Annotated in this window: 53 protein-coding genes and 4 tRNA genes (1 of these 57 only partly in view); 52 read left to right on the top strand and 5 right to left on the bottom strand. The window is 60.8% G+C overall.

Features of this window, described 5'->3' with window-relative positions; all coding sequences use genetic code 11:
- Positions 1-472: 472 nt before the first annotated feature.
- The 14 genes from PCO31110_RS21670 to rpoC all read left to right on the top strand — a co-directional run bounded on the left by PCO31110_RS21670 (position 473) and on the right by rpoC (position 15,480).
- Complete coding sequence (locus tag PCO31110_RS21670; RefSeq protein WP_150691332.1) at positions 473-1,246, top strand: glycosyltransferase family 25 protein; 774 nt, start codon at positions 473-475, stop codon at positions 1,244-1,246.
- 154 nt (positions 1,247-1,400) lie between these two features.
- A tRNA-Tyr gene (locus tag PCO31110_RS21665) sits at positions 1,401-1,486 on the top strand.
- Positions 1,487-1,560: 74 nt separating this feature from the next.
- Positions 1,561-1,634, top strand: a tRNA-Gly gene (locus PCO31110_RS21660).
- Positions 1,635-1,668: 34 nt separating this feature from the next.
- Positions 1,669-1,743 (top strand) — tRNA-Thr (locus PCO31110_RS21655).
- Positions 1,744-1,816: 73 nt separating this feature from the next.
- Positions 1,817-3,007 (top strand): elongation factor Tu, encoded by a 1,191-nt coding sequence (gene tuf / locus PCO31110_RS21650; protein WP_150586536.1) that lies wholly within the window; start codon positions 1,817-1,819, stop codon positions 3,005-3,007.
- A 64-nt stretch (positions 3,008-3,071) separates the two neighbouring features.
- Positions 3,072-3,147, top strand: a tRNA-Trp gene (locus tag PCO31110_RS21645).
- Positions 3,148-3,170: 23 nt separating this feature from the next.
- Complete coding sequence (gene secE, locus PCO31110_RS21640; protein WP_010804166.1) at positions 3,171-3,551, top strand: preprotein translocase subunit SecE; 381 nt, start codon at positions 3,171-3,173, stop codon at positions 3,549-3,551.
- A gap of 1 nt (position 3,552) precedes the next feature.
- Positions 3,553-4,110, top strand: coding sequence for a transcription termination/antitermination protein NusG (nusG, locus tag PCO31110_RS21635; protein ID WP_010804165.1), 558 nt, complete (start codon positions 3,553-3,555; stop codon positions 4,108-4,110).
- A gap of 144 nt (positions 4,111-4,254) precedes the next feature.
- Complete coding sequence (rplK, locus tag PCO31110_RS21630) at positions 4,255-4,686, top strand: 50S ribosomal protein L11 (protein ID WP_010804164.1); 432 nt, start codon at positions 4,255-4,257, stop codon at positions 4,684-4,686.
- Positions 4,686-5,381 carry a 50S ribosomal protein L1 gene (gene rplA / locus PCO31110_RS21625; RefSeq protein WP_010804163.1) on the top strand — a complete coding sequence of 232 codons (696 nt, stop codon included), beginning with the start codon at positions 4,686-4,688 and terminating at the stop codon, positions 5,379-5,381. The genes rplK and rplA overlap by 1 nt, the downstream gene beginning before the upstream one ends.
- A gap of 323 nt (positions 5,382-5,704) precedes the next feature.
- Positions 5,705-6,202: a 50S ribosomal protein L10 gene (gene rplJ / locus PCO31110_RS21620; protein WP_010804162.1), complete on the top strand. Its 498-nt coding sequence runs from the start codon at positions 5,705-5,707 to the stop codon at positions 6,200-6,202.
- Between the two features lie 60 nt (positions 6,203-6,262).
- On the top strand, positions 6,263-6,640 hold the full coding sequence (rplL, locus tag PCO31110_RS21615) for a 50S ribosomal protein L7/L12 (protein ID WP_010804161.1): 378 nt from the start codon (positions 6,263-6,265) through the stop codon (positions 6,638-6,640).
- A 495-nt stretch (positions 6,641-7,135) separates the two neighbouring features.
- The gene (rpoB, locus tag PCO31110_RS21610; RefSeq protein ID WP_010804160.1) at positions 7,136-11,242 is read left to right on the top strand and encodes a DNA-directed RNA polymerase subunit beta; all 4,107 of its coding nucleotides are present in this window, start codon (positions 7,136-7,138) and stop codon (positions 11,240-11,242) included.
- Between the two features lie 26 nt (positions 11,243-11,268).
- A complete protein-coding gene (rpoC, locus tag PCO31110_RS21605) occupies positions 11,269-15,480 on the top strand; it encodes a DNA-directed RNA polymerase subunit beta' (RefSeq protein ID WP_010804159.1) in 4,212 nt (1,403 codons plus the stop codon).
- A gap of 197 nt (positions 15,481-15,677) precedes the next feature.
- Here the strand turns inward: rpoC and PCO31110_RS21600 are convergent, their stop codons facing one another.
- Positions 15,678-17,873 carry a TonB-dependent receptor family protein gene (locus PCO31110_RS21600; RefSeq protein WP_150691331.1) on the bottom strand — a complete coding sequence of 732 codons (2,196 nt, stop codon included), beginning with the start codon at positions 17,871-17,873 and terminating at the stop codon, positions 15,678-15,680.
- Between the two features lie 500 nt (positions 17,874-18,373).
- Here PCO31110_RS21600 and hpaH point away from each other — a divergent pair, with 500 nt between their 5' ends.
- The 9 genes from hpaH (at position 18,374) to PCO31110_RS21555 (ending at position 27,227) form a co-directional block, all read left to right on the top strand.
- Positions 18,374-19,183, top strand: coding sequence for a 2-oxo-hept-4-ene-1,7-dioate hydratase (hpaH, locus tag PCO31110_RS21595; RefSeq protein ID WP_150691330.1), 810 nt, complete (start codon positions 18,374-18,376; stop codon positions 19,181-19,183).
- 57 nt (positions 19,184-19,240) lie between these two features.
- The gene (hpaI, locus tag PCO31110_RS21590; protein ID WP_150691329.1) at positions 19,241-20,026 is read left to right on the top strand and encodes a 4-hydroxy-2-oxoheptanedioate aldolase; all 786 of its coding nucleotides are present in this window, start codon (positions 19,241-19,243) and stop codon (positions 20,024-20,026) included.
- Between the two features lie 52 nt (positions 20,027-20,078).
- Complete coding sequence (locus PCO31110_RS21585) at positions 20,079-21,554, top strand: aldehyde dehydrogenase family protein (RefSeq protein WP_150691328.1); 1,476 nt, start codon at positions 20,079-20,081, stop codon at positions 21,552-21,554.
- A gap of 53 nt (positions 21,555-21,607) precedes the next feature.
- Entirely contained in the window at positions 21,608-22,471 is an 864-nt protein-coding gene (locus PCO31110_RS21580; protein WP_010804154.1) for a DODA-type extradiol aromatic ring-opening family dioxygenase, read from the top strand.
- 12 nt (positions 22,472-22,483) lie between these two features.
- Complete coding sequence (locus PCO31110_RS21575) at positions 22,484-23,434, top strand: fumarylacetoacetate hydrolase family protein (protein ID WP_010804153.1); 951 nt, start codon at positions 22,484-22,486, stop codon at positions 23,432-23,434.
- A gap of 4 nt (positions 23,435-23,438) precedes the next feature.
- Positions 23,439-24,428: a 2-dehydropantoate 2-reductase gene (locus PCO31110_RS21570; protein ID WP_010804152.1), complete on the top strand. Its 990-nt coding sequence runs from the start codon at positions 23,439-23,441 to the stop codon at positions 24,426-24,428.
- Between the two features lie 275 nt (positions 24,429-24,703).
- Positions 24,704-25,636: a LysR family transcriptional regulator gene (locus tag PCO31110_RS21565; RefSeq protein ID WP_010804151.1), complete on the top strand. Its 933-nt coding sequence runs from the start codon at positions 24,704-24,706 to the stop codon at positions 25,634-25,636.
- A 198-nt stretch (positions 25,637-25,834) separates the two neighbouring features.
- The gene (locus PCO31110_RS21560) at positions 25,835-26,242 is read left to right on the top strand and encodes a DUF302 domain-containing protein (RefSeq protein ID WP_150691327.1); all 408 of its coding nucleotides are present in this window, start codon (positions 25,835-25,837) and stop codon (positions 26,240-26,242) included.
- Positions 26,243-26,516: 274 nt separating this feature from the next.
- Positions 26,517-27,227, top strand: a complete 711-nt coding sequence (locus tag PCO31110_RS21555; RefSeq protein ID WP_010804149.1) for a dienelactone hydrolase family protein — start codon at positions 26,517-26,519, stop codon at positions 27,225-27,227.
- A gap of 294 nt (positions 27,228-27,521) precedes the next feature.
- Here PCO31110_RS21555 and PCO31110_RS21550 read toward each other — a convergent pair whose 3' ends face one another.
- A complete protein-coding gene (locus PCO31110_RS21550) occupies positions 27,522-27,830 on the bottom strand; it encodes a DUF4148 domain-containing protein (protein ID WP_150691326.1) in 309 nt (102 codons plus the stop codon).
- Positions 27,831-27,981: 151 nt separating this feature from the next.
- Between PCO31110_RS21550 and PCO31110_RS21545 the strand changes: the two genes are divergently transcribed.
- Entirely contained in the window at positions 27,982-28,380 is a 399-nt protein-coding gene (locus PCO31110_RS21545; protein WP_150691325.1) for a CopD family protein, read from the top strand.
- Between the two features lie 213 nt (positions 28,381-28,593).
- Complete coding sequence (locus tag PCO31110_RS21540) at positions 28,594-29,295, top strand: AraC family transcriptional regulator (RefSeq protein WP_246189928.1); 702 nt, start codon at positions 28,594-28,596, stop codon at positions 29,293-29,295.
- On the opposite strand, the gene PCO31110_RS21535 is transcribed toward PCO31110_RS21540, so the two are convergent.
- The 3 genes from PCO31110_RS21535 to PCO31110_RS21525 form a co-directional block, all read right to left on the bottom strand.
- The gene (locus PCO31110_RS21535) at positions 29,243-29,965 is read right to left on the bottom strand and encodes an HAD family hydrolase (RefSeq protein WP_010804145.1); all 723 of its coding nucleotides are present in this window, start codon (positions 29,963-29,965) and stop codon (positions 29,243-29,245) included. The two genes, PCO31110_RS21540 and PCO31110_RS21535, sit on opposite strands and share 53 nt — an antisense overlap.
- A gap of 220 nt (positions 29,966-30,185) precedes the next feature.
- Complete coding sequence (locus PCO31110_RS21530) at positions 30,186-31,421, bottom strand: hypothetical protein (RefSeq protein ID WP_150691324.1); 1,236 nt, start codon at positions 31,419-31,421, stop codon at positions 30,186-30,188.
- Positions 31,422-31,551: 130 nt separating this feature from the next.
- Entirely contained in the window at positions 31,552-32,946 is a 1,395-nt protein-coding gene (locus PCO31110_RS21525) for an aminotransferase-like domain-containing protein (RefSeq protein WP_150691323.1), read from the bottom strand.
- Between the two features lie 387 nt (positions 32,947-33,333).
- Between PCO31110_RS21525 and rpsL the strand changes: the two genes are divergently transcribed.
- The 27 genes from rpsL to infA all read left to right on the top strand — a co-directional run.
- Entirely contained in the window at positions 33,334-33,708 is a 375-nt protein-coding gene (gene rpsL / locus PCO31110_RS21520; protein ID WP_010804142.1) for a 30S ribosomal protein S12, read from the top strand.
- A 123-nt stretch (positions 33,709-33,831) separates the two neighbouring features.
- Positions 33,832-34,302, top strand: a complete 471-nt coding sequence (gene rpsG / locus PCO31110_RS21515; protein WP_010804141.1) for a 30S ribosomal protein S7 — start codon at positions 33,832-33,834, stop codon at positions 34,300-34,302.
- A gap of 117 nt (positions 34,303-34,419) precedes the next feature.
- Positions 34,420-36,522, top strand: a complete 2,103-nt coding sequence (fusA, locus tag PCO31110_RS21510) for an elongation factor G (RefSeq protein ID WP_010804140.1) — start codon at positions 34,420-34,422, stop codon at positions 36,520-36,522.
- Positions 36,523-36,605: 83 nt separating this feature from the next.
- Entirely contained in the window at positions 36,606-37,814 is a 1,209-nt protein-coding gene (gene tuf / locus PCO31110_RS21505) for an elongation factor Tu (RefSeq protein WP_010804139.1), read from the top strand.
- Between the two features lie 118 nt (positions 37,815-37,932).
- Complete coding sequence (rpsJ, locus tag PCO31110_RS21500; RefSeq protein ID WP_010804138.1) at positions 37,933-38,244, top strand: 30S ribosomal protein S10; 312 nt, start codon at positions 37,933-37,935, stop codon at positions 38,242-38,244.
- A 204-nt stretch (positions 38,245-38,448) separates the two neighbouring features.
- A complete protein-coding gene (gene rplC, locus PCO31110_RS21495; protein WP_010804137.1) occupies positions 38,449-39,105 on the top strand; it encodes a 50S ribosomal protein L3 in 657 nt (218 codons plus the stop codon).
- A 2-nt stretch (positions 39,106-39,107) separates the two neighbouring features.
- Entirely contained in the window at positions 39,108-39,728 is a 621-nt protein-coding gene (rplD, locus tag PCO31110_RS21490) for a 50S ribosomal protein L4 (protein ID WP_010804136.1), read from the top strand.
- Positions 39,725-40,039, top strand: a complete 315-nt coding sequence (rplW, locus tag PCO31110_RS21485; protein WP_010804135.1) for a 50S ribosomal protein L23 — start codon at positions 39,725-39,727, stop codon at positions 40,037-40,039. Before rplD ends, rplW begins: the two co-directional genes overlap by 4 nt.
- A 2-nt stretch (positions 40,040-40,041) precedes the next feature.
- Positions 40,042-40,869, top strand: a complete 828-nt coding sequence (gene rplB / locus PCO31110_RS21480; RefSeq protein ID WP_010804134.1) for a 50S ribosomal protein L2 — start codon at positions 40,042-40,044, stop codon at positions 40,867-40,869.
- 13 nt (positions 40,870-40,882) lie between these two features.
- On the top strand, positions 40,883-41,158 hold the full coding sequence (gene rpsS / locus PCO31110_RS21475) for a 30S ribosomal protein S19 (protein WP_010804133.1): 276 nt from the start codon (positions 40,883-40,885) through the stop codon (positions 41,156-41,158).
- Positions 41,159-41,168: 10 nt separating this feature from the next.
- Positions 41,169-41,498, top strand: a complete 330-nt coding sequence (gene rplV, locus PCO31110_RS21470) for a 50S ribosomal protein L22 (protein WP_010804132.1) — start codon at positions 41,169-41,171, stop codon at positions 41,496-41,498.
- Between the two features lie 9 nt (positions 41,499-41,507).
- Positions 41,508-42,311, top strand: a complete 804-nt coding sequence (gene rpsC / locus PCO31110_RS21465; protein ID WP_010804131.1) for a 30S ribosomal protein S3 — start codon at positions 41,508-41,510, stop codon at positions 42,309-42,311.
- Positions 42,312-42,313: 2 nt separating this feature from the next.
- Positions 42,314-42,730, top strand: coding sequence for a 50S ribosomal protein L16 (gene rplP / locus PCO31110_RS21460; RefSeq protein ID WP_010804130.1), 417 nt, complete (start codon positions 42,314-42,316; stop codon positions 42,728-42,730).
- 14 nt (positions 42,731-42,744) lie between these two features.
- Positions 42,745-42,939, top strand: a complete 195-nt coding sequence (rpmC, locus tag PCO31110_RS21455; protein WP_010804129.1) for a 50S ribosomal protein L29 — start codon at positions 42,745-42,747, stop codon at positions 42,937-42,939.
- Entirely contained in the window at positions 42,936-43,208 is a 273-nt protein-coding gene (gene rpsQ, locus PCO31110_RS21450; RefSeq protein WP_010804128.1) for a 30S ribosomal protein S17, read from the top strand. Before rpmC ends, rpsQ begins: the two co-directional genes overlap by 4 nt.
- 265 nt (positions 43,209-43,473) lie before the next feature.
- Complete coding sequence (gene rplN / locus PCO31110_RS21445; RefSeq protein ID WP_010804127.1) at positions 43,474-43,842, top strand: 50S ribosomal protein L14; 369 nt, start codon at positions 43,474-43,476, stop codon at positions 43,840-43,842.
- Between the two features lie 11 nt (positions 43,843-43,853).
- Positions 43,854-44,165 (top strand): 50S ribosomal protein L24, encoded by a 312-nt coding sequence (rplX, locus tag PCO31110_RS21440; protein ID WP_010804126.1) that lies wholly within the window; start codon positions 43,854-43,856, stop codon positions 44,163-44,165.
- Between the two features lie 18 nt (positions 44,166-44,183).
- Positions 44,184-44,723, top strand: a complete 540-nt coding sequence (gene rplE, locus PCO31110_RS21435) for a 50S ribosomal protein L5 (protein ID WP_010804125.1) — start codon at positions 44,184-44,186, stop codon at positions 44,721-44,723.
- Positions 44,724-44,730: 7 nt separating this feature from the next.
- Positions 44,731-45,036, top strand: a complete 306-nt coding sequence (gene rpsN, locus PCO31110_RS21430) for a 30S ribosomal protein S14 (protein ID WP_010804124.1) — start codon at positions 44,731-44,733, stop codon at positions 45,034-45,036.
- 13 nt (positions 45,037-45,049) lie between these two features.
- Complete coding sequence (gene rpsH / locus PCO31110_RS21425; protein ID WP_010804123.1) at positions 45,050-45,445, top strand: 30S ribosomal protein S8; 396 nt, start codon at positions 45,050-45,052, stop codon at positions 45,443-45,445.
- Positions 45,446-45,460: 15 nt separating this feature from the next.
- Entirely contained in the window at positions 45,461-45,994 is a 534-nt protein-coding gene (gene rplF / locus PCO31110_RS21420) for a 50S ribosomal protein L6 (RefSeq protein ID WP_010804122.1), read from the top strand.
- 11 nt (positions 45,995-46,005) lie between these two features.
- Complete coding sequence (gene rplR, locus PCO31110_RS21415; protein ID WP_010804121.1) at positions 46,006-46,371, top strand: 50S ribosomal protein L18; 366 nt, start codon at positions 46,006-46,008, stop codon at positions 46,369-46,371.
- A gap of 13 nt (positions 46,372-46,384) precedes the next feature.
- Positions 46,385-46,903, top strand: coding sequence for a 30S ribosomal protein S5 (rpsE, locus tag PCO31110_RS21410; RefSeq protein ID WP_010804120.1), 519 nt, complete (start codon positions 46,385-46,387; stop codon positions 46,901-46,903).
- Positions 46,904-46,914: 11 nt separating this feature from the next.
- Positions 46,915-47,097: a 50S ribosomal protein L30 gene (gene rpmD / locus PCO31110_RS21405; RefSeq protein WP_010804119.1), complete on the top strand. Its 183-nt coding sequence runs from the start codon at positions 46,915-46,917 to the stop codon at positions 47,095-47,097.
- Positions 47,098-47,108: 11 nt separating this feature from the next.
- Positions 47,109-47,543 carry a 50S ribosomal protein L15 gene (rplO, locus tag PCO31110_RS21400; protein ID WP_010804118.1) on the top strand — a complete coding sequence of 145 codons (435 nt, stop codon included), beginning with the start codon at positions 47,109-47,111 and terminating at the stop codon, positions 47,541-47,543.
- A gap of 23 nt (positions 47,544-47,566) precedes the next feature.
- Complete coding sequence (gene secY, locus PCO31110_RS21395; RefSeq protein ID WP_010804117.1) at positions 47,567-48,904, top strand: preprotein translocase subunit SecY; 1,338 nt, start codon at positions 47,567-47,569, stop codon at positions 48,902-48,904.
- A 12-nt stretch (positions 48,905-48,916) separates the two neighbouring features.
- Positions 48,917-49,027: the 5' portion of a translation initiation factor IF-1 gene (infA, locus tag PCO31110_RS21390; RefSeq protein ID WP_010804116.1), read on the top strand. The gene runs 108 nt beyond the window's last position; only the first 111 of its 219 coding nucleotides appear in the window; its start codon is at positions 48,917-48,919; the stop codon falls past the right edge of the window.

Genomic DNA, 49,027 nt, shown 5'->3' with positions numbered 1-49,027 from the left:
AATCGTCAGGCTCCCCTAAAAACCCCTTGCTACAACGCGTAGCAAGGGGTTTTTGCTTTGTGCTCACACTTGGCCTGTTTTGGCGGCTGCCTCTCGCTTCTCTCTCGCTTCCTCCATCCTCGCTTTTTTCATCCCGGCGGCGTTCCGTCGGGATCGCAGCTCAACTTCAAGGAGGATTTAATTTGCCTCAATGAAATATCTCATTGAATTCATCTGAAGTTAATTCAAGCAGCGAGAAAAAAGGCATTTCCGTTTGCCCAAAACGAGCTTTCCCATTTTCTTCGGTAGTTAGAGATCCAAAGGGCCTGATCGCCGACAACTAGCAGAACATGAATTCCGTGGAGAGATTCTCTCGAAATGCGATGAGAGGCATCAACATTTGACATTTTTTGTCGTTATCGTATTGTCGTTTCAGTTGACGATACGGGCGCAATCCAACTCTTACATTGGATGCGCGCTAACGATAAAAAGAATGAACCAGATATTTGCTTCGAACCGAAAACTTCCGCCCGTCGTTGTCATTTCCCTCGTGGACAGCGATGTCCGCCGCGCCCACATCACGGCGCAATTAGCGGATGCCGGTGTGCCCTTTCGCTTCTTCAACGCGCAGCGCATCGAGAAATACCCACCCGACTACGACGCCCGCACGCGCCTGCAGATGTACGCCAACCATCTGACGCTCGGGGAGGTCGGATGCTATGACAGCCACTACCGGATCTGGCAGGATCTGGCGCGCTCCAATGACGACATCTGGTGCATCCTGGAAGACGATATCGAGCTGGCGCCCGATTTCTCGCAGCGCTTGGCTGGCGCATTGGATGTGCCGGTGCCGTGGGGTGTCATGCGGTTGAAAGACGCTGGTTCAGCAGGTCGGTGGCAAGTGGCTCAGCTGCCCGGCGGCGGGGTTCTGAACGATCACCGCAAGCAACCGGGGGGTACGCAGGGTTACCTCATCCGACGCGATGCGGCATTAACGCTTCTGGCGTACGGAAAACGCATGATTCATCCCGTCGACGACATGCTCAATCGCAACTGGGAGCATGGCATTCGGATGATCTCCATATCACCGGATATGGTGGTCGATCGAGGCGATGAGTTGGGGACCACCATCGTCGGTCGCCAGAAAGCCCGGCGCAGCATTTCGCAGAAGCTCCGGCGCGAGTTTCATATGGGGCGAGATAGTCTGAGCCGATATATCGACGCCTGGCGCCGCCGGCTTCTGACACCCCCCCGTCGTTGGGAGTGACCGAGACCCGGTCGGCTTTTACATATCCAAGCAAATCAAAGACTTGCCGCATATAGTGAAAATCCGCAGAGCATCAGGCACAGAAACTGCGTATTTAATGCATGGAAGGTGTTGACAAGGCCGGGGGACATCTCCATAATTGCAAATTCTCTGCGGAGGGGTGCCCGAGTGGCTAAAGGGGGCAGACTGTAAATCTGTTGGCTTACGCCTACGTTGGTTCGAATCCAACCTCCTCCACCAGAATGCGGAAGTGATAAGCGTCGGGAATCCAGGTTTCCGGCGCTTGTTACCGAGAAGCGAGAGTCGGAATCCACGCGGGTGTAGCTCAATGGTAGAGCAGAAGCCTTCCAAGCTTATGACGAGGGTTCGATTCCCTTCACCCGCTCCAGGTGACGCGCAGACGCAGTAGAAGTAAAGGATTCGCCCATGTGGCTCAGTGGTAGAGCACTCCCTTGGTAAGGGAGAGGTCGGCAGTTCGATCCTGCCCATGGGCACCAAAAGATAGTGTGAAGCGCGGCAATCAACATGCCGAGCAACCTCGGCAATAGATAACCCCGTTAGGAGTCGGAAATGGCAAAGGAAAAATTCGAGCGGACTAAGCCGCACGTGAACGTTGGCACCATCGGTCACGTTGACCATGGCAAGACCACCCTGACGGCCGCTATCGCAACGGTTCTGTCGTCGAAGTTCGGCGGCCAGGCCAAGAAGTACGACGAAATCGACGCAGCACCGGAAGAAAAGGCACGCGGTATTACCATCAACACCGCGCACATCGAGTACGAAACGGCTAACCGCCACTACGCACACGTTGACTGCCCGGGCCACGCCGACTACGTCAAGAACATGATTACCGGTGCTGCCCAGATGGACGGCGCTATCCTGGTTTGCTCGGCCGCTGACGGCCCGATGCCGCAAACGCGTGAGCACATCCTGTTGGCCCGTCAGGTTGGCGTGCCGTACATCATCGTGTTCCTGAACAAGTGCGACATGGTCGACGACGCCGAGCTGCTCGAGCTGGTCGAAATGGAAGTTCGCGAACTTCTGTCGAAGTACGACTTCCCGGGCGACGACCTGCCGATCATCAAGGGTTCGGCCAAGCTGGCGCTGGAAGGTGACAAGGGCGAACTCGGCGAACAAGCCATCATGAAGCTGGCTGACGCGCTCGATTCGTACATTCCGACGCCGGAGCGCGCCATCGACAAGGCATTCCTGATGCCGGTGGAAGATGTGTTCTCGATCTCGGGCCGCGGTACGGTTGTGACGGGTCGCGTTGAGTCGGGCGTGATCAAGGTCGGCGAAGAAATCGAAATCGTTGGCATCACGCCGACGGTCAAGACGATTTGCACGGGCGTTGAAATGTTCCGCAAGCTGCTCGACCAAGGTCAAGCAGGCGACAACGTCGGTATCCTCTTGCGCGGCACGAAGCGTGAAGAAGTTCAGCGTGGTCAGGTTCTGGCCAAGCCGGGTTCGATCACGCCGCACACGGAATTCACGGGCGAAGTGTACGTTCTGTCGAAGGATGAAGGTGGTCGTCACACCCCGTTCTTCAACAACTACCGCCCGCAGTTCTACTTCCGTACGACGGACGTCACCGGTTCGATCACCTTGCCGGAAGACAAGGAAATGGTCATGCCGGGCGATAACGTGTCGATCAGCGTCAAGCTGATTGCCCCGATCGCCATGACTGAAGGTCTGCGTTTCGCAATTCGCGAAGGTGGCCGTACCGTCGGCGCCGGCGTGGTTGCAAAGATCGTAGCTTAAGCCGGTACCTTAACGGTCCGCGCTTACGGGGTCAGCTTTTGGCGGCTGGCCCCTCTGCTGTTTTAGGGGTATAGCTCAACTGGCAGAGCGTCGGTCTCCAAAACCGAAGGTTGGGGGTTCGATTCCCTCTGCCCCTGCCAAAACAACTGTCTGCAAGCTGGAAATGGCGAATTCTCCCGTAGAAACTGTACGTACGACTGGCGACAAGCTGCTGCTGGCACTGGCCGGGCTGCTGGTTATTGCTGGCGTCGTGGCGTTCTACGCGTTGGAGCAACAAGCACTGTATGTGCGCGTTGCTGCCATCGTCGTCGTTCTGGCCATCGCAGCAGGTGTTGCATTGGCATCGCAAACCGGCAAAGGCTTCCTGGCTTTTGCCAAGGATGCGTATCGGGAAGTGGGTAAGGTCGTTTGGCCGACCCGTAAAGAGGCCGCTCAAACGACAGCGATTGTCTTCGCGTTCGTCATCGTCATGGCGCTGTATCTTTGGCTCAGCGACAAGACGATCGAATGGGCGGTGTTCTCTTTGATTCTTGGCTGGAAGTGATATGTCTGATACCGGGGCTGCACCGAGTAAGAAGCGCTGGTACGTCGTTCATGCGTATTCCGGCATGGAAAAGAGCGTAGCCAAGGCGCTTCGCGAGCGCATTGCGCGCGCTGGCATGGAAGAATACTTCGGCGAGATTCTCGTTCCGACCGAAGAAGTTGTTGAAACAAAGGGTGGCCACAAGTCGGTCACCGAGCGTCGTTTCTTTCCCGGCTATGTGCTGTGCGAGATGGAAATGACGGATGACACGTGGCACTTGGTGAAGAACACCGCCAAGGTCACCGGTTTTGTCGGCGGCACGGGCAATCGTCCGATTCCGATCCGTCAGGCCGAGGTCGACAAGATCATGTCGCAAATCAAGGACGGGGTGGAAAAGCCGCGTCCCAAGACGTTGTTCGAAGTGGGCGAGCTGGTTCGAGTCAAGGATGGTCCTTTCACGGACTTCAACGGCTCGGTGGAAGAAGTGAATTACGAAAAATCTCGCCTCCGTGTTTCCGTCACCATTTTCGGACGGGCGACTCCGGTAGAACTGGAGTTCGGACAAGTCGAAAAGATCTAAGAATAAAATGCGCCGGCGCGACGTCCGGCGCGTTTTTGCGTTGGTGACAGCCGTCGCCGAGGAGCGCCAGTAGCCGGTTTTCCGGTGAAAACGCGCTATGACTCAACCCCGAATATGCGCCACATATTCGTTCCGGAGTAAACCATGGCAAAGAAAATCATCGGCTTTATCAAGCTGCAGATTCCTGCAGGTAAAGCCAATCCGTCGCCCCCCGTGGGCCCGGCACTGGGTCAACGCGGCCTGAACATCATGGAGTTCTGCAAGGCGTTCAACGCGCAAACGCAGAGCCTCGAGCCGGGTCTGCCGATTCCGGTGGTGATCACCGCATTTGCGGACAAGAGCTTCACGTTCGTCCTGAAGACCCCGCCGGCAACGGTGCTGATCAAAAAGGCTGCCAACCTGCAAAAGGGTTCGAGCAAGCCGCACACCGATAAGGTGGGCAAGATCACCCGCGCACAAGCGGAAGAAATCGCGAAGACCAAGATGCCTGACCTTACCGCCTCCGATCTGGACGCCGCGGTTCGCACCATCGCTGGCAGCGCACGTTCGATGGGCATCACGGTGGAGGGTCTGTAATGGCTAAGATCTCGAAGCGTCAACAAGCACTGGCCGCCAAGGTCGACCGCAACAAGCTGTATCCGGTCGGCGACGCTCTGGCCCTGGTCAAGGAATGCGCAAGCGCCAAGTTCGACGAGTCGATCGACGTCGCTGTGCAACTGGGCGTGGATGCGAAGAAGTCGGACCAGGTGGTTCGTGGTTCGGTCGTACTGCCGGCAGGTACCGGTAAGTCGGTTCGCGTGGCCGTTTTCGCCCAAGGCGAAAAGGCTGAGCAAGCCAAGGCTGCCGGCGCTGAAATCGTGGGCATGGAAGACCTGGCCGAGCAGATCAAGGCCGGCAACATGGACTTCGATATCGTGATCGCTTCGCCGGACACGATGCGTATCGTCGGTACGCTGGGTCAGATCCTCGGCCCGCGCGGCCTGATGCCGAACCCGAAGGTTGGCACGGTGACCCCGGACGTTGCTACGGCTGTGAAGAACGCCAAGGCAGGTCAGGTGCAGTTCCGCGTTGACAAGGGCGGCATCATTCATGCCACGATCGGTCGCGCATCGTTCGAACCGGCAGCGCTGCAGAAGAACCTGTCGGCACTGTTGGAAGCCCTGACGAAGGCCAAGCCGGCTTCGAGCAAGGGTGTCTACCTGCGCAAGATCGCCCTGTCGAGCACGATGGGCGTTGGCGTACGTGTGGATCAGGCTAGCTTGGCTGCCTAAGCGAGACAGTATCGCAATCGCAGGGTGATGGCGTCCCCTGCGATGGCTGAGATCCTCGAGATCGAAAGCCAGTAGCAAAAGACTTTGGGCGGAAGCGAGTTCTTCGGAATGCGCTTCCGGTTATCAAAGACCGTTGGCGGGAATGGGCATTCACTGACGCTCCCTTAATACGCCAGCCAACGCAGATGGCGAACCCGAACAAGTTTTGCAGTCACACCGTCGCACGCGGGCAACCGGGCGCGAGGGTTGAAACTCCAGACATGTCGGTAAGCCGTTAGTGGAACGGCGTCACCATGAGGTGATGTCAATTTTGGAGGTTAACCGTGGCACTTAATCTTGATGATAAGAAAGCCGTCGTGGCAGAAGTTTCGGCGCAAGTCGCCGGCGCTTCGACCATCGTTGTGGCTGAATATCGCGGAATCACGGTTGGCGATCTGACGAAGCTTCGCGCCAATGCGCGTCAGCAAGGCGTCTACCTGCGCGTTCTGAAGAACACGCTGGCACGCCGCGCGGTGGAAAACACCCCGTTTGCTGACCTGGCTGAGCAGATGACCGGTCCTCTGATCTACGGTATCTCGACGGATCCCGTAGCCGCTGCGAAAGTCTTGAACGACTTTTCGAAGGGCAACGACAAGTTGATCTTGAAGGCCGGCTCGTACGACGGCAAGGTGATGGACAAGGCAGGCGTGCAAGCGCTGGCCTCGATCCCGAGCCGCGACGAACTGCTCGCGAAGTTGCTGGGTGTCATGCAAGCGCCGGTTTCCGGCTTTGCTCGCGTCCTGGCTGCCGTGGCCGAGAAGAAGCAAGCGGAAGCTGCTTAATTCTCGCCCCGGTTACACGATCGCTGACTTCGGTCCGAACACAATCTAGGAGTTTTACAAATGGCAATCACGAAAGACGAAATCATCGAAGCCGTAGGCGCGATGTCGGTTATGGAACTGAACGACCTGGTCAAGGCGTTCGAAGAGAAGTTCGGCGTGTCGGCTGCTGCCCTGGCAGTTGCTGGCCCGGCAGGTGCTGGCGGCGCCGCTGCTGCTGCTGAAGAGCAAACCGAATTCAACGTCATCCTGGCGGAAGTCGGTGCAAACAAGGTCGGCGTCATCAAGGCCGTCCGCGAAATCACCGGCCTGGGCCTGAAGGAAGCCAAGGATCTGGTTGATGGCGCTCCGAAGGCAGTCAAGGAAGGCGTTGACAAGGCTGCTGCTGAAGAAGCCAAGAAGAAGCTGGAAGAAGCCGGCGCCAAGGTCGAAGTCAAGTAATTCGGCTCTGCGCGTAGGGAAGGCTGGCGACGAAAAGTCGTCAGCCTTTTTGTGCTTTCAGGAGATGCAAATCCCATAAAGGATGTGCGGAATTCGAAAGCCGGCGCGAAGCAGCGCCAAGTGGTTGAAAGCAAAATGATTTCGCCAAAGTCGATGCAAACCGTGCTGTTTCAAACGCGTGTCCCATCGGCGAGTTGAGCGAAAGCACGGTACCAGGGAAGTACGGAAGACGTATCGAAGAGGCCAAAGAAAAAATCGCGCGGCGTGTGTCTGCGGCGGTTTTCTCTTTGTCTTCTGAAGCGACTGCAGAAGGCAAGTTTGGTCGGGCGACGGGCAACACAGGCATCCGTCGCCGTCAGCCAGCGGTTGGTAGCGGCCAACCACCAAGCTCGTTGCTCTACGGCAAGCCCGCCGTGGGGGACGTCTGGTCTCAGTCGATGAACACCCGTTGACGATGCCTGCCGTCGTCGTCAGCGTAGTGATTCGGAGATCGTAATGCACTATTCCTTCACCGAGAAGAAACGCATTCGCAAAAGTTTTGCGAAGCGTCCGACCGTGCACAAGGTGCCGTTTTTGCTGGCCACCCAGCTCGCCTCGTACACATCGTTCTTGCAAGCCGATGCGCTTGCATCGGAGCGGAAGCCGGAGGGTCTGCAAGCAGCCTTCTCCTCCATTTTCCCGATCGTTTCTCACAACGGGTTCGCACGCCTGGAGTTTGTCAGCTATCTGCTCGGTACTCCTGCGTTCGATGTCAAGGAATGTCAACAGCGCGGCCTGACCTTTTGCTCGGCCCTGCGCGCCAAGGTTCGTCTGGTGATTCTCGACAAGGAATCGCCGAACAAGCCCGTCGTCAAGGAAGTCAAGGAACAGGAAGTGTACATGGGCGAAATTCCGCTCATGACCTCGACGGGTTCCTTCGTCATCAATGGCACGGAACGTGTCATCGTCTCGCAGCTGCATCGTTCGCCGGGCGTGTTCTTCGAACACGACAAGGGCAAGACGCACAGCTCGGGCAAACTGCTTTTCTCCGCGCGTATCATCCCCTACCGCGGCTCGTGGCTGGACTTCGAATTCGATCCGAAGGACATCCTGTACTTCCGCGTCGACCGCCGTCGCAAGATGCCGGTCACGATCCTGCTCAAGGCCATTGGCCTGACGCCGGAACAGATCCTCGCGAACTTCTTCGTGTTCGACAACTTCAAGCTGATGCCGGAAGGCGCACAGATGGAGTTCGTGCCGGAGCGTCTGCGCGGTGAAGTCGCGCGTTTCGATATCACGGATCGCGAAGGCAAGGTCATCGTCCAGAAGGACAAGCGCGTCAACGCGAAGCACATCCGTGATCTGGAGAACGCCAACACCAAGTTCATCTCGGTGCCGGAAGACTACCTGCTCGGCCGTGTGCTCGCGAAGAACGTGATCGATGGCGATACCGGCGAGGTGATCGCCAACGCCAACGACGAAATCACCGAAAGCGTGCTGGTCAAGCTGCGCGAGTCGGGCGTGTCGGACATCCAGACGCTGTACACGAACGATCTGGACCAGGGTTCGTACATCTCGGCCACGCTGCGTATTGACGAAACCGCCGACCGGACGGCTGCGCGTATCGCGATCTATCGCATGATGCGCCCGGGCGAGCCGCCGACCGAAGATGCGGTCGAGGCGTTGTTCAACCGTCTGTTCTACAGCGAAGAAGCGTACGACCTGTCGAAGGTGGGTCGTATGAAGTTCAACCGTCGTGTTGGCCGTGACGAAGTGCTCGGACCGATGACGCTGGAAGACGACGACATTCTCGCGACCATCAAGATCCTCGTGGATCTGCGTAACGGCCGCGGCGAAGTCGACGACATCGACCACTTGGGTAACCGTCGTGTGCGTTGCGTCGGCGAACTGGCCGAAAACCAGTTCCGTGCCGGTCTGGTGCGTGTCGAGCGCGCTGTGAAGGAACGTCTGGGTCAGGCCGAGTCGGAAAACCTGATGCCGCACGATCTGATCAACAGCAAGCCGATCTCGTCGGCCATTCGCGAGTTCTTCGGTTCGTCGCAGCTCTCGCAGTTCATGGACCAGACCAACCCGCTGTCGGAAATCACGCACAAGCGTCGCGTGTCCGCACTGGGACCGGGCGGTCTGACGCGTGAGCGTGCAGGCTTCGAAGTGCGCGACGTGCACCCGACTCACTACGGTCGTGTGTGCCCGATTGAAACGCCGGAAGGCCCGAACATCGGTCTGATCAACTCGCTGGCACTGTACGCTCGCCTGAACGAATACGGCTTCCTCGAGACGCCGTATCGCAAGGTGGAAGACGGCAAGGTCACCGACCAGATCGACTACCTGTCGGCCATTGAAGAAGGTCGTTACGTGATCGCTCAGGCGAACGCGTCGATCGGCGAAAACGGCGAACTGACCGACGAACTGGTCTCGTCGCGTGAAGCTGGCGAAACGCTGATGGTCACGCCGGACCGCATCCAGTACATGGACGTGGCGCCGTCGCAGATCGTGTCGGTGGCAGCCTCGCTGATTCCGTTCCTCGAGCACGACGATGCGAACCGCGCATTGATGGGTTCGAACATGCAGCGCCAGGCCGTGCCTTGCCTGCGTCCGGAAAAAGCGGTCGTCGGTACGGGTATCGAACGTACGGTGGCGGTTGACTCGGGTACGACCGTGCAGGCGTTCCGTGGCGGCGTGGTCGATTACGTCGATGCCGGCCGTGTGGTGATTCGCGTGAACGACGATGAAGCCGTTGCCGGTGAAGTCGGCGTGGACATCTACAACCTGATCAAGTACACGCGTTCGAACCAGAACACCAACATCAACCAGCGCCCGATCGTGGAAGTGGGCGACAAGGTGGCGCGCGGCGATGTGATCGCCGACGGCGCGTCGACCGATCTGGGTGAGCTGGCGCTGGGTCAGAACATGCTGATCGCGTTCATGCCGTGGAACGGTTACAACTTCGAGGATTCGATCCTGATCTCGGAGCGCGTCGTTGCGGAAGACCGTTACACGTCGATCCACATCGAAGAGTTGAACGTGGTCGCTCGCGACACGAAGCTCGGACCTGAGGAAATCACGCGCGACATCTCGAACCTGGCGGAAGTGCAACTGAGCCGTCTGGACGAGTCGGGCATCGTGTACATCGGCGCGGAAGTCGAAGCCGGCGACGTGATGGTGGGCAAGGTCACGCCGAAGGGCGAAACCCAGCTCACGCCGGAAGAAAAGCTGCTGCGCGCGATCTTCGGCGAGAAGGCATCGGACGTGAAGGACACGTCGCTGCGTGTGCCGTCGGGCATGAGCGGCACGGTGATCGATGTGCAAGTGTTCACGCGTGAAGGCATTCAGCGCGACAAGCGCGCTCAACAGATCATCGACGATGAACTGAAGGGCTACCGCCTGGACCTGAACGACCAGCTGCGTATCGTGGAAGGCGATGCATTCCAGCGTCTGGAGCGCTTCCTGGTGGGCAAGACGGCCAATGGCGGTCCGAAGAAGCTCGCCAAGGGCACCAAGCTCACGAAGGAATACCTGGCCGATCTGGATCGCTACCACTGGTTCGACATCCGTCTGGCCGACGACGAAGGCGCGCAACAGCTCGAGCAGATCAAGGAATCGATCGAGCAGAAGCGTCACCAGTTCGATCTGGCCTTCGAAGAAAAGCGCAAGAAGCTCACGCAGGGCGACGAACTGCCGCCGGGCGTGTTGAAGATGGTCAAGGTGTACCTGGCAGTCAAGCGTCGTCTGCAGCCTGGCGACAAGATGGCCGGCCGTCACGGTAACAAGGGCGTGGTCTCGAAGATCGTGCCGATCGAGGATATGCCGTACATGGCCGATGGCCGTCCGGCCGACATCGTGCTCAACCCGCTCGGCGTGCCGTCGCGGATGAACGTGGGTCAGATTCTCGAGTCGCACCTCGGCTGGGCAGCGAAGGGTCTGGGCTGGCGTATCGGCGAAATGCTGCAAGCGCACACCAAGGTCCAGGAAGTTCGCAAGTTCCTGACGAAGATCTACAACGAGAGCGGTCAGCAAGAAGATATCGACAGCCTGTCGGACGACGAAATCATGTCGCTGGCGCGCAACTTGCAGAACGGCGTGCCGTTCGCAACGCCGGTGTTCGATGGTGCCCATGAAGAGGAAATCCACCGCATGCTGGATCTGGCGTTCCCGGATCACATCGCGAAGGAACTCGGCATGACGCCGTCGAAGAATCAGGTCACGCTGTTCGACGGTCGTACGGGCGAAGCCTTTGAGCGTCCGGTCACTTGCGGCTTCATGCACATGCTCAAGCTGCACCACTTGGTCGACGACAAGATGCACGCGCGTTCGACCGGTCCGTACTCGCTGGTGACGCAACAGCCGTTGGGCGGTAAGGCTCAGTTCGGTGGTCAGCGTTTCGGTGAAATGGAAGTGTGGGCACTGGAAGCCTATGGCGCATCGTATGTGCTGCAGGAAATGCTGACCGTGAAGTCGGATGACGTGACGGGTCGTACGAAGGTGTACGAAAACCTCGTCAAGGGCGATCACGTGATCGATGCCGGCATGCCGGAATCGTTCAACGTGCTGGTCAAGGAAATCCGTTCGCTCGGTATCGATATCGACCTGGAGCGCGGTTAATCGCGTTCAGGCAACAGGAGAAAGCAATGAAAGCTTTGCTCGATCTATTCAAGCAAGTCCAGCAGGACGAACAGTTCGACGCGATCAAGATCGGTCTGGCTTCGCCGGACAAGATCCGTTCGTGGTCGTTCGGCGAAGTGAAGAAGCCGGAGACGATCAACTACCGGACTTTCAAGCCCGAGCGTGACGGTCTGTTCTGCGCAAAGATCTTCGGTCCGATCAAGGACTACGAATGCCTTTGCGGCAAGTACAAGCGCCTGAAGCACCGTGGCGTGATCTGCGAGAAGTGCGGCGTGGAAGTCACGCTGGCGAAGGTGCGTCGCGAGCGCATGGGCCACATTGAGCTGGCCTCGCCGGTCGCGCACATCTGGTTCCTGAAGTCGCTCCCGTCGCGTCTGGGCATGGTGCTCGACATGACGCTGCGCGACATCGAACGCGTGCTGTACTTCGAAGCGTATGTGGTCCTCGAACCTGGCATGACGCCGCTCAAGCGTTGCCAGATCATGACGGAAGAGGATTACTACAACAAGGTCGAGGAATACGGCGACGAATTCCGTGCCGAGATGGGCGCGGAAGGCGTGCGCGAGCTGCTGCGCTCGATCGACATCGATCAGCAGGTCGAGCATCTGCGCGCCGAGCTGCAAGCCACGGGCTCGGAAGCCAAGATCAAGAAGTACGCCAAGCGCCTGAAGGTGCTCGAGGCCTTCCAACGCTCGGGCATCAAGCCCGAGTGGATGGTGCTCGAAGTGCTGCCGGTGCTCCCGCCCGAGCTGCGCCCGCTGGTGCCGCTCGACGGTGGCCGCTTCGCGACCTCGGACCTGAACGACCTGTATCGCCGCGTCATCAACCGTAACAACCGTCTGAAGCGTCTGCTCGAGCTTAAGGCCCCGGACATCATCGTGCGCAACGAAAAGCGCATGCTGCAAGAGTCCGTGGACTCGCTGCTCGACAACGGCCGTCGCGGTAAGGCGATGACCGGTGCGAACAAGCGCCCGCTCAAGTCGCTGGCCGACATGATCAAGGGTAAGAGCGGTCGTTTCCGTCAGAACCTGCTGGGTAAGCGCGTCGACTACTCGGGCCGTTCGGTGATTACCGTGGGCCCGACGCTCAAGCTGCATCAGTGCGGTCTGCCGAAGCTGATGGCGCTCGAACTCTTCAAGCCGTTCATCTTCCACAAGCTGGAAGTGATGGGCGTGGCCACGACCATCAAGGCCGCGAAGAAGGAAGTCGAGAACCAGACGGCCGTGGTGTGGGACATCCTCGAAGAGGTGATCCGCGAGCATCCGATCATGCTGAACCGCGCACCGACGCTGCACCGTCTGGGTATCCAGGCGTTCGAGCCGGTGCTGATCGAAGGCAAGGCAATTCAGCTTCACCCGCTGGTTTGCGCGGCATTCAACGCCGACTTCGACGGTGACCAGATGGCCGTTCACGTGCCGCTGTCGCTCGAAGCGCAGATGGAAGCGCGTACCCTGATGCTGGCCTCGAACAACGTATTGTTCCCGGCTAACGGCGATCCGTCGATCGTGCCGTCGCAGGATATCGTGCTGGGTCTGTACTACGCGACGCGCGACAAGATCAACGGCCGCGGCGAAGGCTTGTCGTTCATCGACGTGTCGGAAGTGCTGCGTGCGTACGACAACAAGGAAGTCGAACTGGCTTCGCGCGTGAACGTGCGTATCACGGAGTACACGGTCGATCCGGAAACGGGCGAAAAGACGCCGAAGATCACGCTGTACCCGACGACTGTCGGCCGCGCGATCCTGTCGGAAATTCTGCCGCCGGGCCTGCCGTTCTCGGTGCTGAACAAGTCGCTCAAGAAGAAGGAAATCTCGAAGCTGATCAACACGGCGTTCCGTCGTTGCGGTCTGCGCGAGACGGTCATCTTCGTCGACAAGCTGATGCAGTCGGGCTTCCGCCTGGCAACGCGTGCCGGTATCTCGATCTGCGTCGACGACATGCTCGTGCCGACGAAGAAGGAAGAGCTGATCGGCGAAGCGTCGAAGAAGGTCAAGGAATACGACCGTCAGTACATGTCGGGTCTGGTCACGGCACAAGAGCGTTACAACAACGTCGTGGACATTTGGGGTGCTACCGGTGACGCCGTGGGTAAGGCGATGATGGAGCAGCTCTCGAAGGAAAAGACGATCGATCGCGACGGCCACACCGTGGATCAGGAGTCGTTCAACTCGATTTACATGATGGCCGACTCCGGTGCGCGCGGTTCGAGCGCCCAGATTCGTCAGCTCGCCGGTATGCGTGGCCTGATGGCCAAGCCGGACGGCTCGATTATCGAGACGCCGATTACCGCGAACTTCCGCGAAGGCCTGAACGTGTTGCAGTACTTCATCTCGACCCACGGTGCACGTAAGGGTCTGGCCGATACGGCGTTGAAGACGGCAAACTCGGGTTACCTGACGCGTCGTCTGGTCGACGTGACGCAGGATCTGGTCGTGGTTGAAGACGATTGCGGCACGAGCAACGGCGTGGCGATGAAGGCGCTGGTCGAGGGCGGTGAAGTGGTCGAAGCCCTGCGTGACCGTATCCTGGGTCGCGTGGCAGTGGCTGACGTCGTGAATCCGGAAACGCAAGAGACGGTGTACGAGGCCGGCACGCTGCTCGACGAAGACGTCGTCGAGATGATCGAAACGCTGGGCATCGACGAAGTGCGCGTGCGCACGCCGTTGACCTGCGATACGCGCTACGGTCTGTGCGCAGCCTGCTACGGCCGCGACCTGGGTCGTGGTTCGCGCGTGAACGTCGGCGAAGCGGTCGGCGTGATCGCAGCGCAGTCGATCGGTGAACCGGGCACGCAGCTTACGATGCGTACGTTCCACATCGGTGGTGCGGCATCGCGTGCGGCAGTGGCCTCGTCGATCGAAGCCAAGTCGAACGGTACGGTTCGCTTCACGGCGACCATGCGTTACGTGACGAATGGCCGTGGCGAGCAGATCGCGATCTCGCGTTCGGGCGAAATCCTGATCACGGACGATCACGGCCGTGAGCGCGAGCGTCACAAAGTGCCGTACGGCGCCACGCTGCTGCATCTGGACGGCGCACAGGTCAAGGCCGGTGCCCAACTGGGGACGTGGGATCCGCTGACGCGCCCGATCATTACCGAACACGGCGGTTACGCCAAGTTCGAGAACGTCGAGGAAGGTGTCACGGTTGCCAAGCAGATCGACGATGTGACGGGGCTGTCCACGTTGGTCGTGATCGATCCGAAGCGCCGTGGTCCGGCGTCGAAGAACGTGCGTCCGCAGGTCAAGCTGCTCGACGAGAATGGTGTGGAAGTGAAGATCCCGGGTACCGATCACGCTGTGACGATCGGCTTCCAGGTGGGCGCACTGATTACCATCAAGGACGGTCAGCAAGTGCCGGTGGGCGAAGTGCTCGCACGTATCCCGACCGAAGCGCAGAAGACTCGCGATATTACGGGGGGGCTGCCGCGTGTGGCCGAACTGTTCGAAGCGCGTGCACCGAAGGACGCCGGCATTCTGGCCGAAGTCACGGGTACCACGTCGTTCGGTAAGGACACGAAGGGCAAGCAGCGTCTGGTCATTACCGATCTGGACGGCAACCAGCACGAGTTCCTGATTCCGAAGGAAAAGCAGGTGCTGGTGCACGACGGTCAGGTGGTGAACAAGGGCGAAATGATCGTGGACGGCCCGGCCGACCCGCACGACATCCTGCGCCTGCAGGGTATCGAAGCGCTGGCACGTTACATCGTCGACGAAGTTCAGGACGTGTACCGTTTGCAGGGTGTGAAGATCAACGACAAGCACATCGAGGTGATCGTTCGCCAGATGCTCCGTCGTGTACAGATCACCGACAATGGCGATTCGCGCTTCATCATCGGCGAACAGGTCGAGCGTTCGGACATGCTTGACGAGAACGACGCCATGAACGCTGCGGACAAGCGTCCGGCGCAGTACGAGAACGTGCTGCTGGGTATTACGAAGGCGTCGCTGTCGACGGATTCGTTCATCTCGGCGGCATCGTTCCAGGAGACGACGCGCGTGTTGACCGAAGCCGCCATCATGGGCAAGAAGGACGACCTGCGTGGCCTGAAGGAAAACGTCATCGTCGGCCGTCTGATCCCGGCAGGTACGGGTCTGGCGTATCACAAGGCCCGCAGGGCCCGCGAGACGTCGGATCGCGAGCGTCACGACCAGATCGCTCTGGAAGAGGCGTTTGCCCCGATGCCGAACTCGGTGGAAGAGCCTACGGCAGAGTAATCAGGAAGGCGGCGCTTGCGAAAGCAAGCGCTGCCGGCCCGAAACCGACGTCGTTACAGAAACGGCACCCTTTGCGGGGTGCCGTTTTTTTTTGAGGAATTGCGTCATCGCGATAACGGTCACGTTGAAGGGGCACGTGCAGGATGCGAAGGGCGCGATCCCGTCGGCATCGCGCCCGCGCCTTAACCGTTTCCGGATCAGAACCCGAAGTGCCCCTGCACGTAGACCATGCGCGGTGCGCCGACCATGCGTCCCGCGTTGCCGTCCACGTTACGCGTGTAGTAGCGCTTGTCGAATATGTTGTTCAAACCCACGGTGACGTCGGCATTCTTGTAACCGGGGAGCTTGTACATCGTTTGCAGGTTCCACACGCGAAAGCCCGGCACCTTGCCGTTGCTGCCATCGGCCGATTCCACCGCGGTATTCGCCAGATCCGAGTACTGCGAGCTTTGGTGCGTGGTCGAGACATTGAACGTCCACTGACCGATCTCGTACCGAGCGCCGAGCGTGTCGGTGACGCGCGAGTAGAACGGCACATCGAGACCGGCGGTCGCGCCCGACTTCTGGATCGCACGCGTGTAGGTGAAGTTCGCATACACGTTCAGCCCGCGAAGCACGCTGTCGCGATCGAACGTGTAGTCGACGGCAGTTTCGATACCGTCGTGATTCGTCGCACCAATGTTCTGGAAGACAGGCGGGTTCGTGCCGGACACTTGCAGAATCTGATTGTCGAACCGCATATGGAAGGCGGTCAGCTCCGCCTTCCAGCGCTTATCCGTCCAGCGTGTACCGATTTCATACGTGCGCGCCAGTTCCGGCACCAGCGGGTTGGTGGCCGACATCGAGTTCAACTGTGAATTCTGCACCGGTCCGAACGACGTGCTGTAGTCGGCGAATACCGTCCACGCATCGTTCACCAGATACGACAGGTTCACCGACGGAAGCGGCTTGTTGTTGTCCGTTCGATAGGTTGCGCCCGACGCGTTGTCGACGCGCTGCGAGCGGATCGCTTCGTAGCGCACGCCCGGCGTGAAGCGCCAGTTGCCCCACGCCATGCGATCGTCGATATAGAACGCGCTCGCGTTGGTGAAGTTGTTGAACGTCTGAGTGGCCGAGTTGCGGCCAGTGGCAAGGGTCGTGGTCCAGTTATTGTCGTCGCCGCGCTCGTGCACGTAACGGTAGCCGACAGTCACGTCGTGTGCGGTCGGGCCGAAGAAAAGACGCTGCGTGAAGCGTGGCTCGATGCCGAACGTCTGATAGTTGCGTGGTTGGTGCGTGGTCTGAGTGTAAGTCGAGTTGACCAGCGTGCTCTGGCGGTAGCTCTCGTTGTAGAACGTGCGAACCTCGAATTCCTGCGTCTCGGACAAGGTGTTCAGATACCCGAAATCGAGGCCGGTGCGGTTGCCGCTCCAGTAGTCGTTCGGACGCGTGTTCTGGAATGGGTCGGCGTTGTATTGCGCGACGCTCAGGCCGCCGGGCGTCTTCGACTTCACGTCGTAGTACGAGACCTTGCCGTACACCTGCTGGTTCGGTGTGATGTCGTAGCGCCACTTCAGCGCCAGGTCGTTCACGCGTTCGTCGCTACCCTTGCGCCAGTCGCGTCCGACCATGCCCGAATACAGTAGCGCGAGCCCCAGGCCGTTGTCCATCTGCGTGCCGAGGAACACGCCGTACTGCGTGTTCGCGCCTCCCCCCGTGGTGTAGATGTTCTCTCGCACCGTGGCATCTGCGGTGAGGCCTGGCGTGTTGGGAATCGAACGGGTCTTGAAGTTGATCACCCCGCCTACGTTCTGCGGCCCATAGCGCACGGCGCCGCCGCTGCGCACCACGTCGATGCTCTCGATGTTGAACAGACTCACCGGGGCGAACGACAACTGCGGCTGGCCATAAGGGGCCACCGCCATGGGAACGCCGTCGAGCAGCACGGTCGAACGCGGCGTGAATCGGCCGGATAGACCGCGTACCCCGATGTTCAGCGAAATGGCGCTGCCGGCGGTGCCCGAGTTGTCCGTGGCTTGCACCCCCGGAATGCGGCGCATGACGTCGCCGATGCTCGTCGCACCGGATTCCTCTATCTGCTGCTTCTTCACGACGGTGCGCGCGCCGGGAAACGTTTTCGCGCTGTTGTCGAGTCCGGTGCCGAGCCAGTCGCCCGAGACATTGACCGCGCCGAGTTCGACGTCGGCCTTGGCTTCTGCGGCTGGGTTGGCCGGTGTCGTCTGCTGCGCATGGGCGATGCCGAGCGTTGCCATAAGCAACGCAGCGGCACAGACGGTGGCGCGGGGGCGACGAGCCGGGGAGGTGAGGCGATCGACTTGAATGGGACTGGCGGCGCTAACCGTGCTCGCGGCGTCGGCGGCCACGTGCATACGGCGACTTACGGACATCTTCATCTTGGCTGACCTTCGTAACTGCGAGAGTGTGGCGAGCGCTAGCCGCCGGCAAAATCGGAGACAGCGGCGTTCGTATCGTTACGCGTAACGCGTCGTAATAAAGCGTCGCAGATTATAAATGCAAATCACTCTCATTTCTAATTTGTCTTCCTGAGTCTCGAGCGCCAATGGTCGGCGGAGGCAGGGACGGAAGACGAAAGTGACGAGAAATGCCGAGGTTGCCAGCAGAAGTCGGTCAATGGCGTTGTGAAGCGTGGAGAAAGGCTGAAAGGCGGGCTTCGCCGGACGGGGTTCAACGCACGGTTGAAGATGCGGCGGTCTGGCGCCAGCGGGGGCATTCCGCGCGGACGGGACGCATCAGGCGCCGCACGATTATCCAGTTTTACTTATGAATCGCCCAAAATCGATTGATTGTCGGTGGCGCGGGCGACCGTAAGAATAGCGGCTATCGACCGACAAAACACGCCGCCTGCGCCGGGCGGTGCCATGGAGACAACGCGATGCCGACGCTCGATGCCTCGACTCATCAGGCCCTTGCCCGCGAGCTGCACGATGCCGAGCGCAGCCGCACGCCTGTCATGCAGTTTTCCCGCCGCTATCCCGACATGACGATCGCCGACAGCTACGCGATTTCGCAAGCGTGGCTGGCATTGAAGTACGCGCAAGGCCGTCGCATGATCGGGCACAAGATCGGGCTGACGTCGCGCGCCATGCAGGTTGCCGCGCAGATCGCCGAACCCGATCACGGCACGCTGCTCGACGACATGCTCGTGGCCGACGGCGCGACGCTCGAGGCCTCGCGCTTCATCGTGCCGCGCCTCGAAGTGGAGTTGGCATTCATTCTGGCCAAGCCGCTCAAGGGGCCGGGTGTCACGCTGTTCGACGTGCTCGACGCCACCGCATGGGTGACGCCGGCACTCGAATTGATCGACGGCCGCATCGAGCTGTTCGACCGCGACACGAAAGCGCCGCGCAAGGTCTTCGACACGATTGCCGACAACGCGGCCAATGCGGCGGTGATTCTTGGCGGGCGTCCCGTGAAGCCGGACGCGGTCGACCTGCGCTGGACAGGTGCACTGCTCTATCGCAATGGCGTGATTGAAGAGTCGGGCCTGAGTGCGGCCGTACTCAACCATCCCGGCAACGGCATTGCGTGGCTCGCCAACAAGCTGGGGGCATTCGACGAAGGGTTGCAGGCCGGCGAAATCGTACTGGCGGGGTCGTTTACGCGGCCCGTGGCCTGTGCAGCGGGCGACGTCTTCCACGCAGACTACGGCCCGCTCGGCGCCATCGGTGTGCGCTTCGTCTAACCTTGTGCGAGGGCGCGCGCCGCGCCTGTCCTTCCGTATCTCACTGGAGCCGATGTCATGAAAACACCCCCGAATCTCTTCAAGCAGGCACTCGCGCGCGGCGAGCGTCAGATCGGTCTGTGGCTGGGACTGGCGACACCGTACGCTGCCGAATTGTGCGCGGGCAGCGGCTTCGACTGGCTGGCGATCGACGGCGAGCACGCGCCGAACGACTTGCGCACGATGCTGGCGACATTACAGGCGGTGGCGCCGTACCCGACGCATCCCATCGTGCGGTTGCCCCACGGCGATGCCGTGTTGATCAAACAGGTGCTCGAAATCGGTGCGACGACGCTGCTCGTGCCGATGGTCGAGTCTGCCGCGATGGCTCAGACCCTTGTCAGCGCCACGCGCTATCCGCCGCAGGGCATACGCGGCGTAGGCAGCGGATTGGCGCGCTCCTCGCGGTGGAATCGCTACGACGACTATCTGCATGCCGCGAACGATACGACCTGTCTGCTTGTGCAAGTGGAGACGGCCAATGCGCTGGCGCAGGTCGACGACATTGCCGCCGTCGAAGGCGTCGACGGCGTGTTCATCGGTCCGGCCGATCTCGCCGCGTCGATGGGCTATCTCGGTCAGGCAGCGCATCCCGAGGTGCGCAAGGCCATCGACGATGGCATCGCGCGTATTCGCCGCGCGGGCAAAGCCGCCGGCATCCTGTGTGCCGACGAGACGCTTGCCCGCCATTACCTCGACCAGGGCGTGACTTTCATCGCGGTAGGCATCGACACTGCGTTGCTCGCGAGCGCGAGCCGTTCGCTGGCCGCGAAGTTCGTCCCCGGCAAAGACGCGACGCGCTGAGGACGCGCCGTGGGCTTCACGTCGTCCCTCACCCTTTCGCAAGAGACATGGCATGAGTGCTACCCGCTTTGACGTCACCGGCGTATCGGTATCGCCCGACCACTATATCGACGGTCGCCGCGTGGCGTCCGACGATACCTTCGAGTGCTTCTCGCCCATCGACCAGACCCGGCTTGGCGACATCGCCGGTGGCAGTCTGACGCATGTCGATGCGGCGGTGACGTCGGCAGCGCTGGCGTTTCCCTCGTGGGCGGCGCTGGGAGCGGCGGGGCGTCAGCCGTATCTTCAGCGCTTTGCCGAGGCGATCGGGCGTCGCGCCGACGCTTTCGCTACGTTGGAGAGTGCCGACGCGGGTGTGCTGCGCTCGCGTATGGCACACGGCGTGGTGCCGCGGGCGATGCAGAACCTCACATGGTTCGCCGAGCATGCATTGACGTTGCAAGACCGCGTGATCGAGACGCCGCAGGCGCGCCACCTCGTGCGTCACGACCCGGCAGGGGTGGTTGCGGTGATCACACCATGGAATTCGCCGCTGATGCTTGCGACATGGAAGATCGGTCCGGCGCTCGCATCTGGCAACACGGTGGTATTGAAGGCCCCGGAGTGGGCGCCACTCACTTCCTCGCTGCTCGCCGACTGCGCGCACGAAGCGGGCTTGCCGCCAGGCGTGTTCAATCTGTTGCAGGGCTCGGGGGCAGTGACTGGGGCGGCGCTCGTGAGCGACGCACGGCTCGCCCGTATCTCGTTCACGGGATCGGTGGCAACGGCCAAGTGGATAGCGAAGACGGCGGCGGCCAACCTCGTGCCTTGCAGTCTGGAACTGGGCGGCAAGTCGGCCTTCATCGTGCTGGCGGATGCCGATCTCGACGCCGCCGCCGCAACCGCCGCATTGATGTATCGCAACGCGGGACAGGTGTGCCTGGCGGGCACCCGTTTGCTGGTGCATGCCGGCGTGGCGACGCTGTTTACCGAAAAGCTGCGAGCGCAGGTTGAGCGTCTGGTGGTGGGCGATCCGCGCGACGGGGCTACCGAGATCGGTCCGATCATTCACATGCGCCAACTGGAGCGCGTGCAGAGCTTCGTCGAACGTGCTGTCGCAGGGGGCGCGCGTGTGCTCTGGGGCGGCACGCGGCATCCGTTCGGCGCGCAGTATTTCGCGCCGACGCTGCTTACCGATTTGCGCCAGCGCGACGAGATCGTGCAGCAGGAGGTCTTCGGTCCCGTGCTCACCCTGCAAACGTTCGCAAACGACGACGAAGTCGTCGATATGGCCAATGGCACCGACTACGGGCTGGGCGGCGTGTGTTATGGCGACGAGGCGCGTGCCATTGCCGTGGCGGAGCGCGTTCGCACCGGCTTCATCTGGATCAACAGTTTCGGCATTCGCGATCTTGCCGCGCCGTTCGGCGGCATCAAACGCTCGGGCATCGGACGCGAAGGCGGCGACTGGAGTTTCGAATTCTTCTGCGACGTCAAGGATGTCGTCGTACCCCGGCAACCGTTCAAGGCGAGCTTCAGCCATCGCTGATGCGCCGCGCACAGCGACATAACGACATCACAACGAGAGGAGAGGAGCGCAACATGGGACAGATCGTCGGCGCGGCACTGGTGTCGCATCACCCCGGCCTGATGCAGTGCGAGGAGTTTCGCGTATTGCAGGGCGCGGGAGCGGATTCGGACCTGATTCCCGGCTATGCGCGGGTGCGTGAGCACATCGTGGCGGCGCGCCCGGACGTCATCGTGATTTTCGACTCGCACTGGTTCACCACGGGCTATCACCTGATCGATGGCGGTGCGCACTACTCGGGCAGGTACATCTCCGACGAGATGCCGTGGTATCTGCACGGTGTGCCGTACGACTATCGCGGGCATCCGGAGCTGGCGCTGGGCATCGACGCCGTCGCGCGCGAGCGTGGCGTGCGCGCCCGCGCGGTGCAGCATCCCGATTTGCCGCGCCATTATCCGACGATCAACGTCATCAAGCAGATGCGGCTCGACGGGTGGCCGATCGTCACCGTGAGTTCGTGCCAGAACTGCGAGACGCCGCATTTCCTGGAGTCGGGCGAAGTGATCGGCGAGGCGATTCGCCGCAGTCACCTACGCGTGGTGATGCTGGCGTCGGGGGCGTTGAGTCACAAGTTCAACGGTATCGACTGGAAGCCGAATCATCCGCGCATTTTCCACGAGAGCAATGTGTCGCGTCCGGAGAATATCGCGAGCGACAAGCGGGCGATCGAGGCGTTTCGAGAGGGGCGTCACGACCGGATTCTGGCCGATTGGGACGACGACTACCGCACGCGACCGTGGGAAGCGCACGGAGCGCACTATTTGCAGATGGTAGGGGCGTTGGGCGGCGCGGCGTGCCGTAACGCGGGCACGGTGTTGTCCGAGTACGAGAACGCGCGCGGCACCGGCAACGTGCATATCTGGTTCGACACCCTCTGACAAGGCGAGACCATGGACTTCCAATTTCCGTTGCGCGAATTGCCTGCCGTAATGCGCGGCCCGCGTGTCGAACGCCGTCGTATCCTGCTCGGCGGCAGCGCGTTCTGGGGCACGATCGTCGAGGAAGGGGCAGAGCGCGGACTGCTGCGGCTTGATGACGGGCGCACCGTCGATCCGCAGACGGTGGCGCACCTGCCGCCGGTCGAGCCGTCGAAAATTGTCGCGGTGCATATCTCCTATCGCTCGCGTAGCATGGAGACGCGCAACAAGCCGCAGCCGACGGACACCCCGACGTACTTCACGAAGCCGCCGACCTCGTTGAACGGGCACGGTGGTCAGATCCTCAAACCAGCGGACTGCCGCTATCTGAACTACGAGGGCGAGTACGCCGTGGTGATCGGGCGTACGTGCCGGAATGTGCTGCCGGATGAGGCGTGGGATTACGTCGAAGGCTTCTGCCCGGCGCTGGATATGGGACTGCAAGACTTTCGCGACACGGATCAGGGTTCGATGCTGCGCGTGAAGGGCGCCGATACGCTGTTGCCCATCGGCCCCGGCATCGTGCGCGGCGTGAATCTGTTCGCGCAGACATTGCGCACGTATCGCAATGGGCGCGTTGTGCAGGAAGCGGATATCGGCGACGAGACGATCTGGGGTCCGCACTACGTGATCGCGGACCTTGCACGGCACATCACGCTGGTGCCGGGCGATGTGATCCTGATGGGTACGCCCTGTCATTCGCGCTCTGTTGACGCCGGCGATCTCGTGGAGTGCGAGATCACGGAACTCGGACGGCTTTCCGGCATGGTCGTGCGTATCGACGCGCCGCGTGCGGCGGCGTTAGGAGTGGGGCATGCGCCGGGCGACAGCCCTGAAGTGCGCCGGGTGGCGCTGGGCTTTGATGAACGGGTGCCGGAGCGATTCAAGGAAAACTATCGACTCGCGGCACATCGACAGGAGTGAAGGCATGAAGGTGACGATCATTGGCGCGGGTGCCATCGGTGGTTTGCTCGGTTTGAAGCTCGCGGCAACGGGCGAGGCGCAGGTTAGTGCGCTGGCGCGCGGCGCGACGCTGGCGGCGCTGCGTGAGCACGGCTGGCGAGTGAAGCAGGGTGAGACGCTGGCAGTGGCGCCGGTCGCGGCGGTGTATCCGCTGGAAGAGGCGGCGAAGCTGGGCGTTCAGGATCTGGTCGTGATTGCGGTGAAGGGGCCGGCGCTCGCGCAGGTGGCTGCGTGCGTCGCGCCGTTGCTCGGGCCGCAGACGCTGGTGTTGCCCGCGATGAACGGCGTGCCTTGGTGGTTTTGCAAAGGCGTGACGCCTTTTGGCGACGAGACGTTGACGAGCGTCGATCCGCAAGGGGCGATTGGCGCGGCGATTCCGCAGGCGAACGTGATCGGTTGTGTGGTGCATGCGAGTGCGGCGACACCGGCGCCGGGATTGGTCGATCACAAGATGGGGCGAGGCCTCATCATCGGCGAGCCGGGCGGCGGAACGAGCGAGCGTGTGCAACGGCTTGCGGCACTGCTCACGCGTGCGGGTTTCGACGTGACGGCGTCGGAGAACGTGCGTCTCGACATCTGGTACAAGCTGTGGGGCAATCTGACGATGAATCCGGTCTCGGCGATCACGGGGGCGACCATCGATCGGTTGCTGGACGATCCGCTCGTGCGGGCGTTTTGCTCGGCGGCGATGCGCGAGGCGGCGGCGATCGGCGCAAAGATCGGTTGCGCGATCGAGCAGTCGCCCGAAGACCGGCATGAGGTGACGGCCAAGCTGGGCGCGGTCAAGACATCGATGCTGCAGGACGTGCAAGCGCAGCGTCCTATCGAACTCGACGCGTTGGTCGGCGCGGTGCGAGAGATCGGCCAGCGCGTAGCCGTTCCCACGCCCAACATCGACGCCTTGCTCGGCCTGACGCGGCTCTTCGGGCGGGTGCATGGGTTGTATCCACAATAAGCCGGTCGTCTGGCGAAGCAAAAAAGCACCTCGGTGCCCTTTTTGACGATCCGCGGGGCAGCGGCTCGATATCCGCCGGCACCGCAGATTCGGCGTTGCATACGGCCTGCATGACCGGCAGGCGCTCGTCGTCGAAATCAATGCGGATCGACAGGTTGACCTTGTGCTGACACGGGGCGTGTGAATTTCAACAATCGATTGTGGGCGACGCCCCTTCACGGAACAATCAATCGATTTTGGTCTATTCGTCAGCAAAACTTGATAATCGACACGTCATGCCCCTGACCCGCGTTACGCTCCGCCAGTTCGAAGCCTTGGTGGCCATCGCCGAATTGCATAGTTTTGCGGAGGCCGGCAACCGGCTGGGGCTCACGTCGTCCGCCGTGAGCCAACTCGTCGCCGAACTCGAATCGGTGCTCGGCTTTCGCATCTTCGATCGCACCACCCGGCGAGTGGCGTTGTCCAGCGCGGGGCGCGATTTCCTCGCCTCGGCCGAATCGGTGCTGCGCCATGTGCAGGCTGCCGAGAAGACCGCCGACGATCTGCGCAACCGCGCAGCCGGCATCGTGCGCGTGGGGGCGCCGCTCGTGCTCGCCAGCATGGCGCTGCCTGCGGCGATTCGCGCTTACGCCGACACGCGGCCCAAGGTCGTGGTGCGCGTGGTCGACACGCCGGTGGATATGCTCATCGATCATGTCGCCAACGGCGATCTCGATCTGGCCATCGGTCCCAACCGTGCCACCGGCGCGCATGTCGCAGGAGCACCCGCGTTCGACAGTCCCTGGGTGTTGTGGTGCACGCCCGATCACCCGCTTGCACGCCGGCGCCGCGTGCGTTGGGCAGACTTGCGCGACACGCCGCTCGTAGCCGCCGGACGCGATCATGAACGCAGCGTGGCGCAAATGCGCTTGTCCGCGCCGCCCGACGCGCGCATCACACCTATCGATGTCGTCGATAACGTCACGACGGCACTCGGTGTCGCGGCGCAAGGGCTGGCCGCGACGCTGACACCCGGCTATGTGGCCGCGCTCGCGCATCCGTTCGGTTTGGTGATGCGGCGTGTCGTGGCGCCCGAGACGATTCGTCAGGTGTGTGTCTATCGTCCGCTGTCTCGCGCCGCCTCGCCGGCGGCGGAAGGCTTTGCGCAGTTCTTGCTGGAATGGCTGCCGCAGTGGAACGAGCGAATCATGGCGGTGCCTCAGGAATGAACCGGATGCAACGGCGCGCGCAATGTCGGGACGGTGACTGCGGTATCCACCGGTTTCAACGCTTCGCGCGATGGCTTCGCGCAGAGGGTGGCGCAGCATCGGGAGGGACAAGCGTGTGGCGTTACACTGATCGTTCGCCGCGCAAACGGGCGCGGGAATGGCTTTCGACTCCGGCCACAGCGTTCGAGGAGACCCCGTATGACAGCCGATTTCGTGCATCCCGCCACTGTCACGTCATGGCGCAGCCCGGTGGATTTCAACGCCACACTGACGCGCGTGATCGATGCGCTCAAGCAACACGGCATGACGATCTTCGCGGACATCGATCAGCGTGCGGCGGCCGCGTCCGCCGGACTGGAACTACGACCGACACGCCTGCTGCTCTTCGGCAACCCGAAGGGCGGCACCCCGGTGATGGCCGCCAATCCGCATGCCGGGCTGGAGTTGCCGCTCAAGGTAATGGTGTGGGCGGCGTCCGCCGACGAGGTGCGGGTGGATTTTCTGAATCCCGGGCCGTCATTGAGTGCCCTGTATGGCATCGGCTCTGCGCAGGCGGCGGGATTTGGCGGCGTGGCGAAGCTGCTCGACGCCGCACTCGCGGGGTGAATGCGCGACTCGGGTTCGGCCGTCGAAACCGTGCGACGCGTGATGCGGGCGAGGTGTTGAGGACTGGCGGCGCAAGGTGACGATGTGCGCTTGCTCACTGCCCGCACAGCCTTGTACGGCGGGCTTTGCCGCGTGCTGTGCGGCAGCGCAAAAGTGCCTATACTGATCCGGCCTCACTGCGCGCGGCCGGCGCTGTCTGCGGCGCCCCGTTTCTGCGGGCGTCCGGACACTGCCCGGCGCAGGCATCCCCCCTTTCTTTGATGGAGTAACTTCCGTGTCGAACAGTCAATGGATCCGTGTCGAAACCGTGGACGGCGCCTTCGATGCCTATCTGGCTTTGCCGCCGTCGGGTAAGACGGCGAATGCCCCGGGCATCGTGCTGGTGCAGGAAATCTTCGGCGTGAACGAACACATTCGCGGCGTTGCCGATCAATACGCGATGGACGGCTACGTGGTGCTCGCGCCGGACATCTTCTGGCGCGCCGCCCCGCGCGTGGAATTGGGCTATTCGGGCGATGACCTGGCCCGGGCGATGGAACTGCGCCAGTCGGTCGACGTCGAGAAGGCCGTGAAAGACATCGAAGCCACGGCCAAGGTGCTTCGCGCCAAGATCGACGGCCATGCGAAGGTCGCCGTTGTCGGCTATTGCTTTGGCGGTCTGCTGTCGTACCTGAGCGCGGCACGCGGGCTGGTCGACGCCGCCGTGCCGTATTACGGCGGCGGCATTCACAACTATCTAGGCGAGGCGGCCAAGCTGAACGTGCCGGTGCAGTTCCACTATGGCGCATTGGACAGTCACATCACGCCGGATATCGTGAGCGCCGTGAGCGATGCCGTGAAGTCGCGTCCGAACACCGAAGTGTTCGTGTACCCAGAGGCCGATCACGGCTTCAACTGCTGGGCACGTGGTTCGTATCATCAGCCGTCGGCGGCGTTGGCTCACGGCCGCGCGCTGGAGTTCCTCGCGAAGTGGCTGACGAAGTAAGTCTTGACGTCGTGCGGTAGAACGGCAAGAAGCCCGCTTCGGCGGGCTTCGTCGTTTCCGGGCACGGCATTGGGGATCTCGCGAACCGGCCGGCTGCACAGCGGTTCGCTAAAAAAGCCCGTCGCAGGAGCGACGGGCAAAGTCCTGTGCGTTGAACCACTACGCACAGCGACAGGAGTCTTGGGTCGGGAAGACCGGAGATCACGCTATGCGTCGGCGGATGCCGGCGCGTCGTTATGCGCAGAACAACGCGCCGGGGCCTCTAATGAGAGGCGCGCGGCGCGGCGAGTTACATTACGAACCGAAGTAGGTCATGCCGGCGCGTTGCTGGCCGCCAACCGAACCCATCGTGACCGGAGCGCTGGCCGATACCGGCTGTGCCTTGGGGGCGGTCTTCGGGTACACGGTGTCGTGTTGAACCAAGAGACCGGCCTGTTGAGTCTGAATCAGTTCCTGACGCACCTGAGCGCGGCTCAGAACGCTGGTTTGCGGCACCCACGAGAATTCCGAGGGACCTTCGAAGGCGTCGCTGGCGAAAGCCGAACCGGCCGAGACGGCCAGCATTGCACAAACCAGAGCAGAGGTAATAAGGGGGCGTTGCATGATGTTCTTCTCCTGTCTTTTGAAAGGGGCGATGTTGATTTCATCGTCGACAGTAGAAGTCTATTGGTGCTGGCCCCGTGGATAAAGGCGACTTAGAACAAGCAATTCTTGCTGATAAAGAAATAATTCATCGACACCCCAGGAGACGCCGATGCTCTATTTGTGGATCAAGGCTGTGCATCTGATTGCGGTGATTACGTTGATTGCCGGGATGGTGACGATGGCGCTGGGCGGGCGTCTCGTGCAGCCGGAATGGAGGCGCCTCGCGCGGCGCGCGGACTATAGACTGGCGTCGCCCGCGTTGATCGTGGTGTGGCTAACGGGCCCCACGCTGGCGATCATGGCGAATTGGTGGAGCGCACCGTGGCTGATGGCCAAGCTGGTTCTGGTGCTGGTCATCTCGGGGCTGCACGGCCGCCTGTCTGCCACACTCCGTCGGCTCGAGCGCGACGGTGCCACGACACCGCCCGCACTTTTTCAGCGTGCGCTGCCCGTGACACTGGTCTCGATGGCGGTGATCGTGGCGTTGGTGATCGTCAAGCCGTTCTGAACGGTACGCAACGAGCAACGACGCGCCAAGGGATTCAGCTTGGTGGGCGGGCGCGGCCGGTGTTACGCTGGAGACATCGCCAAAAACGACCCAAAAATTACGCCTTTGACAGGCCTGGTGCCGATGCCGATCACAAGTGCGGTACCCCTGGAATTTCAGGGGCATGACCGCCCCGTCGGCGCGTTGGCGATAGATTATCCGGATGGCCACGTCGTGCGAACGCATTCCCATCAGCGTGCGCAATTGATGTACGCAAGGGCTGGCATTCTCGAAGTGCGCACCGACACGTCGTTCTGGATGATACCGCCGCAACGCGCGTTGTGGATTCCGGGGAAAATCGCGCATGAAGTGCGCATGCGCGGCAGAGTCGAAATGCGCACGATCTACGTCGACGTGGTCCGATGCGGTATATCGGCACCCGACGTGCCCGTGGTCATCCGTGTTTCCGCCTTATTGCGCGAGTTGATCCTGCGCGCAATGACGCTTCCCGAAGACTGGTCGCCCAACGGCCGCGACGCGCTCGTCATGGCGCTGCTGCTCGAGGAAGTCGAGTGGAAGAGCGACTCGCCGCTGCACTTGCAAGTGCCCCAAGACCCTCGTCTGCGCAAGATCTTCGATAGCTACCTGAGTACACCGGCCGATCCCCGCAGCTTGCAGGACTGGGCGATCGAGGTAGGGGCGTCGAGCCGCACGCTGGAGCGGCGTTTCATGACGGAGTTCGGCTTGCCGTTCCGGGAGTGGCGTCAGCAGATGCGCCTGCTCGGCGCGCTGCCGCTGTTGAGCGCGGGGCGGCCCATCACGCAGGTGGCGCTCGAAGTCGGTTACGACACCCCGAGCGCGTTTTCCACCATGTTCCGCCGCTTTATGGGCGTGACGCCAAGCGAGTACCTGACGCGCGCCCGCGGCCAGGCGTGAGCCAGTGCATGGCGTCCCACATGTCGTCGTAGACGGTCACGCCTTCGGCATGCAGGGGGGAGCGCTGGCGCTTCGAGCCGATCCCGACGAAATCGATGCCAAGCTGACGCGCCACTTTCAGGTCCCACATCCCATCGCCCATCGAGACGATCGCGCGCGGCTTCGCAATGCCGTAACCCGCCTGTGCCCGCTTGATCGCTTCGGTGACGAGCTGTTCGCGTGAGCTGTATTCAGATGCCGTAATGAGCATTGCGTCCGTGTAGTCGATGGCCACCGAGCGCAGCTTGCGGTGACTGACCTGCCGGATGCCGCCCGTCGCGAACACCACGCCCCAGCGCGAACGGTGAGCGGCGTCGACGAACGCGCGTGCGCCGGGAATCTCGGCCAGACCGTGGGCGTTGAGCAGGGCAGTGAAGCGCTCGTCGATCTCATGCTCGAAGCGCGCCAGGTCGTGCGGCTGCGGCAGCGCCCGGCCGTGCTCCGCGTGGGCGTGAATGAGGATGCCGGTGTCGGTGTGATGGGGGTAGCTGCCCCAATCGGTGTTCAGGCCTTCGAACGCCAGCGACTCCATCGCGCCAAGCAGCGCGCGCTGGTGAATGCGTACCGAATCGGTCAGAGTGCCATCGACATCGAGCACCAGAATGCTGTCTTTTTCGAAACTTGCCTGCATGGCTGAATGGGGACTCGTGTCAGGGGGCGGAGGTCTTCCCTCCGAATGGAGGGAGTGTACGAATTCGCGCCTTTGAAAAAAACGCGTTGAGTGACATCGGCTACGCCGGATGCGACACCCGAGCTATGGGATTTGATAGTTCGAGGTGGTTTTCCCCCGCCGTCCAGCGCAAAAGTGCCACGCTGGCTGCCTTTCGAGAGGAGAGCGACGCGTTTCCGGATCAGCCGTAACGGGGGCGTGCCAGTGTCGAGTATTCCCGGTCCAGACGCTCAAGCGTCGCTAGCGCCTGTTGCATTTCGGCGACCGAAGGCGGGTCACGCCGCATGCGTGCTCGGGACGGGGCCTGCGTCGGGGCGGCGCTTGCCTGCGGTCGTCCCTCGCTCGGAGAGGTGGCGGGTGCCGGCGAGGTCATTTGTGTCGCCGGGAAGGGGGGGGCCGGAAGACCCGGCCGGCATGACGGCTGCCGGACGTGGCGATGCGATTCGGGGGCAAGCGCCTCACGCGTCTCGCCGCGGGCGAACTCGCCGTAGCGTTGATGGCCGTCGTGAAGCAGCTCGGCCAGTGTGCGCACGATGCCGCTGCCGGGCCCCACGGCCCGCATCTGCATGCGGGTGGTCATGTAGGACTCCGGGATTTCGCCGAACAGGTGAGGCACATGCCGAGCCGCGTGTGTGAGCGTGTCCTGAAACACCCGCTGTACGGTCGTCGGCGTTGCCAGCGAGACGAAGAGCGTGCGAAGCCGGTTATTCACAGGTGTGGTGATGTAGGCGCCAAGCATGGCGTCGCGCACCTCGGGGGCACTGGCCGAGCGCTGGGTACGCGCATCCGGGAATGGGCCCGCAACGTGATGGCGCCGCGCCTCCTGCTCGCCGGTCAGCACGCGTAAGAACGTTAGCTGCGGCACTTCAATGTACGTGTCGGCACGGCGCAGCATGTGCTGAATGTCCGGTGGCATTTGGCTGAGTCGCTGTGTCAGGCGTGCTTCAATGGAGGACACCGAAAATTTGCCCTCGGACTCAGCCGTGAAGGTTTCGGAAAACGCTTGCTCGAGCGCGAGGGTGTCGCGCCCCTGCCTCGAGAGCTCCGCACGCATGGGAGCGGGCAGCGATGCTTCGCAGCCGGCGAGCATCAGACGGCTTGCACTGACGTCGACGTTGGTGTCCGCAGGAAGATCGAGCAGACAATTCTCGGCATCGTTGCGGCTGCCTCTCACGCAAACCGGCCGCACGTCCGAGAGCCGTTCCGCGAAGACGCGTGCGCGGGTGGTCGGCGCGCGCGACCAGTCGAACGTGGTCGCGGTGATGGGGGCCGCCGGACTTCGCGAGGTGACGGACGCCGGCGCCGGGGCAACCTGCCTGAGATCGGACGTCATGTCGTGAGTGTTCAGGTGCGGCAATGGCACGCCGTATGAGACGGTTAGCGCAGTCGTTACCCAATTCATCAGAGGAAAATACATCGCTGCCACTCCAGTTGAGGTCACGGGTCCGTTCCCGCGATGCGCCGGAGTATGGGCGTTGCATTGCCTCAGACTATTGCGTCGGGGCGTGTGCGTTCGGGGTTCGGCACAGGCGGGGGCGCTGTCCTATTCAAACGATGGCGGCGCGCACGCTGGGCGGCACTTCGCGCAGCAGCGACTTCAGGCGCTTGAGCGCGCTGGCCAGACGCTCGGTGTCTCGCACGCCGCCTAGCGAAATGCGGATGGCGTTGGGGACTTCGGGGCTCAGACAGAACGCGTCGGCGGGGGTGACGGCCAGCCCTTCAGCGCGGGCAGCCATCGTCAATTCGCGGGCCGTCCAAGGGGCAGGCAGCGCTTGCCAGAGATGAATTCCCTGCACCGCAGGCGTGTGTGCGTCGCCCAAAATGCCGGCGGCGATGGCCTGACGCTGCGCGGCAGCGTCCTTCACGCCATCCAGAATGCGATCGGCCATGCCGTTATGAATCCACTGTGTGGCCAGCCCTGTCATCAGCGGCGGCGCCATGAGCGCGAAGGAGTGCAGCGTATTCAGGAAGTTGTCGCGTTGGCGCGCGTTGGCAAGCCGAACGTATGCGGTGCGCAACCCCGGCGTGAGGCATTTCGACAGCGTAGCCACGTAATGCACGCGATGCGGGGCAAGACGCGCCAGAGGTGGCGGGGCGTCTTTGGCGAGACGCCAGTAGGGATCGTCTTCGATCAGCGTCAGATCGAGCGTTTCGGCGACAGCGAGCAACTCGCGGCGGCGGCGCTCGGGCATCGTGCGGGTGGTCGGATTCTGAAGTGTCGGGTTCAGATAGACCAGACGCGCGTTGTGCTCTTGTGCGGCAGCGCGCAGGGCGTCGGGCTGCATACCGTCGTCGTCGGTGGCCACGTGTGCCAGTCGGCGTCCGAGCGTGCGCGCCGCGCTATGGAGGCCTGGGTAGATGATCGGCTCGCATAGCACCGTCTCGTCGCGCGCGGTGCCCGCGAGCAGCAGGGCGGCCAGTGTGGCTTGCGCGCCGGGACAGACGAGCACGTCGGACGCGGAGACAGAACCGAGCATCGGCGCGAGCCACAAGGCGCCGGCTTGCCGGTCGGCCACGCCACCGTCACCCAGTTGATACGCCATGAGCATCGACGCATCCGTGTGCCGGAGCACTTCGTCGATCCCCTTGTGCAGCATCTCGCCGAGAAACAGCCCGGCTGGCGCAGGCGGGATATTCATCCCGAGATCGAGCACCTGATCGAGTGCTACGCGAGGCGTGCTCACGAATGTGCCGAGGGGGCCGCGTCCCTCGATGGCGTTGCGCTCGCGCGCCCGGTTGTAAGCGCGCGTGACCGTCGTGAAATCGATACCCAGCCACGCCGCCAGCTCACGCTGCGCCGGCAGACGGTCGCCCGGACGCAGACGTCCATCCGCCACCGACTGCTCGATGAAACCGGCCAGCCGCAGATAGCGTGGCCCCTTGCCGGCGGTAAGCGCGGGTTTCCAGAAGGTGGCGCGCAGGCTGTCGTGGGAGGCGTCCATGGCGATGTCGGTGTTATGTATGGAAATTTTCGGTATTCATGCCGAATATTCACAGTGTAATTTGCATACATGGGTGTCGCAATACTTGAATTCGGGAAGTCATGCCGCATCTTGAGCCGGTACGCCTGCGCGGGTTGACGCGGCAACGCGTTAACAATCAACGACTTACCGGACAAATTTGCACGAGAGTGCATTGACACTTGTGTTGAGCACAGGTATAGTCGCAGGCTCCGGTTTTTCCGGCGGTATGGCTATGCCTAATGCAAAGTGCTTATGCATCAAGCGTTTAGATGTGGGCAATCCGCAAGAGCAACCGGGGAGTACGCAGTAAAGTCGCATGACGGCCCGCCTTGGCTTTCATGCTTTTGACACGTTTAGGAAATCACAATGCCAACGATTAACCAATTGGTCCGCAAGCCGCGCACCTCTGCTCAAATCAAGAGCAAGAGCCCGGCCCTGCAGGACTGCCCGCAGCGTCGTGGCGTGTGCACCCGTGTGTACACGACGACGCCGAAGAAGCCGAACTCCGCACTGCGTAAGGTTGCCAAGGTGCGCCTGACCAACGGTTTCGAAGTCATCTCGTACATCGGCGGTGAAGGCCACAACCTGCAGGAACACTCGGTCGTGCTGATTCGCGGCGGTCGTGTGAAGGACTTGCCGGGTGTGCGTTACCACATGGTGCGCGGTAGTCTCGACACGCAGGGCGTCAAGGACCGTAAGCAGGCCCGTTCGAAGTACGGCGCGAAGCGTCCGAAGGCCTAAGCGGCTGAGCGGATATACGTTCGGTGATGGTGGTACATCGTCACTGAGTAAGTGGTCACTCGGCCTGTTGGCTAGTAGGTGGCCTGGAGCCAAGCTCCAACTGAATCTATTAAGGAAGAAATCATGCCGCGTCGTCGCGAAGTCCCCAAGCGCGAAGTGTTGCCCGATCCGAAGTTCGGCAACGTTGATGTCGCTAAATTCATGAACGTGCTCATGCTTGCCGGCAAGAAGTCGGTTGCAGAGCGCATCGTTTATGGTGCTTTCGAGCAGATCCAAACCAAGGCGGGCAAGGATCCGCTGGAAGTCTTCAACACCGCTCTCGGTAACGTGAAGCCGGTGGTTGAAGTCAAGAGCCGCCGTGTTGGCGGTGCAAACTATCAAGTTCCGGTCGAAGTGCGTCCGTCGCGTCGTATGGCATTGGCGATGCGTTGGTTGCGTGAGGCCGCGAAAAAGCGTAGCGAGAAGTCGATGGCCCTGCGTCTGGCAGGTGAGCTGATCGAGGCCTCGGAAGGCCGTGGCGGCGCCATGAAGAAGCGTGACGAAGTTCACCGCATGGCCGAAGCCAACAAGGCATTCTCGCACTTCCGCTTCTGACGCTGGCAAGCAGTACCTAGAGCAGAAACCGGGGCGGGTGCGCATGAGAAATTGCGCCTCGCCCGTTTGTGTTAGTAGCCCCCTCAAAAATGGCGGCTACATTGAAAGAGGCTTAAAGTGGCTCGTACAACCCCTATCGAGCGCTACCGCAACATCGGTATTAGCGCTCACATCGACGCAGGTAAGACCACGACGACCGAGCGCATTTTGTTCTACACCGGTGTGAACCACAAAATCGGTGAAGTGCACGATGGCGCCGCGACGATGGACTGGATGGAGCAGGAACAAGAGCGTGGCATTACGATTACGTCGGCTGCCACGACCTGCTTCTGGTCCGGCATGGCGAACAATTACCAAAAGCACCGCATCAACATCATCGACACGCCGGGACACGTTGACTTCACGATTGAAGTCGAGCGCTCGATGCGTGTTCTCGATGGCGCGTGCATGGTGTATTGCGCTGTGGGTGGCGTGCAGCCCCAGTCGGAAACCGTTTGGCGTCAGGCTAACAAGTACGGCGTGCCGCGTCTGGCGTTCGTCAACAAGATGGATCGTACCGGCGCGAACTTCTTCAAGGTCTACGACCAACTGAAGAACCGCCTGAAGGCCAACCCGGTGCCGGTGGTGGTGCCGATCGGTGCCGAAGAAAGCTTCAAGGGCGTGGTCGACCTGATCAAGATGAAGGCGATCATTTGGGACGAAGCGTCGCAAGGCATGAAGTTCGACTACGTCGACATTCCGGCCGAGCTGCAAGCGGAAGCCCAGAAGTGGCGCGAAGGCATGGTCGAGGCTGCTGCCGAGTCGAGCGAAGACCTGATGAACAAGTATCTGGAAGAGGGCGACCTCTCCGAGGCTGAAATCATCAACGGTCTGCGCACGCGTACCATCGCTTGCGAAATTCAGCCGATGCTGTGCGGTACCGCGTTCAAGAACAAGGGTGTGCAGCGTATGCTGGACGCCGTGATCGACTTCCTGCCGTCGCCGGTCGACATTCCGCCGGTCAAGGGCACGGACGACAAGGAACAGCCGGTCGAGCGCCGTGCGTCGGATGACGAGAAGTTCTCGTCGCTGGCGTTCAAGATCATGACCGACCCGTTCGTTGGCCAGTTGATCTTCTTCCGCGTCTACTCGGGTGTTGTGAACAAGGGCGACACGCTGCTGAACTCGGTCAAGGGCAAGAAGGAACGTCTGGGCCGTATCGTGCAGATGCACGCGAACCAGCGCGAAGAAATCGACGAAGTGCGCGCAGGCGACATCGCCGCAGCCGTCGGTTTGAAGGACGCGACCACGGGTGACACGCTGTGCGACCCGACCGCGCCGATCGTGCTCGAGCGCATGGTGTTCCCGGAGCCGGTGATTTCGCAGGCTGTCGAGCCGAAGACCAAGGTCGACCAGGAAAAGATGGGCCTCGCCCTGAACCGCCTGGCGCAGGAAGACCCGTCGTTCCGCGTGCAGACCGATGAAGAATCGGGTCAGACCATCATTTCGGGGATGGGCGAGCTCCACCTCGAAATTCTGGTCGACCGTATGAAGCGCGAATTCGGCGTGGAAGCCAACATCGGCGCACCGCAAGTGGCTTACCGCGAAACCATTCGCAAGTCGGCAGCGGACGTCGAAGGCAAGTTCGTCAAGCAGTCGGGTGGTCGCGGCCAATTCGGTCACGCGGTCATCACGCTGGAGCCGAACGAGCAAGGCAAGGGCTACGAGTTCCTGGACGAGATCAAGGGCGGTGTCATTCCTCGTGAATACATCCCGGCGGTCGACAAGGGGATTCAAGACACCCTCAAGAACGGTGTTCTGGCCGGCTTCCCGGTCGTGGACGTCAAGGTGCATCTGACGTTCGGTTCGTACCACGATGTGGACTCGAACGAAAACGCGTTCCGTATGGCCGGTTCGATGGCTTTCAAGGAAGCCATGCGCCGCGCCAGCCCGGTGATTCTTGAGCCGATGATGGCCGTGGAAGTCGAAACGCCGGAAGACTACATGGGTAACGTGATGGGCGACTTGTCGAGCCGTCGCGGCATTATCCAGGGCATGGACGACATGGTCGGCGGCGGCAAGATCGTGCGCGCTGAAGTTCCGCTGTCGGAAATGTTCGGCTACTCGACGTCGCTGCGTTCGGCCACGCAAGGCCGCGCCACGTACACGATGGAGTTCAAGCACTACGCTGAAGCTCCGAAGAACGTGAGCGAAGGCATCATCAGCGCTAAGAACAAGTAATTGATTTGGTGGGTGAGCGCATCGGGTGATGCGCTCACCCTACTCACTGTTTAATCGTCTATTCAGTATCTGAGGATTCGGAAATGGCAAAGGAAAAATTCGAGCGGACTAAGCCGCACGTGAACGTTGGCACCATTGGTCACGTTGACCACGGCAAGACCACGCTGACGGCTGCTATCGCAACGGTTCTGTCGTCGAAGTTCGGCGGTCAGGCCAAGAAGTACGACGAAATCGACGCAGCACCGGAAGAAAAGGCACGCGGTATTACCATCAACACCGCGCACATCGAGTACGAAACGGCCGCTCGCCACTACGCACACGTTGACTGCCCGGGCCACGCCGACTACGTCAAGAACATGATTACCGGTGCTGCCCAGATGGACGGCGCTATCCTGGTTTGCTCGGCCGCTGACGGCCCGATGCCGCAAACGCGTGAGCACATCCTGTTGGCCCGTCAGGTTGGCGTGCCGTACATCATCGTGTTCCTGAACAAGTGCGACATGGTCGACGACGCCGAGCTGCTCGAGCTGGTCGAAATGGAAGTTCGCGAACTTCTGTCGAAGTACGAGTTCCCGGGCGACGACGTGCCGATCATCCACGGTTCGGCCAAACTGGCGCTCGAAGGCGACAAGGGCCCGCTGGGCGAAGAAGCCATCATGAAGCTGGCTGACGCTCTCGATACGTACATCCCGACGCCGGAACGCGCAATTGACGGCACGTTCCTGATGCCGGTGGAAGACGTGTTCTCGATCTCGGGCCGTGGCACCGTGGTGACCGGTCGTATCGAGCGCGGCATCATCAAGGTCGGCGAAGAAATCGAAATCGTTGGTATCGCCATGGACGGCGACAAGCCGAAGATCGACAAGACGACTTGCACGGGCGTGGAAATGTTCCGCAAGCTGCTCGACCAAGGTCAGGCAGGCGACAACGTCGGTATTCTGCTGCGCGGCACGAAGCGTGAAGATGTCCAGCGTGGTCAGGTTCTGGCCAAGCCGGGCACGATCAAGCCGCACCGCAAGTTCTCAGGCGAGGTCTACATTCTGTCGAAGGACGAAGGTGGCCGTCACACCCCGTTCTTCAACAACTACCGTCCGCAGTTCTACTTCCGTACGACGGACGTGACCGGTTCGATCGCCCTGCCGGCGGACAAGGAAATGGTCATGCCGGGCGACAACGTGTCGATCCAGGTTAGCCTGATTCAGCCGATCGCCATGGAAGAAGGTCTGCGTTTTGCAATTCGCGAAGGTGGCCGTACCGTCGGCGCCGGCGTCGTTGCCAAGATTGAAGACTAATTGCGGATTCGATGACCCAGGTGCCGGCGCTGCCGGCGCCTGTTTCTCAAAGTCTGTTTGCTCTTTGTGATTTACCCGGCACCCGAACGAGGGCTGCCACGCTCTTTGGAGAAATACCATGCAGAACCAAAAGATCCGCATTCGCCTGAAGGCTTTCGACTACCGCCTGATCGACCAGTCGGCCGCCGAAATCGTTGAAACCGCCAAGCGCACCGGCGCCATCGTCAAGGGCCCGGTGCCCCTGCCGACGCGTATCGAGCGTTTCGACATCCTGCGTTCGCCGCACGTCAACAAGACGTCGCGCGACCAGCTCGAAATCCGCACGCACCAGCGCCTGATGGACATCGTCGATCCGACGGACAAGACCGTCGACGCGCTGATGAAGCTGGACCTGCCGGCTGGCGTCGACGTCGAGATCAAGCTGCAGTAAGGCTTGCGAGCGACTTTGCTCTTGAAAGCCCCGCCAATGCTGGACCGGCGGGGCTTTGTTATGCGATTTAGCAACACTTGTCAAGCGATAAAAGTCCGTCTATAATGGCGGGCTCAAGTGTAGTTTTGAAAAGATGGCCCACATCCGTGGACCATCCTTTTGTCATTTAGCCCCGGCCAATCGCAGTCGGGAATGGAGAAAATCATGAGCCTTGGCCTTGTCGGTCGCAAGGTTGGCATGACGCGTATTTTCACGGACGACGGCGATTCGATTCCCGTTACCGTGCTCGACGTGTCTAACAACCGCGTGACGCAAATCAAGACGGATGAAACGGACGGCTACACCGCCGTTCAAGTCACTTTCGGCAATCGCCGCGCAACGCGCGTGGTTAAGGCCGCCGCCGGTCACTTCGCGAAAGCGGGTGTCGAAGCCGGTGAAATCCTCAAGGAATTCCGCGTTGACGCTGCCAAAGCTGCTGAATTGCAGCCGGGCGCAGTGGTTGGCGTCGATCTCTTCCAAGTGGGCCAGAAGGTCGACGTGCAAGGTGTGTCGATCGGTAAGGGCTACGCCGGTACCATCAAGCGCTACAACTTCGCTTCGGGCCGCGCTTCGCACGGTAACTCGCGTTCGCACAACGTGCCGGGTTCGATCGGTATGGCGCAGGATCCGGGTCGTGTGTTCCCGGGTAAGCGCATGACGGGTCACCTGGGCGACGTCACCACGACGGTGCAGAATCTCGAAATCGCGCGCATTGACGCTGAGCGTAACCTGATCTTCGTGAAGGGTGCCGTTCCGGGCGCCAACGAAGGCAAGGTTTTCGTGACCTCGGCAGTCAAGGCCAAACTCGCGAAGGGAGCGTAACAATGGAACTGAAGCTCCTGAATGAGCAAGGTCAGGAAGGCGCCGCTGTCAACGCGTCGGACGTCGTGTTCGGCCGTGACTACAACGAAGCGCTGATCCATCAGGTTGTGGTGGCTTATCAAGCCAACGCCCGTAGCGGCAATCGTGCGCAGAAGGACCGTGAACAGGTCAAGCACACGACCAAGAAGCCGTGGCGTCAGAAGGGTACGGGTCGTGCTCGTGCCGGTATGTCGTCGAGCCCGCTGTGGCGCGGCGGTGGCCGTATCTTCCCGAATTCGCCGGAAGAGAACTTCACCCACAAGGTCAACAAGAAGATGTACCGCGCCGGTGTGTGCTCGATTCTGTCGCAGCTCGCCCGTGAAGGTCGTCTGTCGGTCGTCGAGGACATCAAGCTGGATGCTCCGAAGACGAAACTGCTCGCTGAGAAGATCAAGGCCATGGGCCTTGAGTCGGTGCTGCTGATCACGGATAGCGTGGACGAGAACCTGTTCCTGGCCTCGCGCAATCTGGCTCACGTTGCCGTCACCGAGCCGCGTTTCGCCGACCCGCTGTCGCTCATCTACTTCAAGAAGGTGCTGCTGACGAAGGGCGCGATCGCCAAGATTGAGGAGATGCTGTCATGAGCGACGTGCGTAAAAACGACCATCGTCTGTACCAGGTCCTGCTCGCGCCGGTGATCTCCGAAAAGGCGACGCTGGTGGCTGACAAGAACGAACAAGTGGTGTTCCAAGTTGCACGCGACGCGAACAAGCAAGAAGTGAAGGCTGCAGTTGAGCTTCTCTTCAAGGTGGAAGTCGAGTCGGTGCAGATCCTGAACCGTAAGGGCAAGCAAAAGCGCTTTGGCCGCTTCATGGGTCGTCGCGACCACGAGAAGAAGGCCTACGTGAGCTTGAAGCCGGGTCAGGAAATCAATTTTGAAGCGGAGGCCAAGTAATCATGGCACTCGTCAAAACGAAACCGACGTCGCCGGGCCGCCGCGCGCTGGTCAAGGTCGTCAACAAGGATCTGCATAAGGGCAAGCCGTTCGCCCCGTTGCTCGATACCAAGAGCAAGACCGCTGGCCGTAACAACAACGGTCACATCACCACCCGTCATATGGGTGGCGGTCACAAGCAGCACTACCGTATCGTCGATTTCCGTCGCAACAAGGACGGCATCACGGCGAAGGTCGAGCGTCTGGAATACGATCCGAACCGCAGCGCGAACATCGCTCTGCTGTGCTACGCCGATGGCGAGCGTCGTTACATCCTTGCGCCGAAGGGCGTGACCGTTGGTCAGCAACTGGTGAGCGGCTCGGAAGCGCCGATCAAGGCTGGCAACACGCTGCCGATCCGCAACATTCCGGTCGGTACGACGATTCACGGCATCGAGCTGCAACCGGGCAAGGGCGCGCAAATCGCTCGTGCCGCAGGTACCTCGGCAATGCTGCTGGCTCGCGAAGGCACGTACGCTCAAGTGCGTCTGCGTTCGGGTGAAGTTCGTCGCGTGCACATCGAGTGCCGCGCGACCATCGGTGAAGTCGGTAACGAAGAGCACAGCCTGCGCCAACTCGGCAAGGCCGGTGCAAAGCGTTGGCGCGGTATTCGCCCGACCGTTCGCGGTGTGGCGATGAACCCGGTGGATCACCCGCATGGTGGTGGTGAAGGTCGTACGGCTGCTGGTCGTCATCCGGTCAGCCCGTGGGGTCAGCATACCAAGGGTAAGCGTACCCGCTCGACCAAGCGCACCGACAGCATGATCGTTCAGCGTCGCAAGAAGCGTTAATTGGAGCTAGCAAATGACTCGTTCTGTTAAAAAAGGTCCGTTTTGCGACGCTCATCTGCTGAAGAAAGTGGAAGCGGCAGCTGCATCGCGTGACAAAAAGCCGATCAAGACCTGGTCGCGTCGTTCGACCGTCCTGCCCGATTTCATCGGCCTGACGATCGCCGTGCATAACGGCCGCCAGCACGTGCCGGTGTACGTGACGGAAAACATGGTCGGCCACAAGCTGGGTGAGTTCGCGCTCACCCGTACCTTCAAGGGCCATGCGGCCGACAAGAAGGCGAAGAAATAAGGGGCCGATCATGGAAGTGAAAGCAATTCATCGCGGTGCCCGTATCTCGGCGCAGAAAACGCGTCTGGTCGCTGACCAGATTCGTGGCCTGCCGCTGGAGCGCGCACTGAATGTCCTGACCTTCTCGCCGAAGAAGGCCGCGGACATTATCAAGAAGGTTCTCGAGTCGGCTATCGCCAACGCCGAGCACAACGAAGGTGCTGACATCGACGAACTGCGCGTTAAGGGCATTTACGTCGACAAGGGCACCTCGCTCAAGCGTTTCACGGCCCGTGCAAAAGGCCGCGGTAACAAGATCGAGAAGCAAACCTGTCACATCACTGTGACGCTGGGCAACTAAGGGGTCACGATGGGACAGAAAATTCATCCGACTGGCTTCCGTCTGGCTGTCAGCCGTAACTGGGCTTCGCGTTGGTACGCCAACAATCAGAATTTCGCAAAGATGTTGAAGGAAGACATCGACGTTCGCGAATATCTGAAGAAGAAGCTGAAGAACGCTTCGGTTGGCCGCGTGATCATCGAACGTCCGGCACGTAACGCGCGCATCACGATTTTCAGCTCGCGTCCGGGTGTTGTGATCGGCAAGAAGGGCGAGGACATCGAAATCCTCAAGGCCGAGCTGCAAAAGCGCATGGGCGTGCCCGTGCACGTGAACATCGAGGAAATCCGCAAGCCGGAAACCGATGCGCAGCTTATCGCTGATTCGATCGCTCAGCAGCTCGAGCGCCGTATCATGTTCCGTCGCGCAATGAAGCGCGCGATGCAGAACGCGATGCGTCTGGGTGCCCAAGGCATCAAGATCATGAGCGCCGGCCGTCTGAACGGTATCGAAATCGCCCGTACCGAGTGGTATCGCGAAGGCCGTGTGCCTCTGCATACGCTGCGCGCCGACATCGACTACGCAACTGCGGAAGCGAAGACGACGTACGGCATCATCGGTATCAAGGTGTGGGTGTACAAGGGTGACACGCTGGGCCGCAACGACGCTCCGGTGGCTGAAGAGCCGGCCGAAGAAAAGCGTCCGCGCCGCAACGCGCGTCCGGGCGACCGTCGCCCCCGTCGTGACGACGCTGGCGATAAGGCCGGTGCGAAGCGCGGTGGTGCACGCCGTCCGGCTGGCAAGCCTGAAGGCGACGCCAAGACTGGAGAATAATCATGCTGCAACCGAAACGCAGAAAGTATCGCAAAGAGCAGAAGGGCCGTAACACTGGCGTCGCCACGCGTGGCAACGAAGTGTCGTTCGGCGAATTCGGCCTGAAGGCGGTCGGTCGTGGTCGCCTGACGGCTCGTCAAATCGAAGCCGCGCGTCGTGCCATGACTCGCCACATCAAGCGCGGTGGTCGTATCTGGATCCGTATCTTCCCGGACAAGCCGATCTCGCAAAAGCCGGCAGAAGTGCGTATGGGTAACGGTAAGGGTAACCCGGAGTACTACGTCGCCGAGATTCAACCGGGCAAGATGCTGTACGAAATGGACGGTGTGGATGAAGCGCTGGCGCGCGAGGCGTTCCGCCTGGCTGCCGCCAAGCTGCCGATTCAGACGACGTTCTTCGTACGTCGCCTTGGCGCCTGAGGGGAGAATTTGAAATGAAAGCATCCGAACTTCGTGCCAAGGATGTCGACGGCCTGAACAAGGAACTGTCGGATCTGCTGAAGGCCCAATTCGGTCTTCGCATGCAAGCGGGCACCCAACAGCTGAGCAACACCAGCCAGCTGAAGAAGGTGCGCAAGGACATCGCGCGTGTGCGTACCGTGTTGACTGAGAAGGCGAGCCAGAAATGAACGATACCGCTAAGACCTCGCTGAAGCGTACCCTCGTGGGTAAGGTTGTCAGCGACAAGATGGACAAGACGGTTACCGTGCTGGTCGAGCGTCAAATGAAGCACCCGCTCTACGGCAAGTACATCGTGCGTTCGAAGAAGTACCACGCGCACGATGAGACCAACCAGTACAAGGAAGGCGATACGGTCGAGATTCAAGAATCCCGCCCGCTGTCGAAGACCAAGGCCTGGACGGTCTCCCGTCTCGTGGAAGCCGCCCGTATCATCTAAGGTGAGCTGAAGCGAAGGCTTGACTTGCAAGTCCGGAATTATCATTGTATAATTCCGGACTTTCCGCTTCTTTCGCTAAAACCGGTCTTTGGTTTCGCAAGGGAGTGGATGGCTTCCTGATCCGATTCGTATCCTCTACGAGGCAGGTGAAGGTAGCAAGGTTGTCCACTTTTGAACGACTCAACCCAAACGGCATCCTTTGGTGCTGACGGGGACCAAGACTGACCGACGCGTATGTGTCGGATTAAGTTGGGAAGATAACACCATGATTCAAACTGAAACCCGGCTCGAAGTAGCCGACAACACCGGTGCGCGCGAAGTGATGTGCATCAAGGTGCTGGGCGGCTCCAAGCGTCGCTACGCCGGCATTGGCGACATCATCAAGGTCAGCGTGAAAGATGCTGCCCCGCGTGGTCGCGTCAAGAAGGGCGAAATCTACAACGCAGTGGTCGTGCGCACCGCCAAGGGCGTGCGTCGCCAGGACGGCTCGCTGGTCAAATTCGACGGCAACGCCGCCGTGCTGCTTAATACCAAGCTCGAGCCGATCGGCACCCGTATCTTCGGGCCGGTTACGCGTGAACTGCGTACCGAACGCTTCATGAAGATCGTGTCGCTGGCCCCGGAAGTGCTGTAAGGAGCCGACACATGAACAAGATTCGTAAGGGTGACCAAGTCATCGTGCTGACGGGTAAGGACAAGGCCAAGCGTGGCACGGTCCTGGCCGTTGATGGCGACAAGTTGGTCGTCGAGGGCGTGAACGTTGCCAAGAAGCACGTCAAGCCGAACCCGATGAAGGGCACGCAAGGTGGCGTGGTCGACAAGACGATGCCGATCCACGTTTCGAACGTGGCGCTGGTGGATGCCAATGGCAAGCCGTCGCGTGTGGGCATCAAGGTCGAAGACGGCAAGAAGGTCCGCTTCCTCAAGACGACCGGTGCTACGGTCGTCGGTGCCTAATCGCAGGGAGTATAGATAATGGCCCGTTTGCAAGAATTCTATAAAGACAAAGTTGTCGCCGAGCTGACTAAGCAGTTCGGTTACAAGTCTGTCATGGAAGTGCCGCGCATCACCAAGATCACCCTGAACATGGGCCTTGGTCAAGCCGTTGCTGACAAGAAGATCATTGAGCACGCCGTTGGCGACCTGACGAAAATTGCCGGTCAAAAGCCGGTGGTGACGAAGGCTCGCAAGGCTATCGCCGGTTTCAAGATCCGCGAAGGTTACCCGATCGGTACGATGGTGACGCTGCGCGGTGAACGTATGTTCGAATTCCTGGATCGTTTCATCACCGTGGCTCTGCCGCGCGTGCGTGACTTCCGTGGTATTTCGGGTCGTGCGTTCGACGGTCGTGGCAACTACAACATCGGTGTGAAGGAACAGATCATCTTCCCCGAAATCGAGTACGACAAAATCGACGCGCTGCGTGGTCTGAACATCAGCATCACCACGACCGCGAAGACTGACGAAGAAGCCAAGGCTCTTCTGTCGGCGTTCAAATTCCCGTTCCGTAACTGAGGTAATCGTGGCTAAACTGGCACTTATCGAACGCGAAAAGAAACGCGCCCGTCTGGCGCAGAAATTTTCTGCCAAGCGCGACGCCCTCAAAGCGATCATCGAAGACACCAGCAAGTCGGAAGACGAGCGTTATGAAGCACGTCTGGCGCTGCAACAGCTGCCGCGTAACGCCAATCCGACGCGTCAACGCAATCGTTGCGACCTGACTGGCCGTCCGCGCGGTACCTTCCGCAAATTCGGCCTGGCCCGTAACAAGATCCGTGAAATCGCCTTCCGTGGCGAAATCCCGGGCGTGACCAAAGCTAGCTGGTAATAGGAGAAGCACCATGAGCATGAGCGATCCTATCGCCGATATGCTGACTCGCATCCGCAACGCTCAGATGGTTGAGAAAGCATCGGTGAAGATGCCCTCTTCCAAGCTGAAGGTCTCGATCGCCAAAGTCCTCAAGGACGAAGGCTACATCGAAGACTTCGCGGTTGAAGCAGAAGAAACGAAGCCGGTGCTGAACATTGCACTGAAGTACTACGCTGGCCGTCCTGTGATTGAGCGCCTCGAGCGCGTGTCGCGTCCGGGTCTGCGTGTGTACAAGAGCCGCAACGACATCCCGCAGGTCATGAATGGCCTCGGCGTTGCTATCGTCTCGACCCCGAAGGGCGTGATGACCGATCGCAAAGCACGCGCCACCGGCGTGGGCGGCGAAGTCATCTGCTACGTCGCCTAACCGAGGAGAGTTGAAATGTCTCGAGTAGGTAAGAGTCCCATTGCACTGCCGAAGGGCGTTGAAGCAACGCTGGCTGGCAATGTGCTGACGATCAAGGGCGCCCTGGGTTCGCTGACCCGCGGCATCAATCCCCTTGTGATCGTCAAGATCGAAGACGGCACCGTCACCTTCGCCCCGGCCGATGAAAGCCGCGAAGCGAATGCGCTGTACGGTACGGAACGTGCGCTGGTCAACAATATGGTGACCGGCGTGAGCAAGGGTTTCGAAAAGAAACTGCAACTCGTTGGCGTGGGTTACCGTGCCAAGGCTGAAGGTAACAACCTGAAGCTCGAGCTGGGTTTCTCGCACGATGTTGTGCATGCCATGCCGGAAGGCGTGAAAGCAGAGACCCCGACGCAGACGGAGATCATCATCAAAGGCGTTGATAAGCAACGCATCGGACAAGTGGCTGCGGAAGTTCGCGGTTACCGTCCGCCCGAGCCCTACAAGGGTAAGGGCGTCCGCTATGCGGACGAGGTGGTGATCCTCAAGGAAACCAAGAAGAAGTAAGGGTGCGAAACATGGACAAGAAACAATCTCGTGTGCGCCGCGCTCGCCAGACTCGTATCAAGCTGGCAGCTCAGAAGGTGCATCGCCTTTCCGTGCATCGCACCAACGTGCACATTTACGCGCAAGTTTTCTCGGAAGACGGCACGCAAGTGTTGGCCAGCGCTTCGACGCTGGAAGCCGAAGTGCGCAAGGAACTGGGCGACAAGGAAGGCAAGGGTGGCAACGCTGCCGCTGCAGCGCTGATCGGCCGTCGTATCGCCGAGAAGGCGAAGGCTGCCGGCATCGAAAGCGTTGCTTTCGACCGCTCGGGCTTCCGCTATCACGGTCGCGTTAAGGCTCTCGCCGACGCTGCCCGTGAAGCCGGCCTCAAGTTCTAAGTAAGGATCCGTCATGGCAAAGATGCAAGCGAAAGTTCAGGCTGACGAACGCGACGACGGCCTTCGCGAGAAGATGATCGCGGTCAACCGTGTCACGAAGGTTGTGAAGGGTGGCCGTATTCTCGGTTTTGCCGCGTTGACCGTGGTTGGTGACGGCGATGGCCGCATCGGCATGGGCAAAGGCAAAGCGAAGGAAGTCCCGGTTGCCGTTCAAAAGGCAATGGAACAAGCCCGCCGCAATATGTTCAAGGTGCCCCTGAAGAACGGCACCCTGCAACACAACGTTCTCGGCCAGCATGGCGCCTCGCGCGTCCTGATGTCGCCGGCAAAGGACGGTACCGGTGTTATCGCCGGTGGCCCGATGCGCGCGGTGTTCGAGGTGATGGGCGTGACCAACGTGGTGACGAAGAGCCTTGGCTCGACGAACCCGTACAACCTGGTCCGCGCCACGCTCGACGGCCTGAAGAAACAATCGACTCCTGCTGACATCGCCGCCAAGCGTGGCAAGTCGGTGGAAGAGATCCTCGGCTAAGGGTGATCAATATGTCGCAGCAAACTGTGAAAGTTAAGCTGGTCAAGAGCCTGATCGGTACGCGTGAAGAACACCGCGCGACCGTCAAGGGCCTGGGCCTGCGTCGCCTCAATTCGGTCAGCGAGTTGCAGGATACGCCCGCTGTGCGGGGCATGATCAACAAGGTCTCGTACCTTGTGAAGATCGTCGACTGAGCGAGGGCAAAATGGAATTGAATTCGATTAAGCCGGCAGAAGGCGCCAAGCACGCCAAGCGCCGCGTTGGCCGTGGCATCGGTTCGGGTCTGGGTAAAACCGCCGGCCGTGGTCACAAGGGTCAGAAGTCGCGTTCGGGCGGCTTCCACAAGGTGGGCTTCGAAGGCGGTCAAATGCCGCTGCAACGTCGTCTGCCGAAGCGTGGCTTCAAGTCGCTGACGCGTCGTTTCGTGGGCGAAGTTCGCCTGGCCGACCTGAACAACCTGCCGGTCGACGAGATCGATCTGCTGGTTCTGAAGCAGGCTGGTCTGGTGAGCGAGCTGTCGCTGTCGGCCAAGATCATCGCCTCGGGCGAGATCACCCGCAAAGTCGTTGTGAAGGGTCTGGGCGTCACCAAGGGTGCGCTCACCGCCATTCAAGCGGCTGGCGGTTCGGTTGCAGAGTAAGTTAGGTCACCCCGGAGCCAGCATTGGCCAAGTCTCCTAATCTCGCTAAGCCTGGTACGCAGGGCCCGAAGTATGCGGATCTGCGTCGGCGGCTGGTTTTCCTGCTGCTGGCGCTGATTGTCTACCGTATTGGTGCGCATATCCCGGTGCCGGGCATCGACCCCGATCAGCTGGCGCAGTTGTTCCAGCGCCAGTCGGGCGGGATCCTGGGCATGTTCAACATGTTCTCGGGCGGTGCGTTGTCGCGTTTCACGATCTTCGCGCTGGGGATCATGCCGTATATCTCGGCATCGATCATCATGCAGCTGTTGGCGATGGTTTCGCCTCAGTTGGAAGCATTGCGTAAGGAAGGCCAAGCCGGACAGCGCAAGATTACGCAGTACACCCGGTATTTCACGGTGGTACTCGCACTCTTCCAGGCTGCGGCGATCGCGGTGACGTTGGAAAGCGAGCCGGGGCTCGTCGTCGATCCGGGCATGTTGTTCCGCCTGACGACGGTGATCACGCTCGTGACCGGCACGATGTTCCTGATGTGGCTCGGTGAGCAGATCACCGAACGCGGCCTCGGTAACGGTATCTCGATCATCATCTTTGGTGGTATCGCGGCCGGTTTGCCGAATGCTGTGGGCGGTCTGTTCGAGCTTGTCGGTACCGGTTCGATTGGTCCGTTCTCGGCCATCGTGATCTGTGCCCTCGTGGTACTCGTGACGTTCTTCGTCGTGTTCGTCGAACGTGGTCAGCGCAAGATCCTTGTGAATTACGCCAAGCGTCAGGTCGGCAACAAGGTCTACGGCGGTCAGGCTTCGCACCTGCCGCTCAAGCTGAACATGGCAGGCGTGATTCCGCCGATCTTTGCATCGTCGATCATCCTGTTCCCGGCAACGATCGCGAATTGGTTTGGTGCGGGCGATAACGCGCGCTGGCTCAAGGATATTGCGGCGAAGTTGTCGCCGGGTCAGCCGATCTACGTGATGCTCTACGCACTGGCGATCGTGTTCTTCTGCTTCTTCTACACCGCACTGGTGTTTAACAGCAAGGAGACCGCCGAGAACCTGAAGAAGAGTGGTGCGTTTGTTCCGGGGATTCGTCCTGGCGACCAGACTGCGCGATATATCGACAAGATCCTGACGCGTCTGACACTGGCCGGCGCAGCTTACGTCACCTTGGTGTGTTTGCTGCCTGAGTTTCTGGTGTTGCGTTGGAACGTCCCGTTCTATTTCGGTGGAACCTCACTGCTGATTATCGTGGTGGTGACGATGGACTTCATGGCGCAAGTGCAGTCGTATGTGATGTCGCAACAATATGAGTCGCTGCTCCGTAAGGCGAATTTCAAGGGCGGCAATAACATGACGCTTCGCTAATGATCCTGGATCATGTCGAAAGACGACGTTATTCAAATGCAGGGCGAGGTTCTTGAAAACCTCCCCAATGCCACCTTCCGGGTAAAGCTGGAAAATGGCCATGTAGTACTCGGACATATTTCC

The sequence above is a fragment of the Pandoraea communis genome (assembly GCF_902459745.1).
GTDB lineage: Bacteria > Pseudomonadota > Gammaproteobacteria > Burkholderiales > Burkholderiaceae > Pandoraea > Pandoraea communis.
The sequence above is the reverse complement of the archived record's forward strand: the minus strand, read 5'-3'. Positions and strand labels throughout refer to the sequence as shown.

Coding starts and splice junctions, on each gene's coding strand:
- PCO31110_RS21670 (WP_150691332.1), top strand. CDS start 473: ATGAACCAGATATTTGCTTCGAACCGAAAACTTCCGCCCGTCGTTGTC.
- tuf (WP_150586536.1), top strand. CDS start 1,817: ATGGCAAAGGAAAAATTCGAGCGGACTAAGCCGCACGTGAACGTTGGC.
- secE (WP_010804166.1), top strand. CDS start 3,171: ATGGCGAATTCTCCCGTAGAAACTGTACGTACGACTGGCGACAAGCTG.
- nusG (WP_010804165.1), top strand. CDS start 3,553: ATGTCTGATACCGGGGCTGCACCGAGTAAGAAGCGCTGGTACGTCGTT.
- rplK (WP_010804164.1), top strand. CDS start 4,255: ATGGCAAAGAAAATCATCGGCTTTATCAAGCTGCAGATTCCTGCAGGT.
- rplA (WP_010804163.1), top strand. CDS start 4,686: ATGGCTAAGATCTCGAAGCGTCAACAAGCACTGGCCGCCAAGGTCGAC.
- rplL (WP_010804161.1), top strand. CDS start 6,263: ATGGCAATCACGAAAGACGAAATCATCGAAGCCGTAGGCGCGATGTCG.
- rpoB (WP_010804160.1), top strand. CDS start 7,136: ATGCACTATTCCTTCACCGAGAAGAAACGCATTCGCAAAAGTTTTGCG.
- rpoC (WP_010804159.1), top strand. CDS start 11,269: ATGAAAGCTTTGCTCGATCTATTCAAGCAAGTCCAGCAGGACGAACAG.
- PCO31110_RS21600 (WP_150691331.1), bottom strand. CDS start 17,873: ATGAAGATGTCCGTAAGTCGCCGTATGCACGTGGCCGCCGACGCCGCG.
- hpaH (WP_150691330.1), top strand. CDS start 18,374: ATGCCGACGCTCGATGCCTCGACTCATCAGGCCCTTGCCCGCGAGCTG.
- hpaI (WP_150691329.1), top strand. CDS start 19,241: ATGAAAACACCCCCGAATCTCTTCAAGCAGGCACTCGCGCGCGGCGAG.
- PCO31110_RS21585 (WP_150691328.1), top strand. CDS start 20,079: ATGAGTGCTACCCGCTTTGACGTCACCGGCGTATCGGTATCGCCCGAC.
- PCO31110_RS21580 (WP_010804154.1), top strand. CDS start 21,608: ATGGGACAGATCGTCGGCGCGGCACTGGTGTCGCATCACCCCGGCCTG.
- PCO31110_RS21575 (WP_010804153.1), top strand. CDS start 22,484: ATGGACTTCCAATTTCCGTTGCGCGAATTGCCTGCCGTAATGCGCGGC.
- PCO31110_RS21570 (WP_010804152.1), top strand. CDS start 23,439: ATGAAGGTGACGATCATTGGCGCGGGTGCCATCGGTGGTTTGCTCGGT.
- PCO31110_RS21565 (WP_010804151.1), top strand. CDS start 24,704: ATGCCCCTGACCCGCGTTACGCTCCGCCAGTTCGAAGCCTTGGTGGCC.
- PCO31110_RS21560 (WP_150691327.1), top strand. CDS start 25,835: ATGACAGCCGATTTCGTGCATCCCGCCACTGTCACGTCATGGCGCAGC.
- PCO31110_RS21550 (WP_150691326.1), bottom strand. CDS start 27,830: ATGCAACGCCCCCTTATTACCTCTGCTCTGGTTTGTGCAATGCTGGCC.
- PCO31110_RS21545 (WP_150691325.1), top strand. CDS start 27,982: ATGCTCTATTTGTGGATCAAGGCTGTGCATCTGATTGCGGTGATTACG.
- PCO31110_RS21535 (WP_010804145.1), bottom strand. CDS start 29,965: ATGCAGGCAAGTTTCGAAAAAGACAGCATTCTGGTGCTCGATGTCGAT.
- PCO31110_RS21530 (WP_150691324.1), bottom strand. CDS start 31,421: ATGTATTTTCCTCTGATGAATTGGGTAACGACTGCGCTAACCGTCTCA.
- PCO31110_RS21525 (WP_150691323.1), bottom strand. CDS start 32,946: ATGGACGCCTCCCACGACAGCCTGCGCGCCACCTTCTGGAAACCCGCG.
- rpsL (WP_010804142.1), top strand. CDS start 33,334: ATGCCAACGATTAACCAATTGGTCCGCAAGCCGCGCACCTCTGCTCAA.
- rpsG (WP_010804141.1), top strand. CDS start 33,832: ATGCCGCGTCGTCGCGAAGTCCCCAAGCGCGAAGTGTTGCCCGATCCG.
- tuf (WP_010804139.1), top strand. CDS start 36,606: ATGGCAAAGGAAAAATTCGAGCGGACTAAGCCGCACGTGAACGTTGGC.
- rpsJ (WP_010804138.1), top strand. CDS start 37,933: ATGCAGAACCAAAAGATCCGCATTCGCCTGAAGGCTTTCGACTACCGC.
- rplC (WP_010804137.1), top strand. CDS start 38,449: ATGAGCCTTGGCCTTGTCGGTCGCAAGGTTGGCATGACGCGTATTTTC.
- rplD (WP_010804136.1), top strand. CDS start 39,108: ATGGAACTGAAGCTCCTGAATGAGCAAGGTCAGGAAGGCGCCGCTGTC.
- rplW (WP_010804135.1), top strand. CDS start 39,725: ATGAGCGACGTGCGTAAAAACGACCATCGTCTGTACCAGGTCCTGCTC.
- rplB (WP_010804134.1), top strand. CDS start 40,042: ATGGCACTCGTCAAAACGAAACCGACGTCGCCGGGCCGCCGCGCGCTG.
- rpsS (WP_010804133.1), top strand. CDS start 40,883: ATGACTCGTTCTGTTAAAAAAGGTCCGTTTTGCGACGCTCATCTGCTG.
- rplV (WP_010804132.1), top strand. CDS start 41,169: ATGGAAGTGAAAGCAATTCATCGCGGTGCCCGTATCTCGGCGCAGAAA.
- rpsC (WP_010804131.1), top strand. CDS start 41,508: ATGGGACAGAAAATTCATCCGACTGGCTTCCGTCTGGCTGTCAGCCGT.
- rplP (WP_010804130.1), top strand. CDS start 42,314: ATGCTGCAACCGAAACGCAGAAAGTATCGCAAAGAGCAGAAGGGCCGT.
- rpmC (WP_010804129.1), top strand. CDS start 42,745: ATGAAAGCATCCGAACTTCGTGCCAAGGATGTCGACGGCCTGAACAAG.
- rpsQ (WP_010804128.1), top strand. CDS start 42,936: ATGAACGATACCGCTAAGACCTCGCTGAAGCGTACCCTCGTGGGTAAG.
- rplN (WP_010804127.1), top strand. CDS start 43,474: ATGATTCAAACTGAAACCCGGCTCGAAGTAGCCGACAACACCGGTGCG.
- rplX (WP_010804126.1), top strand. CDS start 43,854: ATGAACAAGATTCGTAAGGGTGACCAAGTCATCGTGCTGACGGGTAAG.
- rplE (WP_010804125.1), top strand. CDS start 44,184: ATGGCCCGTTTGCAAGAATTCTATAAAGACAAAGTTGTCGCCGAGCTG.
- rpsH (WP_010804123.1), top strand. CDS start 45,050: ATGAGCATGAGCGATCCTATCGCCGATATGCTGACTCGCATCCGCAAC.
- rplF (WP_010804122.1), top strand. CDS start 45,461: ATGTCTCGAGTAGGTAAGAGTCCCATTGCACTGCCGAAGGGCGTTGAA.
- rplR (WP_010804121.1), top strand. CDS start 46,006: ATGGACAAGAAACAATCTCGTGTGCGCCGCGCTCGCCAGACTCGTATC.
- rpsE (WP_010804120.1), top strand. CDS start 46,385: ATGGCAAAGATGCAAGCGAAAGTTCAGGCTGACGAACGCGACGACGGC.
- rpmD (WP_010804119.1), top strand. CDS start 46,915: ATGTCGCAGCAAACTGTGAAAGTTAAGCTGGTCAAGAGCCTGATCGGT.
- rplO (WP_010804118.1), top strand. CDS start 47,109: ATGGAATTGAATTCGATTAAGCCGGCAGAAGGCGCCAAGCACGCCAAG.